Here is a 57,671-nt window from a genome sequence, read left to right as displayed (position 1 = left end):
ATAGAATTTGTTTTAAGAAAGCATCATATTCTTAACCTGTTTGATTTTATTTATTGCAATAAACCATTATTTGGAAAAAAACGATGTTTAAATAAACTTATCAAACAAAAAGCTTTCAATCCTACAGAGACTTATTACGTAGGTGACGAAGTGAGAGATGTTGAGGCAGCTCAGGCAGTCAAAATAAACTCAATCGCTGTTAGTTGGGGATTTAATTCAAGTGACAGACTCAAACAAGCAAAGCCCAGTCAGTTGATAAGTAATTTTGGTGAGTTAGAAAGCATCGTACTTGACGAATAACATTGGCCAAAATTAACCACTTCCTCCCGTCTTTGAGTTCGGAATATACTTACTAAGGGGAGCCAAGCGCACTAAGGGTTTTGGCAATCAAGCTCGATAAACAATACTTAGCAAGGGACATTGGCGGGACACTAAATAATAACAAGCACTTACAATTGGCAACATGTAACACGGCCAATTTCATTTTAGTAAGTTAATTACCAAAAACCTGGGATTGTACCTTGAGGACTGTCTAATAAATTTAAATCACATTCTGTATTTGAACAGTTTTTATTTTCATTTAAAGAAGCTATCCAATTATATTTATCTATAAGACTAAACCCTGCATAGTTTTGTCGAGTGGCATCTGGGAATGTGGGCTCAACAGGTACCATACAAAAACACCCATTAAATTTCATTGCCTGGCTACCGAATAATTGTTTTTTGCCTATGCTGTTAAGGTATCGATCAATGGCTAGGGCAGAGAATTGTTTTGCATCAACGACGCCAAGTTCCGAGGCTTTTAAAGCCCATATAAATGCTTGATAAAAATGATCGGGAGTATCACCATGTTGATAAATTAATGCTGCATGATCGTAATCCTGTCCGACATGAAAACAACCTTCACCAAAAATCTCACCAACGCGCTTTCTTCGTTTTGCATCTCTTTTTGATATTTTTGACCATTCTTCTGGTGGTATATTTGAGGCTTTTCGGTCTTCTTGATCTTGATCTGCAAGCTTCTTTAATTCTAAAGAGCGTTCTTTGAGTTTTTGGGGTTGCATTGAACAAGGCAGATAAGCACTGTTAGTATTTTGATTTATTGAGATCAGGGTAATCGCAGAGAACAAGAGGCATATTTTTTTGTTCATTATTTATTCCATAATTATTGAAGTGGGCATTATAGGATGAATAAACGATTCTGCAAATTATTATCAGTGGCGGTTCGTAAAAAGATGGTTTTGTGGACGGTTCAAAAAGATAGAGTAGTAGTGCTATTTTACAAATGAAACCAGTTCCTAATTTCTTTCTATAAATCAAAGTTCGTAATACCTGTCTTTCACCAGATTTTCCGAACCCCATAAGGGATATTAATTTTTTCTCATATTATTAACTTGAGCTTCATGATCTATTTTATCCATATGTTAATATCATATTTCCCAAATTGAGATTGTTCTAGGTATGCTCTTCCTAGTGCAATTCCCTGAGTGTTTAGTATAAAGTTAGGGAAATTATTTTTATTCCATAAGTCTTCAATTTTTTGGTAATCTGGGATGGCCTCTAATATCAGGCCTCTAACTTCTTCGTTACTAAGTTGAAATTGCACGAATACTTTTTTTATTTGTTCTTTTTCATTTTCGCTTAAGATTATCGGTTCTTTATTTTTTGTATTAAAAATCTGTACATCTTCAAAAATATATATCCCTAAGGCTGGGATTAAGCTGTATTGGTTATTGTTATTGATGAGAATTAAATTTTTAAGATGTTCATCAAGTTGTATAGTATTCATTTCTTCAGCAGAGATTTTTTTTGTAAAAACTTGAGGGTAGAAGCTTTTAATATTATTGCTTAGAGTGGTATTTGCACCTATTGTATTAGTTTTTCCGCAAGAAATAGATTCTAAATATTCAAATTGAGAGTCTGAAACTTCGAGAGAAGAAAACTCTTTGATAACCATTTTTAAATGGTCGTAAACTGAAGCTAGTGTTGTAATTTTCGTTAGTTTAGTTCTACTAAACAGAAATGAAAAACCAAGTAATTTGATTAAATTTAAATTAATCTTTGAGGTAGTGGCAATTGCTTCGTTTATTGTCAAATCTACCAAGTTTGAATTTGACTTTGAAACTCTCTCTCTTAGTAAGTGTGAAAGCGTTTTATGGATATCAACCTCATCTGTAGATGAGGCGCCATCTATGGCATATTTTAATGCTACTTGGACGCTTGCTTCTGCAAATCGTTCAAGAGGTTGGTCTTTTAGTTCATTATCTAAAACTTCAAGAAAATGAAGGGCATTAGTTTTTCTTTTATTTAAGGCTTTTTCAATATGAGGAAATGTTAAGTTAATATATCCGCAAGCCATCATTTTTACAGCTTCAGTATCTACACTGGAATTGTGGCTGTAGTTACCATAAACAACGGGTGAATTAGGACTTTGGTTTTGAATATTTTGATTATGAGATGAATTAGCAATAATATCATTTCCCGCTTTTTGCTTATTAAAAACACGGGATTTCACATAATTTCCAAATGATTTAATTTTATCTCTAAAAATTATTCCAAAAATTAGAGCAAGTATAGGTATAACAACTTGGCTTATTAGCCCTTTATACATATCCAGCCAATTAATTATTTGTTTTATTTCCATTAAGTTTCCTACTAACTTTATTTTGCTAAATATTTATAAAGAGTGGGCTTTGATACATCTAGCAGCTCACATATCTGATTAATGCTCATTTTCGTTTCATTATAGAGGTTGTTAGCTAGTTTTACTTTGTCATTATTTAGTTTTCTTGGTCTGCCACCAATTTTGCCTCTCCCTCTTGCTGCTTTAAGACCAGCATGAGTGCGTTCACGAATAATGTTTTTCTCGAATTCAGCTAATGCGCCAAATATATGAAAAATTAACCTTTCGGAACTTGAGGTTGTATCAATAAACTCGTGGATGCTTTTTAAGCCTATACCTTTTAGTTCAAGGAAGGAGACAACATCGATAAGGTCTTTTAGTGAGCGACTGAGTCTATCTAATCTCCAAACAACAATAATATCACCATTTCGGGCAAACTCGATCGCTTGATCTAGGCCTGGTCTTGCTATTTTGCTGCCGGAAATTTTGTCATCATAAATTTTAGTACAACCTGTTTTTTAGCTCATCGTATTGCAAGTTTAAATTTTGATCATCAGTTGATACACGAACATATCCAATTAGCATATTATCCCTTTTAGTTAAGAAACTCGTTGTTATTAGTAATAATTTAACTTTGATTTATTTATCAAGTTTATTTGCTCAATTTTGCTTAATTTACTGTTAGAAATTTGTGGGACAGAAGGGAATAAACAAACCCCCGTTTATTTTAATTTATAATTGCGCAGTATAGTAAAATTTGCTATAGTAATATTTACTATGCAAGGCATTTCAATGAAAATAATAAAAACTAAACTATTTGCCAAGTGGGCTATAAAAAATCAAGTTAGTGATGAATCGCTTAATATCGCTGCTGAAGAAATTGCTATTGAAATTTACGAGGCTAATTATGGTGGTGGTGTAATAAAAAAGCGTGTTGCCAATAAAGGCAGAGGGAAGAGTGGCAGTACAAGAACTATCGTCGCTTTTAAAAAAGGAAAACATTGTTTTTTTGTTTTTGGGTTTGAGAAGAATGCTAAAAGTAATATTTCTTTTAATGAAGAAAAAGCTTTTAAAATTATTGCTAAATCATTATTAGCTTATTCTGATGAGGAAATTAATAAGCTGATAAAGGAGGGGGCATTAGTGGAGGTTGAGAATGAGTAAAATTATTGATGCTATGCTAGAAACAGCCAAAGATCTTCAGTTGGATGCAATTACTATTAAAGATATAGAAATGCTTAACTTAAGTGAAGTTAAAGAGCTTGAGGCACAAGAAATAAAGAAAATGCGAGTTAAGGAAAAAGTTAGCCAAGCTGTAATGGCTAAAATATTGAATGTTACTCCATCTACCTATCAAAAATGGGAAAGAGGAGAGGTGCATCCTAAAGGAGCCAATCTTAAACTACTGCGTTTAGCTCATGATCATGGAATTCAATATATTTTATCTTAGAGGGCGGCAGAGCTGTTATTGGCTCAAACGGCCTGCTAAGTCCAATTAATAGTATTTGAAGTGGTAGAGTTTAGATCGGTCTAGACTAAATACAGAATGTGTAAAAAGGTATAGTTAATGGAAAGAACTTCTAATGATCCTCTACACGGTATTACCCTAGAGGCTATCTTGAATAGTTTATTGATTTGTTATGGCTGGGAAGGCTTGGGGGAAAGAGTCAAGATTAATTGCTTTTCTTCGAACCCCAGCATCAAATCAAGCCTTAAATTCCTGCGCAAAACACCATGGGCAAGGACTGAAATTGAAGCCCTTTATATTGCTTCCCTAAAAAGCAAAAATTGTGACAACTCATAATTACTGGAGTAATAAATAATATGAAAGATATTTTCATTAATAAAGAACATGTTGAACTTTTTAAAATTCTTAAATTTGAAGGGATCGCCTCGAGTGGAGCAGAAGCTAAGGATTTGATAGCCTCGGGTGTTGTATTAGTAAACGGGGTAATAGAAAAACAAAAAAGAAAGAAGATGGTTGCAGGAGATACGATTGAATTAAAAGACGAGGTCTTTCGGCTAAAGTTGGGGACTAATTAACAATTTAATACGATCAGGCCTAGCAAAAATGGGTAAAAATCAGGGAGGATTACACCGTTCAACAGATATTTTTATGTTTAGAGAGTAGGGTATTTTGTTGCAAGCTAGAAAGGCAGATTAAGCCTGATTATCGTGATAATCAGACCTTTCTTAATGATAATATTTAAAGTATTCAATGGTAGGGCTTTCCCGCATATCCAGCCCAAACTGGCAATCATTTATTAAATATATTAACTATCAAAGCGTTTCAATATATCTTCGCCAATCTAATCTGCAGTTCATTTTATTCTCTATACAAAACCAAGAGCAATGAAGATGATACGGTAATTATAAGCTCTTCAGATCATTAAGACTTCATATCAACGTCAGCATAGTCACCCTGAATAATCCGGACTTGACCATGTATTTTTAATATTTGCTGCCTTGAAAAACAAAAATAAGCAATCACTTCTGCTTCAAGAGGAAGATTATCTTTATTCTTCCCATTAGGATAATACAATGCAAAAAGCTCATTATCCTTCTCTAGGATATGTTTGTAATCAATGGAATCAATAGTCATATTTTTCCTTTGTTCAATCACATGTTGAATATATTGAGTTCTATTCATGACAATACCATTAATACATTGCTCATAGTTTTCATGAAAAAATTTTTCTATAATTTCAGAGACATTTGTATTGGGATCATAAATAGCCTCCCATATGTTTTTTAATAATTCTGTATTATTCATTTCTGGCCTCTTAGTGACTCGGGCTTGGGGTAGCAATGGAACAGCCAGCCGACTTAAGCTAACGAATTTTGCTTCACAATATGAACCATCCACCAGTCAGGCGCACTTTCCTTATAACTATGCTGTTCATTCGGAATGATCTGATTGGGGTTGTTTAACGAAGCAATAGTAATACAGATGTTTGAATAGCCTTTGTTAAGAGTCGCCAGTAAACCACCACAATTTTGACAGAAACATTGTTGACTAACTTCAGAAGATTGGTATAAAGCAGGATTATTTCCTGTCCATTCAAAGCCCTCTAACGGAAACTCAACCCAGACAACTGTTGGTGCACCTGATGATTTTGGGCACATAGTGCATGAGCATAAATGCGGGTTATATGGTTCACCTTTAGCGATATAGGTAGTGGCGTTACACAAACATCCACCATCAAACCTGGTCATTTTTTGTCTCCGATAAGTCGGCTTTGCATGTTGTAAGGGGCATGTTATTCCTAATATATTTATCATCCTCTAAGTGAATTATATGAGAAATTTTAAACCATGCAAAAAAAACATTTTATTTACTTCGATAATTTGATTTGTAGTGCGCAACGCGCTACAATTAATAATGATTAAATCATTTAAACATAAAGGTCTTAAAAAATTCTTCGAAAGAGGGGATTGCTCTGGTATTCAATCTAAACATGAAAAGAAATTAAGGCTACAATTAGCTGCACTAGATACCGCAACAAATATTGAAGATATGGATTTGCCAGGATATAACCTTCATCAGTTAAAAGGACAAAAAAAGGATTGTTGGTCAATAGTTGTAAATGGTAATTGGCGCATCACTTTTGAGTTTGATGATGGCGATGCTTATATCGTTAACTATGAGGATTATCTCTAATGACTATGTATAACCCACCCCATCCTGGAGAATTTATTAAGGAAACGTATATTGAACCACTTAATATAAGCTTAAGAACTGCTGCTTTTAAGCTAAATGTTAGTCCTTCAACTTTTTCTAGGCTTATTAAAGGAGAGGCAGATATTTCCCCTGAAATGGCATTAAGATTAAGTAAAGCTTTTGGAAGAACTCCTGAAAGTTGGATGCAGATGCAGTCTAACTTTGAATTATGGAAGGCAAGGCAGCATATTAATTTAGAACTTGTTTCAGTAATTTATACACACCATAGAACTTAGTCTCGTTCAATTTATTAAGAAATTATAGTGGGTTTATGCAAAAAAATATGATGAATTAAAGGCTTTAATAGTTAATAATTTCAATATATTTCCTATACAGTTATTAAGTAGTAGGGATTTTGCTCAATACGCATCTAAATTTGAATTTAATATTACAGAATCCGATGTGAATTCATTATGGTCGTCAGGATTACTCAAATCAGATTTAGTTACATCTGATAAAATGTTAAATATCAAAGGGATAGAATTAGTCAAACTTGAAAATAAACTTTTTCACTATGTAGATAATAGAGAATTAGCAGCGAGAGAAAATTGGGCTGATTCTTTACAAAGAGATACGCGTCGTGAAAGACTGGATCAATTACCACAACGTCTCTGATAACGAGCGTAGAGTAGATGTTTTCAGAAAATATTGCATGCGTATTATCTTCAAATGGCTAAACCGGAAAGGTAGGCGTCACTCAATGAGTTGGTTGCGTTTCAATTTGATGTTTAAAGCAATAGGATTTCCAAAAGTTGGGAAAACTTTCCTACTCGCTGAACATGTGTGGGGCACTGATCTATCGGGAGCCGGATGCGGTAGTTCCGCAAGTCTGGTTCTGAAGGGGGGGGGGCGGTCGGAGTGATCTGGCCGTTCTACTCACCTTTCCCCCGATCTGCGGGTCCTGTGGAAGAACCCCCCAAAGTGTTCGTTCTGAGTTAAACTATCTTTCATAGGTCCAATTATATAAAAATTTTGCAGGTAAAGAGCTCTGCCTAATACAATACAAACTATACATCTTTCGATCGTACTCCAACATATATTCCGGTATATGTGTTTACGCAATAAAATCCATCTTTCTGATAAGAAATACTCTTCTCTGACATATCAAAGTTTAGTTATTTGAAAAATAGCTAATCAATGTTTATTAATTATGTCGTTTGTTGCATAATTAGCCACAAAACAGACCGATAATAGTGTGTAATTGATGTCTAAAAAAAGTATTAACGTAATTGGCATAATGATTGGCGCAGAATATAAAGATTATAGACTTTATCATATGGATGATAAGCTGGGAGAAAAATGAACGGGACGGTACTTATACCAGCCTTTCAACTTCAACTTCAGGTTCTGGCTCAGTTGAAGGTTTTAGAGATATACTTGGATATTTATCTGTTCCGTTTCCAGCTGACACTCAATTTGTTGTGTATGATGTATCTTGTCCTAATAAAGAAGAGCATATTAAGAAACTACTTACAGGAATAAATAAACTCAAGCAAAATGACTTATTACCTACTTTGATTTCAATAGGGCATGAACAGTCACCATTAAGTGAAGATATTTCAGGACAAGTATCCATTATTAAAGAGGTTCCTAATACCGTAATTAATAATGAATTGCTCAAAAATATTGTACAGAAAGAATTAATTAATAATAAAAAGGAAATAGAGTTTCCATTAAAGTTGGAAAAGAAACAAAAAGAGTTCGATACTCAATTAAGTATTATTTCAAAAAAGGCTACTAAATTACGAAATTATGGGCATATTACTGCAGCTGACAAAGCAGACCAGCTTTATACAAATCTCACTAAACTCTCACAAACATATTTTCCCAATCCAACAGAAGAAGCATATGTTACTTTTAAAAATCAAACTAAAGATAAAATTAAGAATGCACATAAAATATTAGATAAACATAGAGGATGGAATCGAGTTTTAGGAAATATTGGACTTGCTATTTTAGGTTTTGGAATTTTATATTTAGCCGCAGTAGTAATTAATAGAAACGTATTTTTTAATAAAACTGACTCCACTGAAAAATTAGATAATCTTGAAAAACTTATAGATAATAATGCCTATCAAATGAAGTGAATAGAACGATTCAAGAAATATTGTGAGAACACTTTTTATAAGTCTAATTGTCTTAAATAAGGTTTTCTCACAGCTAGAAAATTTCCAGCCGCCCGTTGATAACGTCATAATTTTACGCCTATATCGACATTACGGTACCTCAGGTACAAATAGGGGGTCTAGACCCTTTATTGTGACCTTTTCTAATTCAGTACTCTTTGCTATAAGTCTTTCTATGATTTGTTCGCAATCTTTCATGCAGCTATTTGATCATAACCACATAATGGTTCACGAGCTTTTCTGTTAATTTAGTACATGCCCTTTGCTTGAGATCCCTCGCTGAGCTCGAGATGACGTGTGGAGTTACCTAATGCGCACAATGATTGATAAATGCTCATTTTTAATCTATATAATACACATTAGCCGCTTAAATTGAGTCATCATGTTCAGCAGATTAAATTTTTTTCCGAACGCAGAATCCAGTAATGAACCACCCATTGATCTTCAATCGTTTTTAGCCCGTTTTCCCAAGCAGGAATTTTGGAGGTTTTTTGTTGAAAGATCCCGTTACGATATTCGCCCTTTTGTATATAGAGAGCTGTATCATAAGTTAGTTGGAAATAAGAAATTCGTCCCATTATCGATAATTAAAGAATTTATCAAGAATCAAAATCTGAGTATGCATCACCTGGATTCAATTAGAGATCACTATGTTGAAGAAATCATTAGATTATTTAAAGCTACAGATAAAAGTGATGAACTGGTTGTTGATGTTATAGAGGGTGACGGCTATGAACCAGCTTGGATTAACTTTGAGCAATCAGAACCTGGGTATTTAAAACATGTAACGGAAGGGTTTTGTTTTATTTTGGATAATCTCGATTCACCAGCACCTCTTAATAATGATTTTATTAAAAGACTTCATGAAATGTGTACTAAGGGCGTTGAGAATATGATAGATCAAATACCCGGGCAGTTCCGTAATGGCAATGCTGTATGGGGCATGACAGCAAATTTTGATTCAATATCAGGATTAACTGAATCCATTACCTATTTAAAGTTACTTGAGAAACAGTATCAAATTCCCGGGGTACGATTGGTTATAGTAATAGGAAATGGGGCGTTGCAAATAATTGATACTTTTGCTGATCGGGGGCCGGAAGAACTCGCAAAAGAATGCATGGAGTATATTGAACATGGAACCACAATATACTATGAAACACGTGATGTAAAATTGAATGAGGAGTTTCTTAACAAAGTTACTGAACGTCTGATCAATGATTTTAATGATTCTTTGAGCAGGGCTGAAAGTGAATTGGATAAACTTAAAGCCATATTTACTTTCATAAAATATTCAGTTCTGCATCATCCTTTCACAGACGGAGTGGGCCGCACTTATTCTATGATTCTTCTGCAGTACCTGTTAATGAAAGAAAATCTGTCTCCCTTTCTGATTGAAAATTCCAATATCATTCCAGGTTTTTCTGTTGATGAAATGATCTCAGTTTATTTGAACGGTAGGGCAGAAATGAAGATGATTTTAAACGATCCTTCGTATATCAACAGCATAAATTTCTTTGAACCCAATATTTCAACAGAAGAAACGCTTGAAAAAGCGCCAGAAGAATTAAAAGCCGTTTTTCTGGAGTGTCAAGTCATGTGGAGTGAACATGTTACGGAATGTTTGGAGCGAATGAACCTGCAATCTACATTAGGTGCAAGGTAGATTTCACAAAGTGTAATAGGCCGTATACAAAATGATATGCATCATAGACATGTTAAAGAATAGACGCGTACAATTTAATTTAATTCGGTTGCCCGCCTGGGCGGGCACGTTAGATATTTTAATGTTCAGATTAAAATAAAAAGGTGGTCTTATGGAGTATCACTAATCTTTGGTAATTGTAGCTTCACCTGGACCATTAACCGTCAGAGTATATCCTTTAGCTGAAAGAACTTTAGGCGTGATATCACCAGTTTCCAGTTCCATAGTTACATAACCGATATCAATAGGGCTTGATGTGTTTGTCGCCATTTTTATAAGAGCAGAACATTTACCATTTGTGGTGTGTCCAAAACAGGCCATTTTTACCATATTCCAGTATATCTGGCGAGTGGAGTTGGCTGGAGTTGGGTAAGGGGATGGAATTGTTCCAGCAACATAGGCATTGGATTCAACATTAGTGTTGTTGTGTGTTGTTAAATACGTTGGAACTGCTAAAGCGCTTGCGGCACTCAGACTGAAAGCGATTGCCGATATACTTTTAAGCATTAAATTCATTAATATCTCCATTAAAGATTATAAGTGATGGTACAAAACAATCCATTCAACTATATGGGATTGTAATCTCTGAGGCAAGTCTTAACCTCTGCAATCTGCTTTATTCGTCCGGTTATGCCATAATTCGGACATGATCTTCATCAAATTTCCTTTAATATTCTGCCGATATCTTTGGCAAAATAAGAAATGATGAAGTTCGCTCCTGCTCTCTTTATAGCTGTTAAGCTTTCAATGATTGCCTGCTCTTCATTAATCAGGTTGTTTTGTGCTGCTGTTTTAATCATGGAATATTCGCCACTGACTTGATAGGCACACAGAGGTACTTCAGTGAAATGCTGTTTGAGCTTATAGATTATATCAAGATAGAATCCTGCCGGTTTGACCATAATCATATCAGCGCCTTCCTCCAGATCCAGGGCTGTTTCTCTAAGCGCTTCATCGCTATTGGCCGGATCCATTTGATACGCTTTGCGGTCACCAAATTGTGGCGCTCCCTGTGCTGCCTCTCTAAAAGGACCGTAAAGACAGGAGCAGTATTTGGCGCTGTAGCTTAGAATAGGAATGTGTTTATAGCCTGCCTCATCCAATGCTGTTCTGATGGCGCTTACCATACCATCAGTCATACCGCTGGGTGCAACCCAGTCAGCACCTGCATTGGCATGACTGACAGCCTGTTTTCCTAATAAATGCAATGTGTTGTCATTATCAATTTTTTTATCGTTTAAAACACCACAATGACCGTGATCTGTGTATTCACAAAAGCAGAGGTCAGTAATGATTAGTATTTCAGAGTTCACTGAACGGATTTTTTTTATTGCTCTCTGAATGATACCTTCTGCGTTAAATGATTCGCTTCCGCATGCATCTTTTATTTTGGGGATTCCAAAAAGTAAAACAGCAGGAATGCCTAAGTCACTTAACTGTTCGATTTCCTTGGGCAAAGAATCGATATCCAATTGAAATTGACCCGGCATGGCTGCGATTTCCTTCGGTGCTGTTAATTCCTCACTAATGAACAGGGGAGCAATAAACTGTTGAGGATGCAAACGAGTTTCTTTAACCAGAGCACGTGACATGGCGCTGCTGCGAAGGCGTGTTAACCGCAAGGGAATAGTATAATCGCTCATAAAAAAATCCTTACTAAAATATCTGCAATTCAGATTATTAATTATTTATTTGAGGTGTATAAAAAATCTATGCCATTGCCCGCATCGCTGCTACTCACCTGGATACTTAAAAATTTATTAAGTAAATATTTAAGTGTTAACACATTAGGATCGGCTTGAGATAGACCTACGTTATAACTCAAATACATCCTTTTGGACAGGGCTTTACCCACGACCAGAGCTGTGTTGTCGCTGACCTGATTGGTAACCAGATTAAAATTGCTATTGGTTTGTACATTAAGATCAAAGCCCAGATTTTGTTTTAATTGATCAAGGAGCTGTGCTCCATTAGTTCCTGTCCCCAGATTCATAGAAGAGATGGCTGCTAATAATAATTGTCCTCCTGCTTTGTTGGCCTGACTGGCAGGACGGCCTAAAACCAGCATGGACAATATATCCGCTTGCGACAGGATTGATGGATTAGAAAATAGCTGAATTTTAGGCGAGTTCAAGCGGCCTGTGACCTCAACTCCTACGCTGATATTGCCGCGCAAGTTCGCATTTTGCAAATTATTATTATTAAAATCAAAAAGTTTGTTTGAGCTAGTGATTGAGGACGATGTCGTATCGATTTTTTTTGCGGCTCTAAGATTAATACCCGGATTATCCAGTCGACCACCGGTGAAAATGAGTTCACCCTGTTCAATAGCTAAATCCTGCCCATAGGCTTTATATTCGCCCTGGGTTACGTTCAATTCGCCATTGGCGGTCATTGGTCCTTGTGGAAGTTGTTTCAAGTTAACTGCGCCTGCTAAGGTAGCATGAAGTCCCTTAAACGTTAGCTCAACTTGTTCCCCCATTTCGACTTTAATGTCTATGCTGGTATTCATTGGCGCCGGTGGTTGTTTTTCCTGTTGGGTTGTAAAGACAATGTCATCAGAAACAGTCTGGCTATTGGTAAAGGATTGGGGTTTTATTTGGGCATAGGGTATGAGGACAGTTCCTGCCAGAGCCACATGATCTGGTGAGGCGGATAATTTAAGCTGTGGTGAGATATTGATCTGATATTCTTTGGTGTTGAGTATAGGGAAGTCTGCGCCTTGCAGATTCAGCTCACCCTCTGGTTTGGGGCTAATAGCCCCTTGTCCTTTGAGCACAAGCTTTTTGTTGGACGAGTGGATTGTTCCATTGGCTTCCCACTTTTTCTTTTTAGCCAGGACTGTGATTTCTACAGGGTTTAGATTAAGGCCTAATTTGGGAATGGAGACACTGGCTTTAGTTAATTTAAGGGTACTTTCAAACAGTAGTTTATTGAGCGTTCCCTTTGCTTTTAGTGAGGCAGATAAGTGTCCTTTGGGATTAGTTATGTCGGAGCTTAACGACTTTAAAAAATCAAACGAATTCACTAATAAGGTGAGATCAGCGGATATAGGTTGTGTATCAGGCATGCCATTATTCAGTTTAAACCCAGGTAGATTAAACTTCAGATTCATTTGTGTATTGGAATCAATTTTTAACGTTCCTTTACCCGATAATGCCTTTGGAGTCAGCGATACGTTTACTGTGCCTCCTGCAAATTTAAGAATTGGCAGAGGGCTGTCTTTTGCCATTTGGTAATGACCGGGTGCAACGGTAAGAGACATAACTCCTGTGTTGATATCGTAAAGTTCACCTGTAATGCTCAGATTTGAATGAACTCCTTCTGCTTTAGATTCAGGAGACTGTGTTTGAGAGATCGAGGCATTAAAGTTCCATTTCAGCGGTAGGGTGCCTTTTATGGTTGAGTTAATCTGCCAATTATTTTGGTGATTTTGGTTCACTTTGGATTTTAGCTCGATATTAATATCGGGTAACGTTCCTGAAATTTTTAATCTTCCTTCTGGACTGTAAATCCGATTGTCTTCAGATACTGGCCATGAGCCATTGCGCCATTTAATGATCTGATCTATTTCTGACAAGTTGTTCAGGCTTCCACTGACAGACAATAACGCAGGACCTTGAATCTCTCCAGTCCATCGCAATTGAGTACTGTCTCCACCAAAACCTAGGGTCCCATGAATCTCTGCCTGGTTTGAGTTGTTTTGATTTAATGAGATGGAGCCTGAAAGGGCATAGGGTGCCTCAAGAGCAAGCTTTATATGACCATAAACTGTGTCTTTAAGATAATTAAATTTGAGTGAGTCTATTGTTATCTTCTGTTGCATTAATGCGCCAGTGATCGTGAGCATCTCCAGGTTGATACCATCATTCAGTTCTATAGACTTCGCTTTTAATTCCTTCAATTGCACTTGAGGGTGAATCAATGAGCTTAGATGCCATTTGATCTGCAACTGATTTATTTTGATGTGTGTTGCGTTGTGATGATAATCCAATTGATCCATTGAAAATTGATTCAATAATCGCCCTTTAATGTGATGTACTTTCAGGGTTCCTGGCATAAATAAAGAACTTAATCTGATTACCGTATATAAGCCAGGAGTGGTCGTCAGGAAAAATGAGAGTACTGCAATCAAACAGATGATCAGGATAAGGCAGAAATACACTAATTTTTTAAGAAATTGGATCATAAATCCGGCCCCATATTAATGACTAAACGAGGATTGGTGCCTAATCTTTGTAATTGATTGTTGACCGATTGAGCTAAGCCGACTTTAATCGGGCCGATTGGCGATACCCACATTAAACCTACTCCCACATCATATAACATTGTCCGGGGTGCAGGATTGTAGACATTTCCGGCATCATAGAAACCAAGCAGATACCAGTTTTTATAGGTTTCTTTTTGAATTTCGAAACCGGCATAAGTACTAATTCTCCCTGGACCTATAGAGTTAAAACTATATGCTTTTAAATTGTCTGTTCCCCCCAGAAGCATTGCCAGGGACAAAGGAAGTTGATTAATATTTGGGGTTGCGGTGATTCCCTGTATCGTGTGTCCATAGAGACGTAATCGCATAGAATCTATCATGAGTGCTGCTTTAGCATCTAATATTAGCTGACCAAAATCAAGATTGGAGAGTGTGAGTTTATTGGCGCCAAGGGCATTAACACTGATGTTGTAACCAGACGGTGAGAATAATAGATCTTTTGTTTTTGTGAAAGTAAAGGTTGCTTTGGGATATAAAAGAAACTGATTCGTTGTTGGTTGCAATGTATAATGAAAGCTTTCATAAAGCCCGTTTAATGACAATGAACGCTGGAAATGTTCTCCATTATGTAATTGGCCAAGCGATAAAAGAAAGGCATTACTGTAGCCGGTATTGTAATTGAGATTGGAAAAGTTACCGGTCAGGCTGTATTGATCAGCCACAGGATTTGATCCTGGAACAACATACTGGGCTTGAAGAGCATTTTGGGTAAAGGAACCCTGAGCCAGCGCATTAAATTTATGTCCTTTACGATTAACAGGAATGACGTGCAGCGCTGCCCGTCCACGAACACCCGTATCTGTGCCATATCCCGCTCCAATTGAATAGGAATACTTTGAAACAGGCTGCAAATGAACAAGCACTGGTACCGTTTCACTTTCACTAATCTGAGGTTTAACCAATACAGAACTGAAGTACCCACTGTTTGAAAGATTATCGTTTAATTTAAGGATAAGATCGGTTGAATAAGCTTGGCCGGGTTGAAATGGCACAAAACGATGAAGCAATTCAGGACGGATGTAGGTCGGATCAAATTGTACCTGACCAAAATAATACAACGATTCGGTATCAAATATCAGGGTAATTCGGGCAGTATTCGTTTGTTCATCAATCAAGACTTCTGATTTTTGGAAGGAGCCGTGCAGATAACCGAGATTTTCAGCCGTATTCAACAGGCTTTGTTTTGCTTGATCGTAGCGTTCACTAAATAAAGGATCCCCTTTTTTTATGGGTAATTCCCTTAGAGTTTTGAGCAGCAAAGGATTTTGACGACCTTCTCCCAGAAGCGCAACATGAATTGAGGCAATACGAACCTGAGGTCCTGGTTGGATAGTAATAATCAAGTTCCGATTGCTTTGAGACACTACATTGACTTCAGCTTTGAAATACCCATAAGGTTGTAGGGCTTTTATAATCTGTATTTGTAACTCATCCGGGTTAAGTTCGTTTAGAGGTTTCACTTCTTGCAGTTCTTTTAAGCGTTGTTCCACATTGGCAAGAACCTTTCCTGTAACTCCATTTATTTTAAACGCAGGTGGTTTGGTGTTCTCAGCCAAAACGGGAAAACAAATCATAAAAAGAATGAGAAATGCTAATTTTTTCATATGGCAGCAATACTAAAATGTCGCATCCACTGCCTCTAGTTCTTTTAATTGATAGATCAGATCCAGCGCTTCCCTCGCCGACAATCTGTCGGGATCAATGCGTGCCAGTTTGTCTAAAACAGGTGATCGTTTCGGTACGATGATTGGCGATGCCGTGGTTGATTGTGGTTTGTTTTCCTGAATATGGTTTAAATGATGATTAGCGAGGTGGAGCACCTCTGAGGGGATGCCGGCAAGAGCGGCTACTTCCAGTCCGTAGCTGCGATCAGTGGCGCCTTCTTCTACTTTATAAAGAAAGATAATTCGTCCTGTGTCCAGAGAAGCTTTCAAATGCACATTGCGTATGCAAGGCCATTCTTCTGGTAAACGGGTCAATTCGAAATAATGAGTTGAGAACAGGGTATATGCTTTCAGCGTTGTTGCAAGATATGCACAGCATGCGTAAGCCAAAGCCATACCATCATAAGTACTGGTTCCACGCCCAATCTCATCAATAAGAACCAGACTTTCATGAGTAGCCTGTCTTAAAATATGAGCTGTTTCAGTCATTTCTACCATAAAGGTTGAGCGCCCTGAGGCCAGGTCATCACTTGAACCGATACGTGTAAAAATTCGGTCAATAGGTCCCAGTATTGCCTTATCTGCGGGTACAAAACTTCCAATGTGCGCTAACAGCACGATTAATGCGGTTTGGCGCATGTAGGTTGATTTGCCCCCCATGTTCGGGCCGGTGATGAGCAGCATATTGTGCTTGGGATTGAGTGAGACGCTATTGGCAATATACTGATCTGGAACAAGCTGTTCTATGACGGGATGGCGACCGGATTCAATGGTGATCCCTGAGGCCTCTACCAGTTCAGGGCAGTTCCAATTTAAACTTTGCGCCCGTTCTGCCAGAGTGAACAGAACATCGAGTTCAGCAAGCGCCTGTGCAAGCGTTGTTAATTCGTTAAGGTATTCCTGTATCTCTACCAGTAAATTGTCATAGAGCCATTTTTCCCGGGCTAAAGCTTTGACCTGGGCAGTGAGAACTTTTTCTTCAAACACTTTGAGCTCGGGAGTAATGTAGCGTTCTACATTTTTTAATGTTTGTTTTCTCAAGTACTCAGTAGGTGCTTTTTCTGCTTGTGCTTTTGAGAGTTCGATGTAGTAGCCCTGGACATTATTAAATCCGAATTTTAGTGTGGAAAGACCCGTGCGCTGTTTTTCCGCTTGCTCCAGATGAATTAATTTTTCGTTTGCATGAGTACTTAAGGATTGCAATTCATCCAGTTCTTCATCAAATCCTGGGGCAATCACTCCTCCATCTCGAATTAACACGGGCGGATTATCTATTATCGCAGCAATCAATAACTCGTGCAGTATGGGTAAAGGGCTGATCTGTATTTTTAATTGATTGATCAATGGTGATTCGTTGTCTTTTAGTGCTTCTTTCAGTTCAGGAAGCAATGCCAAGGTGTTTCGTAAGGCTACCAAATCCCGTGGACGCGCCGATTTTAACGCAATACGGGATACGATACGCTCAACATCACAGCAGTGCTTTAGAATAGGATGGATTAAGGCAATCTGTTCTGCGTTTATAATTTCTTTAATACTCTGTTGGCGGGATTGAATAAGGCTGTGCTGCTTTAAAGGTCGGCCAAGCCATCTTTTCAACAAGCGGCTTCCCATGGAACAGGCTGTATGATCTAAAACGGACAACAGTGTATGATTATTGCCACCATGAACATTCTCAATGAGCTCCAAGTGTTTTTGTGTGGCTGCGTCAAGTTGCAGATAATCGTGGGAATGTTCCAGTATCATTGAGGTAAGGTGGGGTAAGGCTTGCTTTTGTGTTGTTTTTAAGTAAGCGAGCAAAGCGCCTGCGGCAATTAAAGCGGTAGGGTGTTCTTGTTCGCCAAATGCAGTCAGATCCGTTACCGAGAATTGTTCACGTACTTGTTGCAGTGCGCTATCAGAACTGAATTCCCAACCCGGTCGTCTTTTAACTGTAAATTCGCTGCAGTAATCGTATAGTTTCGATGATTCCTCAACGAGGATTTCGGCGGGTTGTAATCGATTAAGTTCTGCACTCAAGTGCGATTCTTCAATTAATTCCAGTAAATGAAAGCGGCCACTGCTTAAGTCTACCCATGCCAAACCTGTTTTATGCTTGTGCTGATGCAGTGCTAACAGCAGATTGTCTTTCTTGGCATCCAGAAGCGCTTCATCGGTTACTGTACCGGGTGTAATAATTCGTGTCACTTGCCTCTCTACGGGGCCTTTACTGGTGGCTGGATCACCAACCTGTTCGCATATGGCTACTGATTCGCCTTTTTTTAACAGTCTGGCCAGATAGCCTTCGACTGCATGATATGGAAGTCCCGCCATAGGAATAGGTTTTCCTGCAGATTGGCCTCTATGAGTTAGGGTAAGATCCAGTAAGTGAGCCGCTCGTTTGGCATCATCAAAAAATAACTCATAAAAATCACCCATTCGGTAAAACAGCAGCATGTCTGGGTAGTCTGATTTGATGCGTAAATATTGTTGCATCATTGGCGTGTGTGATGTGGTCATGAAAGCGTATCAAAATAAGAATGCCGCGATTTTAACAAAACTGTGGTTGTAAGTCAGTAAAGAGATTTCTGCTCCTTAACAGAGCATTATGCGCCATGAATAAAATATAAATTTTCATAGATTAAGGATAAGTCCTTCACTTAATGCGAATATTTGCTAGAATTAAAGTGATTTTATATAAAATCTAAATCTAATAGGGAGAATGGTAATGAATCGTTTAGCTATGATAGCTGCAACTGGATTTTTAGCAGTACTGTTAACTGCTTGTGGTGATAATGGTGCTTCTAAACCAACTGATGGTAAAACAGATACTACTGTTGACCAAACACAAACTAAAGGTGACGATGCAGGAAAAACTGACACCGGTACTGCACAACCTGCTACTGAAGGTCAAAGCCAATAAGAGTTTTAACTTTTTTGGTGCCTTAAGAAACCCCATAAACTATTTATGGGGTTTTTTCTTTAGCAGGATTCAGACATGAATGACCTTAATGCATTAATTAACGAAATTGCTTCTCACTTAAAGAACTCAGCACGACAGATGGTTACTGCTGAATCATGTACTGGTGGTTTAATCGCCGCTTATCTGACTGAAATCCCCGGCAGTTCAATGTGGTTTGAACGAGGCTTTGTTACCTATAGTAATTTGGCCAAACAGGAACTGTTAGCTGTTCCTGAAGAGTTGTTGGTCCAGTATGGCGCGGTCAGTGAGGAAGTTGCTTCTTCTATGGCGGTTGGCGCTTTGCGACATAGTGCTGGCCATGTTGCTTTATCGGTCACTGGCATTGCCGGGCCGGATGGCGGCAGTATTGAGAAGCCTGTTGGAACTGTATGTTTTGGCTGGGCGATGCATCATTCAAATCCATTAACTTTGAAAATGCAGTTTGCCGGAACCCGGCATGAAATACGTGAAGCTGCTTGTCGACAGGCTTTGCTAGGCGTTCTCTCTCTTATTAAACCTTAAACCGAATCAATAGTAATATTCTGGCTTCAGTACCCTTTCATTTATCAAATTGGCACCGGTTTCAATTTTTAGTTATCGCTTGGCAGGAAATAGCAGCACGGACATGATGAATCAGTTTGCCGGCCGCACATATCTGTGTGATAATTTTGTCCTTGCACACTACTACTTGGAATGAATTATGGAAGAGAATAAACAAAAAGCATTATCTGCCGCCTTGTTGCAAATTGAACGTCAATTTGGCAAAGGTTCTGTAATGCGTATGGGAGACAGTACTGTATCCCGTGATATTGAAGCTATTTCAACAGGCTCATTGGGTTTGGACATCGCCTTGGGAATTGGTGGTTTGCCTAAAGGGCGTATCGTTGAAATTTATGGTCCGGAATCATCGGGTAAAACAACGTTAACTCTTCAGGTGATTGCTGAATGCCAAAAAATGGGCGGAACTGCCGCGTTTATTGATGCCGAGCACGCATTAGATCCTAGTTATGCGCAAAAACTGGGTGTCAACGTGGATGAGTTATTGGTCTCTCAACCGGATACCGGAGAGCAGGCTTTGGAAATTACCGATATGCTGGTTCGCTCTGCAGCGGTTGATGTGGTCATTATTGACTCGGTTGCTGCTTTGACACCGAAAGCTGAAATTGAAGGTGAAATGGGTGATGCACATGTCGGTTTACAGGCTCGATTAATGTCGCAGGCTTTGCGTAAACTAACAGCCAACATTAAACGTTCTAACACTTTGGTTATTTTTATTAACCAGATTCGTATGAAAATTGGCGTCATGTTCGGCAGCCCAGAAACAACAACTGGCGGTAATGCATTGAAGTTTTATGCTTCGGTTCGTCTGGATATTCGAAGAATCGGTTCAATTAAAAAAGGCGAAGAAATATTAGGCAGTGAAACACGGGTTAAAGTAGTTAAAAATAAAGTTGCTCCGCCTTTTAAAATGACTGAATTTGATATTTTATACAACGAAGGTATCTCTCGTGAAAGTGAAATTATCAATCTGGGTGTTCAATTGAATCTGATTGAAAAATCAGGAGCCTGGTACAGCTATAAACAAGAAAAAATTGGTCAGGGCAAAGAGAATGTCCGGTTGTATTTGAAGGATAATCCTCAGATTGCTGCTGTTCTTGAGCAACAAATTCGTTCTGAATTGTTAGAAAAAAATCTGCCGATGTTAGCTACTGCGACTGAAGACAGTTTTGAGAGCATTGATGACTAAAGCATTTGATAGTGCCATACGCCTGCTCAGCAGGCGTGAACATGGTGCTATGGAACTGTATAAAAAGCTGGAACAAAAGGATTTTGATTCAGCTGAAATTAATGATGCTCTGGATGCTTGCAAACGACTTGGTTTACAAAATGATGTTCGTTTTGTAGAAGAGTTTATACGTCTACGAATTCGTCAGGGATATGGTCCATTAAAAATCATGCAGGAATTAGCAAGCAAAGGAGTGGATCGGGACCTCATACACTCTGAATTAGCTAAAGAGCGAGATAATTGGAGCACTTATGCTCTGGCAGTTTGGGAAAAAAAATGTAAGGGACGTACGGATTTGGATTTTAGCGAACAACAGAGACTAAAACGCTTTTTGCTTTATCGTGGGTTTGGGATGGATGTTATTGCCACGGTCGTAAACGAGTTAAAGTAATTTTTGATGCGTCCTTTTTCGACAGTAAAGGGTGTCTTCATGCGTCAAATGAACGTGATTCAATAGAGATAATTCAATTAACTTAAATGGTAAGTCGTAGAAAATGAAAAGTTCTGAAATTAGAAAGGCATTCTTTGATTATTTTGCACAACATGGTCATCACTTGGTTGAGTCAAGCTCATTAATACCCGCTAATGATCCTACGCTGTTATTTACCAATGCAGGAATGGTGCAATTTAAAGATTTATTTTTAGGGCTTGAAACCCGAGCCTATCAGCGAGCAGTGAGTGCGCAGCGTTGTGTTCGGGCTGGCGGCAAACACAATGATTTGGAGAACGTAGGCTACACGGCGCGTCATCATACTTTTTTTGAAATGTTAGGCAATTTTAGTTTTGGTGATTACTTTAAACGAGAAGCGATTAAATTTGCCTGGGATTTTTTAACTCAAGTTTTGCGATTACCGGCAGAACGTTTGTGGATTACCGTTTATAAGGATGATCAGGAGGCGGAAGACATCTGGTTAAAAGAAATGGGTGTTTCTGCCGAACGGTTTTCCCGTTGTGGAGAAAAAGATAATTTTTGGTCTATGGGTGATACCGGACCCTGTGGCCCATGCACGGAAATATTTTATGATCACGGCCCAGACATTGCTGGTGGACCACCAGGAAGTCCCGAGGAGGATGGTGACCGATACATAGAGATCTGGAATCTGGTCTTCATGCAGTTTAACCGGGATAAAGACGGGATTCTGCATCCATTACCGAAACCTTCAGTAGACACCGGCATGGGATTGGAGAGGCTGGCAGCAGTTGTGCAGGGTGTTCATAGCAACTATGAAATTGATAGTTTTCAATACCTGATTCATGCCATTGCTAAATTGGGTATTGATATCAACATCAATCATACTTCATTAAAAGTGATTGCAGATCATATCCGTTCCTGTTCTTTTTTAATTGCCGATGGCGTGGTTCCCGGCAATGAAGGGCGAGGATATGTCTTAAGACGAATTATTCGCAGAGCGGTTCGTCATGGTAATAAACTGGGTTTACCGACCCCGTTTTTTTCTCAATTAGTGCAGCCATTAATTGATGTGATGGGTGACGCTTATCCCGAATTAGTAACCTCCAAGGTACACATAGAAAAAATTCTGCTTCAGGAAGAAAATCAATTTGCTCGAACTCTCGAACAAGGATTAAGGCTATTGCAAGAACAAATGCAGACGATTAAGGGTAAACAAGTGTCAGGTCAGGTAGCATTTAAATTATATGACACCTATGGATTTCCTGTAGATCTTACTGCCGATATTGCGCGTGAGCATGGTTTGGAAGTTGATATGGATGGCTTCAATCACTTGATGCAACAACAACGAGAACAATCACAGGCCGCGAGTCAATTTACCGTAGATTATCATGCCAGTACTCAACTGGATCATCAGTCAGAATTTCATGGATACGAACACGAAACCATGAAGGGAACCATTATTGCGTTGCTTCAGGATGGGGCAGAGGTGAACAGCCTGAGTCACGGTGTTCAAGGAGCCGTTGTTTTGGATAGAACGCCGTTTTATGCTGAAAGCGGTGGTCAGGTTGGTGATACAGGCTATTTGAGTGGAAAAGATTTTAAATTTCGTGTCGATGATACCCAGAAAGTGGGACAGGCTATAGTGCACTATGGCGAAGTTGAGGCGGGTGTCTTGGCATTGAACCAAGCAGTTGATGCTCAGATTAATGTGCAACGACGAGATGCAATACGATTGAATCATACGGCAACTCATTTATTGCATGCCGCTTTAAAAACAGTTGTTGGCCAACATGTTCAACAAAAAGGATCATTAGTTGATGCGGAAAGAGCGCGATTTGATTTTTCTCATTTTGAGGCTTTGACTCCTTTACAAATTGAACAAATTGAATTATTGGTAAACGATCAAATTCGGGCGAACAATGAAGTCGTGACTCAGGTTATGGACATAGACACGGCAAAACGAAGTGGTGCTGTCGCCTTGTTTGGAGAAAAATATGCCGAAGCTGTGCGTGTTTTATCTATGGGCGAGTTTTCCAAAGAGTTGTGCGGCGGAACGCACGCGCGTCGAACAGGAGATATAGGGCTATTCAAGATTATTGCAGAATATGGAGTTGCCAGTGGTGTCCGACGTATTGAGCTGGTTACAGGCCGTTTCGCTCTGACCTGGGTTAATGAACAACAGGCTCTTTTAAATGACCTTGCTTCACAGTTAAAAACCACAACTGGGAGTTTGCCAGAGAAAGTGTCGCAATTAATTCAGGACAGTAAAAAGCAAGAAAAGGAAATTGCAAAATTGCTCAGTGAAAAAGCGCAGAAATCAGGTGCGGATATGCTTGGTGACGTGGAACAGATTAATGGGATTAATCTATTAATCAAACGATTGGATGGCATGGACAGTCAAACCATGCGCACCACTCTGGATCAACTTAAATCTTCATTGGAGTCTGCAATAATCGTATTATTTGCAGTAGATCAAAGTAAAATGAATGTAATCGCTGGTGTTAGCAAAAACATTATAGGAAAAGCTCCTTCTGCCGCTATGTTAGTTAGACATCTTTGTGGCAAAGGTGGTGGTCGTGATGATATGGCTCAAGGCGGAGGTGTTGTTCCTGAAGATCTGGATGCAAAAATAAAGGAAATCAGAGCAATGGTAGCTGATTCATAGCCAATATAATTGCGAACGTCATTCTGAATGAAATAATAGAACCCCTGAACGCGGAACGGTGTCTGGTTTTACAGAACCTTCATTGTGTTCAGGATAATGAGAGCTTTAAATCTCCTGATTAGGAGAAAAGGAACATCTATTCAAGGAGGAGAATAAAATGAGTTTTCTAAAGGAGTTTAAAGAATTTGCCATGCGTGGCAATGTGGTTGATTTAGCCGTTGCGGTGGTTATTGGTGCCGCTTTTGGTAAGATTATATCATCTCTGGTTGATGGGATAATTATGCCATTCATTGGTTTGATCATTGGCGGCATTAATATTGCTGGTGAGTCGCTGACTGTCGGTCATGCGGTGATTAAATGGGGAGCATTTTTACAAACCATCATCGATTTTACCCTCATCGCATTTTCTATTTTTATAGCAGTAAAATTTATCAACTTGTTACGGAAAAAGGAAGAAAACCAAGAGCCTAAATTGACTCCCGCTGAGGTTCTTTTGACAGAAATCCGTGATTTGTTGAAAGAGAAAAAATAAGATTAGACACAGGTTCTGTGACTGATTTTTTAATTCGTAGCAAATAAATTGTCGTTGTGAACGTAGTAAATCCAGTACAGCATGTCGCTCTGGATTCACTAAAGCTATCGGTGACTTTTTTTGTGCAATAAATATAAGGCGTGTTGGCAATTGTCAACACGCCTAGTGTGTTAACAGAACCCAGGGATTGAAGACAATTTTTCCCGCTACCCTAAATGCCATGACTTGCCTAAGGCATTTATGCGGTTTTCACTAAAATGCATCTGCTTTTAATGTGACTCTTACTGGATTTTGCACATAAAGCTTAACGCATTGTCTGTATTTGAATCACATTGTTTCTTTTGTGCTATAATTTGCATAGATTACAAGTAATAAGGATATTTATGAACGATCTGATGAATTTAATCGCACTTATTATCTGTTTTGGTGTGGGTCTATGGATAATTAATGCATTCATTCCAATGCCAGGTGCTATAAAGAGTCTGTTGAACCTTTTGGTTTTAATCGTTTTGATTATTTATATCTTGCAGTTTTTTGGAATAATTAAAACAATATTACCGATGATAAGAATCATAAAATAAAACAAAGGAAATCAATCAGTTATGAATTTCTGGCTGAATTCGTTAATCTCCAGTCATTGTATACTCTAAGGGTAAACCAAGATGTTGAATCACCTTCAATGCCAGTTCCTGGTAAAACGAAGAAATGCCTTTCTCGTACGGGCTATCTAAAAAACGCCCTAAAAGATCATTATTAATGTGTTGCGGAAGAATGCCTTCTCCTAATAAACGTTCAGTAGGAATGTCTTTAAACTATTATTAACCGAGGCTTGTATTTCTATGTGATTTTGGTTTTAAAAGCCGGTCAGGTCACCGGCACTTTGCCATATCCAACAGAACAAGCCCTGGCGAATAGCAGTTTAAACAGGTAGATTTTTATTAAAAATCTTTTAACCAATGATGTTCTGCTTTGCAGAAGATTGAGACTTTAAAAGCTCTGCGTCGTCAATAATAGAACTTAATAATTGACTTGAAACTCCTGGTGGCAGTATATCACTGAATATCTGTCCGAAGCATAAATATAATAATCGCATCTGTTGTGCCGCCAGAGTCAAAGATGAATCTTGTGCCGCAAAAAATTCGAATGTCGTTGTAGACTGATCAAGCCTTGCAATAAACAAATCAATCATCTCAAGTACATTTTTATCAACCGATTCTGGTATTGGATCTAACTCAAGATAATAGTGCAGAACTTTATTACTTCCGATCATACAAGCAAGTTGCCAAGGTGTTATATAGCAATAACCATCGATAACAGGAATAAGTTCCTCAAATTTTCTATGCATATTATGCCCATATAAACATCGGACTGACACACGTAGCGTACAATTACGCAATTCAATGTCTGCACGCAACTGTTCAATTGCTTTATTTTCATTTTTTTCCATAAGAATAGTACGAATAAAATTCCCGCTTTGTTTAGCATGATTTATAAGAGCAATATTATCAGACAGAATGGCCTCGGAAGGGAAATAATTAATTTCAATCCAAGGGCTAGCTAACAAAATTCCATAGATTTTAAAGCCAATATCTATTGGGATAATAAAATCTATTTTTATTTTTGATGAATGTTTCAATAAGCTAGTTTGGTCCAATATTCTAACATCTAAATTTCGGATTAATTTATTAAAAGACTCCTGTTCAGAAGTTTCAATTATAATGGAAAATCCAATTTGCTTTGACATGCAAATATAATTTTCTGTTCCATTTACAAGATCTTCAAAATGTTTTATATCACGCAATGGAACAAAGAAGATAATACCAGATGGCCATCTATTTGGCGTATCCGGTTTACCTATTCCATCCATATAAATTACTTGACGAAATTCTTCATTAATAGACGTCTTTATTTTCAGAGCTAATACATTTGTATCAACTATTTTACCGTCAGATATTTCAAACACACTTACGACTGCCATTTTGGATGTTTCCAAAATAATTGGTTGTTTAATATCATCAAATTCCGCTGCAATACTAGCTAATTTATCGTTCGGTAAAAATATAATAATATCTTCAACCGTTTCGAGCGAGTTTGAAGGATTATTATATGTCTTGCAATCTATTAACTTATGATAATAATTTGAACAAATATATCTTTTTATCTCTTGTGTTATAGCGGTAAATCTGACCGTTGAAAAATCAACAAATTTATAACGATCATTATAGATTTTTTCAATTAGGCTATCTTGTGTCGCTGCCATATAAAACCTCTTTCTCATTGGTTATTTAATTCAATTTTACTGACTCGTAATCCCTGATAACATCCGGCTAGGTTGGGTAGTTATTTAAATAATTATTACTATATGTAATCTTGTTTTCATTTGCCCGGGCACGTAGCGGTGCGTAACCAGCGATTGCAAGAGCCAATTCGTCTTCAAGTATGTAACCGAGCGTTCGCTCATTTTTATGTACTCTTCCTTTTGGTGGGACAGTTATTTCAGATTTCACACCAATCTTCAATCGTGTCATTACCGCCGCGTAAAAATTTGACAAAAACTTCGATGTTGCAGGGGTAATCTATAACGTCAGCCAATCGGAGGCGCTATTGACTCTCCGGAGTAGATTCCCGCTTGCCAGATATTCACGTAGTATCAAGTTCAGCGCCGGCTGAGATGACACGATTAACGACCTGAGTGCTTTCTTAATTATCTATTTGTGCTAAAACAAGTGAATACAAAAATGAGCGAACGATCAGTGCTGGCTAGAGATCTTAAATAAGTTTGTAACTTATAGCAAGAAATAAAAATTTTGATCATGAGCCTTTGTTTGTGCCTTTGTTTGAATTTCAGAACAGACAGTTTGGCATTTGTCAGGCTCATTAAATTGAGCACCACCTGGTTTAAATAAGGTCAGTGGTCGCGACTATATCTTTGCATAAAGTGATTGCTTGAGCGTCTATATCTCGGGGATACTTGCCATCTAAATGAAAACTCGTTGCATCTAGATTGTGACTTTGACAGGGTAAACCAAGATGTTGAATTACCTTCAATGCCAGTTTCTGGTAAAACGAAGAAACGCCTTTCTCGTACAGGCTATCTAAAAAACATCCTAAAAGATCATTAAAAGTAGTAATAGATCAAAAACCAGATCCTACGTCAAGAATATTTTGGTGAATTTTAAATTAAAATTGTATTTCGGAATGAGGGATCAAGAACAATTGAAGCATCATCAGCTCTACATCTGACTTAATATTATCAATATAGGATAATGCTTGGATGGAAGCATTAATTTTCTCTTGACTTGGATTGCTTGATTTGATGTGCTTGAAGTAACTTTCTGTGTTGCATCAAAGCATATTGGAGTGTGATTCAGAGGGGATTTTGTTTCTACCGATGTATTAATATAAAGGGAGTTGTATTATGCCAAAGGTACACAATGCAGATAAAAATACGTTTGATGCAGTGTTTAAAAAATTGGAAGGCATTAAAGAAGAACTGAAAAATTCACACAGCCTGGATGTGCTGAAATCGATAATTCTCCGCTATGATGTGGTTCAGTTAAAATCTGACCGCGATATTCAGTTAATTCAAGCGGATCAAAAAATAAATAAAGATCTGAATAAACTCATGAATCGTATAGATGAGTTAATTTTTAATTCTTTGTTTCAAGCTCTTGAGAGAATGAAACATGAACTAAAACATTGTCACAGTTCGGATAATTTAAATTCCTTGATTCAGCATCATTCTCAAATTAATACCGATACCCCTTCAGTACTAAGGCATATTACCAAGCATCCATCAGCACAAAATAAAATCATTAAACTAGAGAAAGAAATAGCCCAACATCTGCAAAGAAAAAAGCAGGAATTTGCCCGAACAGAACCAAAAAATGAGTTGAACACTGATGAAGCCGTCAGGGAAATAAACGCCAATCCTTACGGTAAAAACGCATTAATTACTGAGCCTCAACCGAATGCATCCCATAAAGATAATGCTGGAGCAGAAACTAATGGCTCTGAGGTCAATGAATCAGTAGTGAGGCATTTGGTTTCTAAAATAAGTTCATGGCAAAAGCATAAAAGACCGTCTGCTGTAACGTGTACTTCGGATCCTGTCTCTAGCCGTGGATCTGCTTCTTCGGAGCAGGCGACGAGTACTGTACAGGCCGATTCCTCTCAATCCGATAAGGTCACAAAGCAGGATTTGAAATCCAAACAAATGAAGGCGCGGGAACTGCAACTGCATCAGTTTGATAGGTTAGTCAAACAATTGGTCATTAAGCGCGATGAGTTTCATAAACGTTATCCTCTGGAACTTGATGATGAGGTAAAAAAGCCTTATGGTGCTGCATGCCAATTAGTTCAAAGACTAATGAGTTATTCGGAAATGTATAAAGAGGGAATAATCGATATTAACGAATTTAAAGAACAGGCAACTCATGAGATTCGCGAACAGCGTAAAGGGGTTCTTAGCGAGCATAGGGGGTACAAAGAATTAATGGCTAATATATTGCTTGCATTAGGGACGCTGGGTATCGGTTATGTTATAGCTGCATTGTTTACCCAAAGCTTCTCGCCAATCAAGCTTAATACCAGTACAGTAAATCAACTGGATGAAACCTTGAACGCTGTAGAACAAACGGAACAAACCAGTGAAGCCAGATTATGTTAACGGTTGATCAAAAGCGTATTGGAGGATATTTCTTCAAAAGAAATCGATTGAGGGTTAATGACTAAAAGAACAGTCAGCAGGAGCATTGATGTCGGAAATAACACTAAGAAATTATAAATGTGATAATGCAAAATTTTTTTTGATATTCTGTGTGGTGCTCTTGCATTTTATTTCCCCCCATCGCAGTGGAATACTGACGCAGAAATATTTGTTGACGCAAAATCTGTATGTGTGTTTGCAATTACTAGCCATGCCTTGTTTTACTCTGATCTCAGGTGTATTCAGTCACAAACAATTAACGGAACGCTCTATGGGTAAAATTCTTACCCATTTAATGGCGCCTTATATTATTTTTGAATTGATTTATTCCTATGTCGCTCGAGATTACAATACCAAGTTATTGATAATAGAACCCTTTTATATTTTGTGGTATTTGCTGTCTCTTGCTATTTGGAGAACCGTACTTCCATATTTTTTGCAGATAAAATGTCCTTTATTAATATCAGTTATAGTGGCCTTGCTCATCGGCTTTTGTGGCAAAATGGGTGATGTATTTGCTTTGGGAACTACTTTTTTATATTTTCCATTCTTTGTTTTGGGGTTTAAATTAGCGCAATACAAAGAGCGGGACTGGAGTTTATGGTACAAAGTGGGGGCATTTATTATTTTTTGTTGTCTCATATATCTGGTATTCAGTATATCGCCTAATAATGTAAAACAATTTGAACCCATTCATCCTTATTTTTTTATTTATCATACGACCGTGAGCAAAGCGCTTTTTTTACGTTGTTTTTGGATGATTATTTCGCTATCTTTTTGTTTCAGTTTCTTGGTCCTGATGCCATCGCAACGCACCTTTTTTACAGAGTGGGGGCAGCGAACGATGTATCCCTATTTGTTGCATGTATTTTTTTTACTGGGGCTAATCGATTCGGGTTTGTATCAGAAGGAGACTTGGTCTTATGTGTTGCTTTTAATTGCTTTAGCACTGCTGACCACCATCGTGTGTTCTATGAAATGGGTTGGCCAGTTGACTCGCCTATTGGTAGAGCCTGATTTAAACTGGCTTTTGAAGCAACGTAGAGAATAAAATCAAATATTATGTAAAGCTGATTCGCTGATAACGAACAATTGGAATATGGGCAGTGATGCTCATGATTGCCTGCGAGAATTTGGGAAAACGAATGCTCGCGTATTTGTTTGAGATCCCAGTAGGCTGATTAGGAAAAATTGTCTACTGAGCCTTTAAAATAGCTTCGAACAAAAAACTGATGTTCCTCAAAGTGGAACAGATGACATAATGAATACATCCATTCGTCGGAATTTAATTTGTAATCTTTGCTTTCTACCACTGATGGGGGATTAATTCGACATGTAAATCCCATATCACACAATCTGGATTTTAAATTGCCGCTTATGATGTTACAGACCTCTTTTGAAACGTCCAGAATTTCCTGGGTGGATTGGATGTCAGAAATAGATTGATCCAGCATGCGAGCGGTTATGATTCTTCCAAATTCTTCAGTTAACCCAATTACAATTAAACCACTAATCAGCTCACCATCTAAATCAACAAGGCCCATTAACTCAAATTTATGATGCTCGACACAGGTGTGATCATGAGGCGTTTCCAGATCCATGGATAACATTGTTGAAAACATATTCAATGTTGAGTCAGTTATAATTTTTTGTATGTTTATCGTATTAATATTATTCATAGCATAATCAACTGTGTTAATTAAACGTTATGATGAAGAAAGTCGCTCGGCATTTCTTCGTCTCAAGATAAATAACATCGACAACATACACTATGTACCAGATAAAAATAGCTTCTGATGTTACATGTGTTTTTCGAGCATTAAACAATCAATTATTTCTCTTTCTGGAGCAAATTGAAAAAATAAAAGCAAGCTCTTTTAAAGATATTAGGTCAATAAGAAACTTATCACAAGTATTTTGGGTTTAAAGAGTGGATAATATCACTTATATTTTCGCTTATTTTTTTGGTTTTGGGTTTATTGAGTCGCTCTTTAATGCCGTTGAGGGGGGGCATTTATGAAACCCTTGGGGGTTGGGTTGTTAGTGAGCCTCTTGGGATTTTGTACTGTCATTTTGGCTAATTGTGTAAAAATTAATTAATTTTTTGTATTGCGGAATAATGAAATTCTTGCTATTAACATTTAATAACCCCAAATCACTTAAATAGCGTAAGGCCCTGATTACTGTTTCTTCAGCCAAACCGAGATAGATGCCAATCTGCTTGCGTGATAAGTTTATTTTGATTTCAATATCATCACACAGAAAAGCATGCTTTTTCTTGACTATGGTCAAGATAAAAAGAAGGACTCTTTTTATGGGATCTTTATGTACCAGAAGAAATTGTTTAAACGAATTACTTTCTTCAAGATTTTTTAAACGAATGGTTAAAAACTCAGTATAAAGAGGGGTAATATTAAATACATTTGTATTGAGATAACACAGGCTTGATGTTTCTATTGATTTTAACCGTATGGTGTAATGAACCTCAGTCTCCGAATAGTCCACAATCATGTCGCCTGGGTAATAGATATCTATTAAGGAAATACTACCCTTTGCGTCTGCGTATTCTTTGATTACTGCCCCTGTCCTGACGATTATAATTTGATTTTTCTCAATAAAATCAGTTGAAATGTACTCGTTTGCATGAGCAATTCGGGCGTGCAACTCAATAGATTCTTGCAGCATGTTTGCTAAGTCAGCTTTTGCCATAAGGCAATTTTTTAGCATATAACAACTGCCGCAGCTTGAAATTGAGGGTGTCTGATTTTTGAGCATTTTGGAGTTTTATCTTATGAAATTATCAAAAGTGGATTAAATGTAATATGTCCTTCGGCTGCTGTAAATACGGTATTCGCTAAATTATTTATTACCGAAATGGTTTAATTCTAAACGAGCATTTTAATTGACTACAGCGCTTAAAAAATGGTTCATCTCATGGGATGAACAGGAGGGGGATGTATCCAGAAGACTCTATGAAACATTTAATAATCCAACGGTCTGATGATTACAAAAATTAAAAATTGATTGCAAGCAGTTTTTAATCATTCTTTTAGAAAATTGTCATTTAATTTTTGGCGATCAGCTACCTTTATTAATAGAGAAGTTAAGTTTAAAAAAAATAAAAAGTGTTTAAATATCGAGCCACTTTGTTTTACCTGTTTTCCAGATTGATTAAAACACTGGGAATTAAGCGGAACTTCAAAAGTTATAACGATGTACAGGAATGCATTGTGAGACCAATGTGTATAAAAGGATAGGCGCGTATCTTTTTGCTATTGGATTACAAGTACTATGAAAGACCTAGGAGATCGTGCAATGACAACGTATAAGATAGTAACAATAGATGACAGTAGTGTGATTAGAAAGATTGTTAATAAAGCATTTCAACCATTTGATTGTTGTGTCAGTGAAGCTGAAAATGGTGCTGAGGGCTTGGTTGTTATCTATCGCGAAAAACCGGATTTAATCATTCTTGATTTGACCATGCCGGTCATGAATGGAATTGAGATGCTTGAAAAAATAAAAGCTGATCCCTCGGTTAAAGACATTCCAGTCATTATGCTTACTGCTGAATCAAGCAAGGACGTAGTGGTTCAAATTATCAAACTGGGCGTTAAAGATTATATTTCCAAACCTTTTCAAAGCGATCAGTTGATGGAACGGGTCAAAAAATATTTGGCTTTGGAAGAAAAGAAAGTGTCTCAGTTTTTTATTAAAGATAATGACATCGATATTCTGGTATTCCCAGACAAAATGAGTACTCATGCCGTTACAGAAATCAAGGAGCAGCTCAATACTTCGATCAAAGAGGGTGCCAAGAAGATTATAACGGATATGTCCAAGGATGATGTTCTGAATTCTTCTGCAATTCAGCTGATTGGTTTTATTCTCAATAGTTGTAAGAAAGCGCAAATCAAACCTATTGTCATCGCAAAGGCTTTAGTAGCAAAAGAATTAAAAGAATATGAAGAGACTGCATCAGCCATCACCTGCTTAACCCTTGATGAAGCGAAAAAAAGTTATGAAAGCTAACAGGGTTTCAGGTTAATTGAATAACCAGAGAGAGTTAACGGAATAATCTTAGGTGTAAAACAAGGATGGGCCAGGATCATGAATGAGGATGATGAAATAATAAAAGAGTTTTTGACTGAATGTAATGAACATCTGGATAATCTGGATAATGGATTTGTAGCAATAGAACAAGATTCCTCCGATCCTAAAATCCTGTCTGCTATCTTTCGATCCATACACACCATTAAAGGTGGCGCGGGGATGTTGGCTTTTAATAAACTTGAAAAATTAACCCACGCTGCGGAAAGTTTATTGTCGTTGTTACGAGACGGCAAAATCTCCCTGGAAACCGAAATCACTACTAATTTGTTGCATACAGTTGACGCCGTAAGAAGTATGCTTGCGTGTATTTCGGATACCGGACAGGATGGCGAGGAAGAATACCTTTCGCTAATTGAAACCCTGCATCAGCTGCAATCCGTTAATGAACACTCATCGCAAGCGAAAGATACCGCTTCTGAGACTGGTTCATGCGACACTGAGACAGAAAACGCTCAGGACCAGTCTGTTGTTTTATCTTCAGATCATGACATAAATTCTATGGAGCCTGATGAACCTGCAGCGACGCATCATTCCAAAGATGATGTATTGATTTCTAATGCAGAGCCAGCTCAACCTGTAGAATCAAAAGTGCCAAATTTAGCTGATTCAACAATAAGAATTAACGTCGAGCTGCTGGATCAACTAATGAATCTCGTCGGTGAGTTGGTACTTTCACGAAACCAGATTTTACAATTTATTTCAATGGATTCTGATACGAGTTTTATATCAGTGTCTCAGCGTCTTAATTTAATTACTTCAGAGTTACAAGAGGGAGTAATGAAAACACGAATGCAGCCCATTGGTAATGTCTGGGGAAAATTTCCCCGGGTTATTCGTGATTTGGCAACTTCCTGTCAAAAAAAAGTAACTCTGCAAATGTTTGGCAAAGAAACAGAATTAGATAAAACCTTGATTGAGGCAATTAAAGATCCTTTAACGCACATAGTACGTAATTCGGTCGATCACGGTATAGAAAAACCCGAAGTACGCAAAGCGCTAGGTAAACCAGAAGAGGGAACTCTGTCTTTAAAAGCCTACCATGAAGGTGGACATGTCAATATTGAGATAACTGACGATGGTGGAGGAATTTCTTCAGAAAAAGTGAAGGAAAAGGCTTTAGCTAAAGGATTAATTACGAAAGAACAAGCATCACGAATGAGTGAGCGCGATGCGCTTTACCTTATTTTTCTTCCGGGGTTATCTACAGCTGAAAAAGTAACGAATGTTTCTGGGCGTGGCGTTGGCATGGATGTTGTGCGCACCAATATAGAGCGGATTAATGGCACTATAGACATTCAGAGCAAGGTGGGTGAGTCAACGACGATTAAGGTTAAAATTCCTCTGACTTTAGCCATAATACCGGCTCTTATCGTTACCTGTGATAGTAATCGCTATGCAATACCGCAGGTGAATCTCCTGGAATTGGTACGACTGGAATGCACTCAAATCAAACAGGACATCAAGTTCATTAAGGATACGCCTGTTTATAAACTCCGAGGTAAATTGCTTCCACTGGTTTATCTTGCCAAAGAGCTGGAATTACCTCATATGTCACAACTTAAAGAGATCCATGACAGCATTAATATAGTGGTTCTGCAAGCGGGTGAAACGCATTTTGGTTTAATTGTAGACAATATAAATGACACGCAGGAAATTGTTGTAAAACCCTTAAGTAAACTCTTGAAGAATGTCACCGCTTTTGCAGGTGCAACCATAATGGGGGATGGTAAAATATCCTTGATTCTGGATGTGATGGGATTAGCCCGTAAAGCAGGATTACTTCCCAATAACATGCAATCCAAGAAAATCCCTCACCAGAGACAGGAAGCCGCAGAATCAGGTCAAAAACAAACTTTATTATTATTGCGATCCGGCAGTCAATCACTCATGGCTGTTCCATTAAGTAAAGTGGATCGTATAGAGGAATTTTATGAAAGCAGTATAGAAACTGCCGGAAAGCAAGAGGTGGTTCAGTACCGTAATTCGATAATGCCTCTGGTTCGCCTGGATCAGTTTATTGATGGGCACTCTAATGCATCAGAGAAAAGAGAAAAAGTTCAGGTCATCGTGTATTCGCGTTCTCAAAGAAATTTTGGCCTTATTGTGGATCATGTCTACGACATCGTTGAGGGAACGTTCGTCCTGGATAAGCAAATAACCAGGAAGGGAGTATCTGGTACAGCAGTAGTTGAAAATAAAGTGACTGAGATATTGGACGTTGAAAACATCATTTGCTCAGTATTACCAACGTATTTCGATTCGGCAAGCGCCTAGGAACCTATCATGAGTGATGAGCGTAAATTATGTACTTTTTATGTTGATAAATATTTCTTCGGTATAGACGTTAGTCGAATTCAAGAGGTGATTCGTTATCAGGAAATGACCACCGTCCCTTTAGCCGATGAGCGTATTAGTGGCTTAATTAATTTACGAGGCCAGATAGTTACAGCCATTAACATGAGAACTCGACTCGAATTCCCTCCCCTTTCTGAGCAGGTAAAGCCAACAAATGTCATTGTTCGAGTAGAGGATGGGGCAGTGAGCTTTCTCGTTGATGATATAGGCGATGTGATTGATATTTCTTTAGATCATTTTGAGCCACTCCCTGAAAACTTAAAAGGGGAAATAAGGGCGGTACTCAAGGAAGTATGCAAACTGGATGATGAATTACTGTTAATTTTAGATATAGATAAAGTAACCAGTTTAGGTCAGGTTGAGCAAAACGTTATTTAATCATAAGGGAAACATCATGAATAATATGGACCATTTAAACGATAAAAATCAAGCAGTACCCGCTATGACCAAAGGAAATGGTAAAGCAGGAAAAGCTGTAGGTGTTTTAAGTGAGGAAGAGATCCGTAAACGAGAACATGATGCGCTATTAAAAATTATCAATATGACCAGCATTGTTTCAACTGCTGACAAACGTGGTGACATTCTATCGGTTAATGACAAATTATGTGAGGTGTCTCAGTATGATAGAGACGAGTGCATTGGTAATCCTCACAATATGTTTCGGCATGAAGACACTCCTAAAAGCCTGTTTAAAGAGCTTTGGAATACTATAGGTACAGGGAAGGTTTTCAGAGGAAAAATAAAAAACAGGAAAAAAGACGGCTCACCCTACTACGTCGATGCAACCATTTGCCCTGTTTTGGGAGAGGATGGCAAACCTATTAAATATTTGGGCGTCCGTTATGAAATAACAGATCAGGAAATTGAACGTCAGAACATGAAAGGTATTATAGAGGCTATTAATCAAGCCTCTGCTTTTATTGAGTTTGATACCAGTGGCAATATCTTGAATGCCAACACAAATTTCTTAAATACCATGGGGTATGAGCTCAGTGAAATACAAGGGAAGCATCACAGCATTTTTGTGGATCCTGCTTTTGCTAAAACGGCTGAATATGAAAATTTTTGGAAGGAATTGGCTAATGGCACCACATTCAACAATGAATACAAGCGATTTGGCAAAAATGGTGCTGAAATTTGGATTAATGCTGTCTATGCACCAGTTAAAGATGAAATGGGGAAGGTGTTTAAAGTAGTAAAAATAGCAACAGATATTACCAAACAGAAACAGGAGCAGGACATCATTATTAAAAAAGTCGATGTCATCCTTGACATAGTAAAAGCCGCAAGCGAAGGGGATTTGACTAAAGAAATTACAATTGATGGCGACAAGCCTATAGATCTTGTTGCTACATCCTTAAAAACATTTTTTCAACAATTACGACAAACCGTTCAGTCTATAGCGAACAGTTCACGAGCATTAACTTCATCCGCAGATGAAATGACTTCAAACGGACAGCAAATGGCAGGAAACGCTGAGGAAACTTCAGCTCAATCCAATTTAGTATCTGCTGCTGCTGAGGAAGTAAGCCAGAATATTCAAACCGTTGCAGCCGCTGCAGAAGAGTTAAATGCCAGCATTAATGAAATTGCAAAAAATGCGATTGATGCCGCTCAGGTAGCCAATCAAGCGGTTGTCGTTACTGAGGATGCCAATCGAACTATGGTTAAACTGGGTGAAAGCAGTACTGAAATTGGCAACGTGGTTAAAGTCATTACTTCAATTGCGCAACAGACCAATTTATTGGCTTTAAACGCCACCATTGAAGCTGCTCGAGCAGGCGAGGCGGGTAAAGGGTTTGCCGTTGTAGCTAATGAAGTCAAGGAGCTGGCAAAAGAAACAGCAAAAGCAACAGAAGACATTAGCCGTAAAATAGAAACCATTCAAGCCGACACGCAGGAATCTTTAAATGCGATTACCAAAATAAGCAACATCATCAAACAGATCAACGAGACCCAAAATACAATAGCGACGGCGGTTGAGGAACAAGCGGCCACTACCAGTGAAATTGGGCGTAACGTTTCTGAGGCAGCCAAGGGAGGCTCGGAAATTTCTGAAAATATTATGAGTGTCGCGCAAGCAGCTCAGGATACTGCAAAAGGTGCTATGAGCAGCCAGGAGGCAGCCAAAGAATTGGCAAATATGGCAGCAGAACTACAAAAGATTGTGTCTCAATTTACTTGCTAGTTTGGCATCAATCAGGGCAGAGGAGAGGGATATGAGGGTCTTATTAGTTGATGACTCCAAAACGGCAAGAACTTTGTTAAGTCGTATTTTTAAGGAGTTAGGCAATTGGGAAATTCTTGAGGCGAGTAATGGTGAAGAAGCCTTATCTCGCTTGAATGAAGTAGGTTCACTGGATCTGGCATGTATTGATTGGAACATGCCAGTAATGAACGGCCTGGAATTTCTTAAAATAGCCAAAAAGCAGCCTAACTTTGCGGAAACATGGATGATGATGGTTACCACAGAAACGGAAATGGAACATATCACTCGAGCTATGGTTTCAGGTGCCAATGAATATGTCATGAAACCCTTTACCAAGGAAGTGATTATCGGAAAGCTCCAGATGATGGGGCTTGCGCCACCCTTGGAAGAATTGTGAATTAAGATTAATGAAGCAGGAGATTATTGTGAAAAATATCCGTGTACTGCTTGTAGATGATTCTGCATTAATGAGGCGAGTAATTTCGGATGTTTTATCTCAAGATCCTGAAATTGAAGTTTTAGCTACTGCTGCTAATGGTGCCCTGGCACTGGCTAAACTGGAACAAGTAATTCCTGATATCATTATTCTTGATATAGAAATGCCAGAGATGAATGGATTAGAGACGTTATTGGAAATTCGAAAAAAACATCCAAAACTTCCGGTCATTATGTTCAGTTCTTTAACCTCTCTGGGAGCTGAGGCAACTTTGAATGCTCTTTACTATGGGGCTAACGATTATGTCACCAAACCGGGCAATGGCACGGCTTATGCGGAAATAATAAAAACCATAGGCGACGAGCTAGTTTATAAGATTAAAGGATTAATTGCTAAAGCAAGAACCTCTTCATTCAACGATTCTTCAGCGCACACCACTTCATCCCGAGTTGTTCCGGGTACAGACAGAGTCGATATTGTTGCCATAGGAACTTCGACTGGTGGACCAAACGCCTTGAAGGCGGTATTGCCTAAAATACCAGCGGACTTCCCGGTTCCTGTGCTCATTGTTCAGCATATGCCTCCTATTTTCACAGGCATTCTTGCAGAAGGGCTACATAAAAGCTGTCAGATTGCAGTGAAAGAGGCTCAACAGGATGATCCTGTGCTTCCTGGTCAAGCGTTGATCGCACCTGGTAATTTTCATATGACCTTGGCATTTCAGGAAGGACGTTACATCGTGAAACTGAATCAGGATCCGGTGGTTAATTTTTGCAGACCGTCAGTAGATACCATGTTTCGTTCAGTAGTTCATCATTTTGGAGCCCATACTCTTGGGGTGGTGATGACGGGAATGGGACAGGATGGTCTGAGTGGTTGTCGTTCGATAAAGGAAAAACGTGGCCAAGTCCTTATACAAGATGAACCATCAAGTGTCGTATGGGGGATGCCTGGCAGTGTTTCAAAAGCAGGATTGGCCGATCTAACTCTACCTTTGGATGATATCGGTCTTGCTATCATACAGCGGGTAAATAAAAAAAGAATTTAATCATGAATAATAACGATTTTGAGTTTATCAGAAAATTTATTAATGACCAGGCTGCTATCGTCCTTGATCCAGGTAAAGAATATCTGGTCGAATCTCGTTTGGCCCCTGTAGCGAAGGAGTCAGGATTTTCATCCTTGGATGAGCTGATTAATGAAATCAAATCGAGACCTACAGACGAGTTGAAAATGAAGGTAGTCGATTCAATCACTATTAATGAAACGTTATTTTTCCGTGATACTCATCCTTTTGAAGTTCTAAAGAAAACGATATTACCGGAATTATTATCCAAAAAAGTAAATAAAACACTGAACATTTGGTGTGCCGCTGCTTCCAGCGGACAAGAGCCTTATACCATTGCCATGATTTTGAAGGATTTAAAAGAGAGCCTTGGGAACTGGAAGATTAATTTTTTAGCGAGCGATATATCCGACAAAATGATTACCAGGGCGAGGTCAGGAATTTATAACCAGCTTGAAGTCAATAGAGGTCTTCCCGCGCAGTACCTGGTTAAATATTTTGAAAAAAATGGCAGTCACTGGCAGATAAAAGAAGAAATACGAACTATGGTTAATTTTCAAAAAATTAATTTAAAAAATCCATGGTCAATATCGCAAATGGATCTGATTTTCATGCGAAATGTGCTCATTTATTTTAGTGTTGAAACCAAAAAGGAAATATTTAAACGGGTGGGTGCTACCTTGCATCCCGATGGATATTTCTTTTTGGGGGGTTCTGAAACTACTTTAGGAATCAGCAATGATTTTGAACGGATTGGAATAGATAAAGTGCCCTGTTACAAATTAAAAAAATAATCGAATGATTCTCTTTATGTTTTTGCTGAGGGAATTTTTATCAAAACAGGGACTAGAAGTACAAAGTGATTTGTCCTGATAAGAATGATGCATCTTGCATCTTGAAAAGAGAAAGTCAGTTTGGTTTTTGGGTGGTGAACAAAATTATTGCATTGAGCTGGAACACTTAAAGGAAGAATTAAAAATGAACAAGAACAGCCCTTCGATACCATGGATTGACGTCATTGCTGAATCAGCGTCTGATTATGCCAGACAGACACTTTTTAAAGACCTGTTTCATGATTCGATGAACAAAAACAGGATCACGGAAAGTAACCTCACTTCATTATCCGGTTCGTATTTGTTACTCACAGCAAATAAGAGTGATATTGAATTGGGCTTTTTATCTGATGAGTCTGTGCTGATGGATTTGGCTCGAACCATACTCTCTGTTTCTCCTGAAGTCATCATTCCACGATTGGATATGATGGATGCTGTAAATGAGGTAATCAATATTATTTCCGGCGGGGTCAAAAGTCGGGTAAACGATCAGATAACAGGTGGCATTGTATTGGGAATTCCATACTTTCTGGAGGGGGATGCAGTGCAGAAAAAAATTCAACAAGGAGCTGTTGAGACTATAGATTTTGCCGGTATGCCGGTAACACTTTACGTCAGAGAGGAGACACAAGACAACTTGTGATAATTCATTAGGGTCTGTTGATCATTGCCCCCGTTAGCCTGACGGCTATGGGCCAAGGCCTAACCTCATAAATTGAAGATGGTTCAGACATAAAACGCTGAAAGCGGGGGGAAATAGCTGAAATGTCTACTGACGCAGGATCTTTTAAATCAAAACGGAGCATAAAATTCCGTTCTATACAGAACCCATTCGCTTATAAAGAACAAACGGAATGCGAGTCATAATTGCCATGATTGCTCGCCAGAATTTGGGAAAATAAATCATTCTCTTATTTTTATGTAGCGCATTCCAGCATGCTCTGGCGCATTCTTTTGGGGGTGCTGCATAGAAAACGCCTGGTAACCCGAAGGTTTGTCTCGTATCAATAAAGCCAAGTCGTGCGATAGTAATATGCTGGTTTTGTTGTGCGGATTGTTGCAAACCTTCAAGGTATACTTCTATAGCCGCTTTGCTGCCACCGTATAAACTGTTTTTTGCACGACCTCTGCAGGCTGCCACTGAACTTAAAAAGAGCAGATGATGCCGGGATTGACTTCTTTCCAAATAGGCTTGGATGAGCAGGGTTGTTGCCAGAATATTGACCTGTACCAGTTGAGTAATGGATTCAACTGTGAGGTGATCGTTACCCGTAAAATCACTCTGTGCAATAAATAAATCCACTTCTTGAGCATCAGGTTTTAAAACAGTCAACAGTTTACTGGTCGATTGCATCATATCCATTATTTCAATAGTACAAGGGACGCGATATCTAAGCTCTATATCTTTAGCGATGAGGTTTAGTTGCTCCTGATCTCGCCCAACCAAGCGTAGAGCATTCCCATCTTTTGCAGCGCAATGAGCAAATTCCTCGGCGATAATTGATGTTGCTCCGATAATAACCCAGGTTCGTTCACTCATTCTGTTATCCTTAGTCTTTTGGCGAGATCCGATCGCATTGGAGACTGATAGTGTTTGATAATCTCTGATAATTCAGCATGACGTTCATATTGAATACGGAACTGTTCTGGAGTGAGTAATAAATCCTTGGCTAGATAGACACGGCCATTAAGTTCTGTAATGAATTGATTCATTGCCATAATGGCCTTTTGAGCATATTGATTGTTAATAAAATCAATGGCGAGTGTAAAGCCGGGGGTGCAGAAAGAAAGTAAACCTTCTCCTGATTGCATGAATAATTTCAACACAGCTAAAGTAGGGCTCGCTTTATGGGTTCTAATGATTTGAATTAACTGTTCTATGGTATGGTGTGCGTTTTCCTGATTGAATACTGCTTGAAACTGGATGAGGCCTTTGGGGCCATAAAGTCTGTTCCAGTGTTTTATTTTATCCAGTGGATTATTAAACTCAAGCAGGGGCAGTTGTTCTACTGGTTTTTTACTTTTGAAATAGAAGGTATTAAATAATTTGATATTCCATTCTTTGATTAAACTAAAAGGGAATTTACTGACGCTGTGAATTTTTTCCTGTTTAAAAGGAATTGAGTCGCAATGATTTGCAAGCGATAGGATCGCGCGTGGCTCATGGTGTAACAGATCAAGCCATGCTACCTGGTATTGATAATCAAGCCCCTTGGCCGACATCTCTTCAGTGAGTGATTTTATAGAATAGTGTTGTTTATGTTCAACTTGCACGCAACGGGAGGCTTTTTTTAATTTGATCCCAATTCGAGTGATAATGCCCGTTAAACCAGCGCCACCGAGGGTCGCAAAAAATAAATCGTGATGGTGATCACGGCTGCAGTGATATTTTTTATTTTTTATAATCAAATCAAACCAGAGTATGTGTTGTCCGAAGCTGCCTTCATCAGAATTATTTTTGCCATGGACATCATGGGCAATTCCTCCCGCAAGAGTGCTATGGACTGTTCCAGGAAGTACCGAGGGAATGTACTCCGGATGCAGGAGAAATAAATCCTGAATACTGACTCCACTTTGGCATATGGCAGTTTCGGTATCAGGGTCAAAGCTTATCAGATGATTCATTCTGGAGTTATCAATGATCAGGCCATTTTCATTGAGGCAACTGTCGCTATAGCTTAATCCTGCGCCTCTTGCCAGCATGGGAATTGCTCGCTCTGGTGAATAACATTCTGTAAGTTGTCTCTCATTATCTGGTCTTAAACAGAACGATTCGCTGTATTTTGCCCGACTAAAATTAGTCAGTATCATTTTTTTGCTGCGCATTGATACTTCATCAGATAATCACGAGATACTTGAGTTTCTCATGATTTATTTATTAAGGAAACCCGATCAATGGAGAATTATTTGGCTATAATTTATTTAGAAGCCTACAGTTAAGGATGAACTATGAATGATTTTAGTTCCTGGTTGATTGCCATATTTCTTGCCCTATACTCAACTATTGCCCTTGCAGCAGATATTCCATCTGAAGTGGAAGGCACGCAAGATTTGGATCAATTGAGTTGTGTTGATGAGGCTACTCAAAATTGCATTAATGATGCCTGCCTTAATTCTGATGATATCAATTGCGAAGATAATTGTGCTCAGTTGGCGCAACAAAAATGTCAGGATGCGATCAATCAATAATTACCTTGTTATGGCTGAATCAATCTCCAGGACAATCGAACAGTGACTACAATTTTTTTGCCTCAAAATTGCTGTTTTGTGGCAATTCTTTATTTTGAACATGATCATTAAATATTTTTGTAATTAACTACTATTTTTTATGTTCTTTGGTAGTATTGGATGCGATTCAATCGCACCATTATCGAGTGACTTATTCGATAAAACGGAACAATAAGAGGTGGTATTTATGTCAACAGACAAACCTGCTTTTAATAAATTAGCTTCAGATAAGAAAAAAGTTGTTTCCTCTGAATTAACAGAGCCCAGAAAAAGAAAACCATTAGGCCTTGATGAGGAAGCTTCTGTTAATGACAAAAAGGACAACGAGGATCCAATGTTGGCTCTTATGGGTAATTTACAACAAAGCGTTGAGCGTGTTACTAATTCTTTGGAAGACGTGAGTGGTATCAGTGCAGTAAAAATGATGGGCGAAAGTCTGGCTGATCGCGCTGTTTCTGCTTTGGGTTCGTTGATTTTTGATAAGGAACATGAGGTCACTCCAGAATCTGAATCTCCTGAAAAAAATGTCCAAAAATCAACTCCGTTTCATTTATCCCCCATGAGTGATTCCCTTACTGAAGACTCCTTTTTAACGGGTATGGATACAAAGCCTCTGGTTCAATCGCCATGTTCTGACCATAGTGCTTCTCTTGAACTGGAATCTTCACCTGAATTCACGATGTCATAAAGAGTTCAGTGCATTGAATATTGTCGTCAATTCATTGACAGAGTTGATTTTATTATGCCAAATTAGGGTTTGTTGACAATCGCTCCCTAATCCTGTGTGCCACGCATAAAGTGCGGGAACTAGGGTGAAACAGATGAAATGCCAACAGACTCTGGATGTTTATTATGTAATTGCTTAATAAACATCCAAAATATCATTGCGAGTGTATTGAGGATGCTCCTTGAAGTGCTGAGTGCCAGCATTTCGAACTCCTTCTCTGCGTTCAGGATGATGAAATTTCAGTATTTATTGAGAAGTATAGCGATTATCATGTAGGATATTGATTTTAAATGATAATTTTTGATGGCATGTACTTTGCATAAGTAAAGCAAATCGTATTTTAGCTAAAAGTACCGATACTACTGTCGAATTCGAATGGATTAATTATGGCTGAAAAAGATGTTTTATCACAGGATGAGATAGATGCTTTGCTTGAATCAGTTGGCGATAGCACTGAAGAACCCTCCGAACAAACTGAAGAACAACCTTCTGAGGGAAAGCCATCCCGCAAACAAAAATCTGCTCAAAAGGAAGAACAATCAACTCAATCAGATGAGTATAGTGAGTCACTTTTTGAGCACGAGGCAAAAATAATCAATTTTACCGCCCAGGAACGTATTGTTAAGGGGCAATTGCCTGTTCTGGATAAAATTTATGACAGAGCTGTACGCTTGTTTGCCACCGATATCTATCAATTGACAGCAAACGATTTTGAAATAAAACAGGAACCGCTGCAAGTTGTTAAACACAGAGATTTCATGGCGGGCTTACCCAATCCCAGTCTGATGAGCATTTATAAATTCAAGCCCTTGCGTGGTAAAGGAGTTATTTTATTTGATAGCATCTTTGTTTACGATTTGGTTGATTACTATTTTGGTGGAAGTTCTCAGTTTTATGCGCAAAAAGATAAAACCGATTACACCGCAACTGAATTGAGGGTTATGGAAGTGGCTACCAAAAAATTGGTGACCAATCTGGTTCATGCATGGGAGCCTATTATTCAGTTAGACATAACCAAGTTTAATGATGAAACCAACCCTCAGTTGGTCAATATAGCAGAACCAAACGAAATGCTCCTTGTGACTCGGTTTACTATAAACTTCGGGAAAGAAGTCGGGTCTTTTTATTTTATTTTACCCTATTCAATGGTTGAACCCATTAAACAGCAGTTGGAGTTAGGTGCCTCTCGACATGATGATGAAATCGATCATGATTGGATTAAATTACTCAGAGAAGAATTAATGGATGTTGAGCTGACTGTCACTGCTGCAATGGCTAAGACTGAAAGTACCTTGGGCGCTGTGATGGGCTGGCAAGCCGGTGATTTTATTCCGTTGTTGTTGAATGAAGTAGTGACCCTGGACGTTGAGGATACGCCATGTTTTACATCAACATTGGGTAACGCCAATGATAAGCGAGCTTTAAAAATTATTAAAAAAATCAGTTATTAAGGGGATATAAATGACGGATGCAAACGTAACCTCACAAAATGAAGCAACTCAAGATTCCACTCAGTTTCAGGACGCGGATAATGATAAGATGGAGTTAATACTGGATATTCCAGTATCCGTGACTGTGGAGGTAGGACGTACCAAAATGACTATTCGTAATTTGCTTCAATTAAATCAGGGGGGGATTGTTGCCCTGGATCGATTGGCAGGTGATCCTCTGGATGTATTAGTTAATGGAACTTTAGTCGCTCATGGTGAGGTGGTTGTTGTTAATGAAAAATTTGGGGTTAGATTGACCGACATCGTCAGCAAGGCAGAACGGATTAAGCGTCTCAAATGATAAAAAAAGCATACTCTCTTATAGTTCTGATACTCTGTCTGAGTGGCCAAGTGGCTTATGCTGTTCCGACAGAGACGTCAAATATGATTACTCAAAGTGAGCTGACACGAGTGATTTCAGGATTACTGCTTGTAGTGTTAGTGATTCTACTGCTTTCCTGGATTGTAAGACGTTTACAAGGCGCGCACTTCTCTTCATCAAAAGGTTTTCAAACACTGGCCAGTTTAACTCTTGGTCCCAAAGAACGAGTCCTGTTACTTAAAGTCGGAGTGCGGTATTTATTAATGGGAGTAGGTTCCAGCTCTGTTACTCTTTTATATGATTTTGGTGAGCAGTTGCCTTCCGGATTTGATCCCGACAATAAATCAACATTTGCCGATCTTCTTAAATCAGCCGTCGGAAAATCAAAATGAAAAAGCAATTTTCTCTCTTTATTACTTTGTTTTTTTGTCTGGTGCCGATGTGTGTTTATGCGGATCCTCTTTCTTTGCCTGCAGTAACGGTAAATTCAGGGGCGAATGGTGCACAATCCTACAGCGTGAATCTGCAAATACTTATCTTTATGACGGTATTAAGCGTCTTGCCTGGACTCTTGATGGCAATGACAGCTTTTACACGAATCATTATTGTCCTGTCTATTTTGAGACAAGCTATAGGTATGGCGCAAACTCCAACCAATCAAATATTGATTGGAATCGCTTTATTTATGACCTACTTCGTTATGTCGCCAGTATTTAATACAATTAATGAACAAGCAATACAACCTTATATGGCAGAAAAAATTCAATTTCCCGAGGCCTTGGCTCACGCCCAAAAACCTCTTCGAGCATTCATGCTCAATCAAACAAGAAAAAACGATCTGTCATTATTTGAAAAATTTGCAAATACCAATCCGGCAAATCTGGATGAAATCCCGATGAGCGTTGTTATTCCAGCATTTATTACCAGTGAACTGAAAACCGCGTTTCAAATTGGTTTTATCTTGTTTTTACCCTTTTTGATTATTGATTTGGTTGTGTCGAGTTTATTAATGGCAATGGGTATGATGATGCTGTCTCCCTTAATCATTTCATTACCGTTTAAGATCATGCTGTTTGTGATGGTGGATGGTTGGACTTTGGTATTGGGTTCTCTGGCCTCAAGTTTTGCCATGACATAGGAGAGGGTATGACACCAGAATCAGTTGTTACTCTTATGAGTGAAAGCATTTATGTTATTTTGTTATTGTTAACTGTACTGATAGTGCCTGGTCTGGTTGTGGGGCTGGTTGTGGCCATGTTCCAGGCAGCAACCCAAATTAATGAAACCAGTTTGAGTTTCATTCCTAAATTATTTGTTACGTTCCTTGTTTTGGTGTTTGCAGGCCCCTGGTTATTAAAAACTTTAGTAAATTATACGGATACTTTGTTTACCAATATTCCATTTTTAATTGGATAGGACTGTTCGTTGTTCGCATCAGGGGTACTCGTGTGACACAGACGATTACATTATAGGCATTAAGGGATTAGAGATGAGTCTGGACTATCTATCAATGATTCGCGAGTTTAGCCAGGTCATTTGGCCGATGGGGCGTATTGGTGGATTGATGCTTATCGTTCCCGTGTTTTCTTCAGCATTATTGCCTCCGAGAATAAAGTTAGTGCTACTGGGTACCCTATGTTGGACTTGTGCTTCTTTTGTTCCAGAACAGCTCTCCTTTATTAATTTTAACGGCCTCTATTTGGTGTACATCATCCAGGAAATATTCTTTGGTCTGCTCATGGGATTTGTCCTTCAACTCGTTTTTCAGGTGTTTGTGCTGGGCGGGCAAATTATTTCGATGCAGGCAGGATTAGGATTTGCAATCATGGTCGATCCTGCGAGTAAAGCAAGCGTCCCCTTAATCAGTCAGTTTTATATGATGATGGTGACCCTGATATTTTTAGCGCTCAATGGGCATTTGGCATTACTTGATACACTAATAGAAAGTTTTAGAATGATGCCAATAGGGCATATTTCCCAGGACAAAGCGTTAGTCTGGAATGTTATTTTATTTTCTGGCTGGATGTTTAAAGAAGCATTGCTTATTTCGATACCCGCTATTTTATCATTATTGGTAGTCAGTTTGTCATTTGGGATCATGACGCGAGTTGCGCCACAGCTCAATATTTTTTCGTTAGGATTTCCCATAACATTGGTAATGGGGTTTGTGGTGATTCAAATTGGCTTATCTGCTGTTGGAAACCAGATGATTGAGAGTATTAACCACGGAATGCGCTTTATAACAGGGATGCTACACTGATGGCTGAAGAAGAACAGGCACAGGAAAAAACAGAAGAGCCCTCGGCCAAACGGCTCAAGGAATCGAGGGAGAAAGGGCAAGTAGCCCGATCGAAGGACTTTAATGCCACAGTAATACTCTTGTTTACTGGGGTCGGTTTTCTTATTTTTGGAAAACAATTGTCGAATCAACTCATGGAGATGATGCGCCGCGCCTTTGAGTTTGATGTTCAAATCCTGTTTACTCCGGCAATTGCATTGGAACGGCTCTATTTATTGGGAAAGTCCGGACTTTGGTCATTAGTTCCCATTTTAATTGTTATATTTCTATTGTCTTTAGGGGCTCCCTTGCTTATGGGAGGATGGGTTTTTAGTGTCCAGGCCTTGCAGCCTAAATTTTCCCGATTGAATGGATTAAAAGGCCTTAAGCGAATGGTTTCTCTTAAAGGTTTTGTCGAGATGCTTAAGTCTTTTTTCAAGTTCATTTTAGTGGCGTCCGTTGCCATATTGGTATTAAAAACCCAGATTCCTGCATTATTAGCCTTAGGTAATGCATCCATTGAAACGGCGATTGGAACTGGTGCATACATTATAATCAAGTCGTTTGTGCTGATCTCGGCAAGTTTAATTTTAATTGCTGCTTTAGATGTGCCTTTTCAATTGTACGAGCACAGTAAAGCCATGAAAATGACCAAGCAAGAATTACGGGATGAATATAAGGAAACCGAGGGTAAGCCCGAAGTCAAAAGCGCAATCCGAAGGGCGCAACAGGAAATTGCCCGACGCAGAATGATGAGTGAGGTTCCAAAGGCGGATGTGATTTTAACGAACCCGACACATTATGCTGTAGCAATATCCTATAAAAAAAAGGGAAATAAAGCGCCTGTTGTTGTTGCTAAAGGAAAGGACTTGATTGCTTTTCAGATCAGCAGCGTGGCAAAGACTCATCGGGTTCCTATAATTGCAGTTCCATCTTTAGCGAGAGCCATTTACTTTTCCACCAAATTAAATGCAGAAATACCACGTGGATTATATGTTGCTGTAGCACAGGTTTTAGCTTATGTGTTTCAGTTAAAAGACAGGCAGCATTATGATTATAAACCAGAAATCTTGCAAAATGTTCCAATCCCACCTGAGTTGGTGCGTGAAGCAGAGGAGGATATGTAATGAATAAAGCCCTTAATTACCTGCATTACTGGATGCGGCAAGGTCTGGGTACACCTTTAATGCTCATCATTATGCTCAGTATGATGATGTTACCCTTGCCTCCATTTATTTTGGATGTATTTTTTACATTTAATATCGCATTGTCGCTCGTTGTTCTGTTAGCGGTGATCTACAGCGAACGTCCCCTCGATTTTGCGGTTTTTCCTACGGTAATCTTGCTCGCAACTCTATTGCGTTTGGCGCTCAATGTGGCTTCAACAAGGGTAGTATTGCTGCATGGGCATAACGGAACTGATGCTGCAGGTCAGGTGATTGAATCGTTTGGAGAGGTGGTTATAGGAGGAAATTATACGGTTGGTCTGGTCGTTTTTATTATATTGGTGGTCATTAATTTTGTCGTTGTCACCAAAGGAGCGGGAAGAGTGTCCGAAGTCAGCGCACGATTTACTTTGGATTCCTTGCCCGGAAAACAGATGGCAATTGATGCGGATCTTAATGCGGGATTAATCAATCAGGAACAAGCCATCAAAAGGAGAACCGATGTTGCACAGGAGGCCGATTTTTATGGCTCCATGGATGGTGCCAGCAAGTTCGTGCGCGGCGATGCGGTAGCAGGGATACTCATTCTGGTCATCAATATTGTAGGTGGTTTAATCATTGGTATCGTTCAGCATGGTATGAGTTTAACTGATGCCTTACATAATTATATTTTATTGACTATTGGTGATGGTTTGGTTGCGCAGGTCCCTTCTCTGGTATTATCTACTGCTGCGGCTATCATTGTGACACGAGTATCAAGTGCCCAAAATATGGGGCAAGCCGTCCTTTCTCAAATTTTTTCTAATCCACGATCGCTTATCATTGCCGCTTCAGTTATTGGTTTGATAGGAATTATTCCTGGAATGCCTCATCTTGCCTTTCTTATTTTAGCTGCTGGATTAGGGGGCATTGCCTATTTGTTTATAAATAAGGCTAAAGAGCAAAATAAAGTGCAGGAGGAAGGTCAGGCTGATCTGAGTCAGGTTAAAGATGGTAATGCGAATGAGTTATCATGGGATGATGTAAATCCTGTGGATGTGATCAGTCTTGAAGTGGGGTATCGATTAATTCCTCTTGTCGATAGTGCGCAAGGAGGTCTATTGCTTTCTCGAATAAAAGGGGTCCGAAAGAAAATTTCACAAGAATTGGGTTTCTTAATTCCTTCTGTTCATATTCGCGATAATCTTGATTTGAAACCGAATCATTACCGCATTAGCCTGGCCGGTGTGGTGATGGGCGAGGCCACCATTCACCCCGATCGGTGGATGGCCATCAACCCTGGTCAGGTTTTTGGTCAACTTGAAGGAATACAGGGACGGGATCCTGCCTTTGGCATGGAAGCAGTATGGATAAATGAAAGTCAAAAAGAACATGCTCATACCCTGGGTTATACCGTGGTTGATGCTTCTACTGTAGTAGCGACACATTTGAGTCATATACTGGATCAAAACAGTCAACAATTGCTGGGATATGAAGAAACCCAGCAGTTGCTGGATAAATTGGCAGTCAGCTCACCTAAACTGGTTAAAGAGTTAGTACCCGACGGCCTTTCTTTAGGAATGGTCAGCAAAGTGCTACAAGGGCTGCTATTGGAGCATATACCTTTAACCGACATTCGAACTATAGTCGAAACTTTGGCGGAAAATGCGCCAAAATCAAAAGATGCTGAATTTTTAATCAGCCAGGTGCGAATCGCATTGTCCCGATTAATTACTCAGAAAATCAGTGGGTTAAATGAAGAGTTGCCAATTATTACCTTAAAACCAGAGTTGGAACAATTATTGCAGAATACAATACAAAACAGTGGAACTGCCGGAGTTAGTTTTGAGCCTGGTATGGCCGACAGAATACAACAATCTTTGTCTCAATTTGCCTTACAGCAGCAAGCGAAACAAGAAAGTTCAGTATTAGTGGTGCAGCCAGGGATAAGGAGCGTGTTGGCACGATTTGTGCGTAACATATCCAATGATTTTCATGTTTTATCCTATCAGGAAATTCCTGATAACAAACAAATAAGAATTATAGGAACAGTAGGTTAGAAGTAGACATTAAAAGTAGGTTTCAGAAGCAGGAGGCTTTATGAAATTAAAACGCTTTGTCGCAGCGGATACGCGAAGTGCAATGCAACAAATCAAGGCAACATTTGGTCCTGATGCGGTTATTTTGTCGAGTCATCATGTCGATGGTGGCGTAGAGGTTGTTGCAGCCATGGATTACGATGAATCGATATTAACCCCTTCCGCTGCAGTTGCCACCGCTGAACCTCCGAGTCAAATTGATCGATATGCAGTTCATACGCCACTTGATGATATGAAACAGGAAATTCAGACGTTGAGGGGCATGCTGGAAGCCCAATTGAGAGGCAATGTTGGAGGAGGGGAGCCTCTTCATACCGTATTGCTCCAGAAGCTGTTGTATCTGGGAGTCAGTCATACAACTGCTGCTCAGTGGGCCAGATCGGTACGGTCTGACCTTAATGAACAACGTGCCTGGCAATCTCTACTGGCTTACATCACGGAGCAAATACCCATACGTGATAACAACAGAATTGAAGAAGGCGGTGTTTATGCATTTGTTGGACCAACAGGCGTCGGTAAAACAACTACCCTTGCCAAAATTGCGGCACGGTTCAGTTTGCGATTTGGCGCGGATAAACTGGGCCTTGTTACCATGGATACTTATCGTATTGCTGCTCAGGAGCAATTGGTACTTTATGGAAAAATTCTTGGTGTTAAAGTATGCGTTGCCCAGGATGAAGTATCATTAGCCAGGGTACTGCGTCAATTAAGCGATAAAAAACTGATTTTGATTGATACTGCTGGAATGAATCCTGCAGATGAGCGCGTTGCGAGACAGATGCATGTCTTAAGTACCTATCTTCAATCCATCTCTAAAGTTTTGGTTCTGCCTGCCACCAGTCATTATCAGGTACTCATTGATGCCATAAAACGTTATCAAGCGAATAAAGTTGATCAGTGCATTTTAACAAAGTTAGATGAATCTCTTGCAGTTGGCGGTGCCTTAAGTGCCGTCATCGAGTCCAGGTTAGGCGTTAGCTATTTAACCCATGGTCAGCGCGTTCCGGAAGACATCAAAATGGCTACACGTCATCAACTTGTTGAGTTATTTGCTCAGCAGGAAATTCAGTTGTTCCAGAGCGATACTAATAGTAGAGAGGAGCAGTCGCGTGTTGGGAGAGAGTATTATGTCGAAGCATAGCAAAAACATAAAGGATCAAGCTTCTGGTTTGAGAAATTTATCTCGAACCAAGCCTATCACTGTCATTGCTGTTAGTGCAGGAAAAGGTGGCGTTGGAAAAAGTAATGTTTCTGTTAATTTAGCTGTGGCTTTGGCTCAGATGAACAAAAACGTGATGTTGTTTGATGCGGATCTTGGCTTGGCTAATGTAGACATTATGCTGGGTTTGCATACCAAATTTAATCTATCGCATGTTATTCAGGGTATCTGTCATCTCAGTGATATTATTCTGCAGGGACCTAATGGTATCAGTGTCATTCCTTCCGCTTCAGGAACTGAATTTATGACCCAACTAACCTATGCGGAGCATGCTGGAATAATCGATTCATTTAATGAATTAACGGATGATCTGGATTATATGATCATCGATACCGCTGCAGGAATTTCTGATACAGTCTTAAGTTTCACGCGGTCATCTCAAGAATTGATTGTTGTCGTTTGCGATGAACCAACGTCTTTAACTGATGCCTATGCTTTAATAAAAGTGATGAGTAAACGATATGAGTGGACGCATTTTCATATTTTGGCCAATATGGTACGAAATATGAAGGACGGCCGTGAATTATTTAATAAATTATTCAGAGTTTCCGAGCAATTCCTGGATGTTCATCTAGACTATTTAGGAGCGATACCTTTTGATGAGCACATACACAAGGCTGTCAAAATGCAAAAGCCGGTGCTCACTGCGTATCCTGATTCTGAAGCTTCTGAAGCTTTAAGAGAGTTAGCAGACACTATAAGCAATTGGCCTGCCAAGCCCGCGTTAGGGGGAAACACCAGTTTCTTTTTAGAACGATTGGTAGCAGGTGATTTTTAAAATATTCACTATACTTAGATTAGTGTTAGTGGTTTGTTATAGATTTTCATAGTATCAATTACCTTGTGCTGTTATTGTAAGGAGAGTGTCGTGGATGCTTTAGCTGCATACAGCAAAATAAATCAGCAAACCCAGGAAACACTGGTGAAAAGTCATGCGATATTGGTAAAGCGAATTGCGCATCATTTGCTGGGACGCTTACCGCACAGTGTGCAATTGGATGATTTAATCCAGGCTGGGATGCTTGGCTTGCTTGAAGCTGCAATACATTATGATTCAACCAAAGGCGCTTCATTTGAAACCTACGCCGGAATTCGAATCAGAGGGCATATGCTCGATGAAGTACGGCGGAATGACTGGGTGCCTCGTTCGGTATATCGTAATGCGAGAATGATATCCGAAGCAGTACGTAATCTTGAGCATCGGTTTGGACGTGAGGCTAAGGATGCAGAGATTGCAAAAGAATTGGGTTTACCCCTCAATGAATACCATGAGATGCTTCAGGATTCTGCAAGCAGTCACCTATACGGATTTGAGGATTTAGGTGTCACTGATGACATGTTGCATAGTGAGGGCGCAGGTGAGTCTACTGAACCGCATGTTCATGTGATGCAGAAAGATTTAATGAGCCGGCTGGCTCAGGTAATCGATGGACTCCCACAGAAAGAGCGGATGGTACTGTCATTGTATTATGAACAAGATCTGAATTTGAAAGAAATTGGAGAGGTTTTAGAGGTCAGTGAATCTCGAGTTTCACAAATTCTAAGTCAGGCAACTCTGCGCATTAAATCGCGGATAACGGAATAAAGAAGAACAATGGATGCATTAACTTTAATTGGCTTACTTACAGGCTTTCTGGCGATTATCATTGGCCAAATTCATGAAGGCGGTGATATTCATTCATTACTTAATTTTTCCGCTTTATTGATTGTCCTGGGTGGAACATTGGGTGCTGTTATGGTGCAGACTCCAATGATGACCTTTAAAAGAGCATTTAAGGTGTTGCCCTGGATATTCTTCCCTCCCAAATTAGACTTTGACGCGTGCAGAACCATGTTGATTGATATGGCAAGGAAAGCACGCCAACTCGGATTGTTGTCTTTGGAAGATCATCTTGATGTTGAAACCAACCCATTGATTAGTAAAGGTTTGGAGTTGTTGGTAATTGGTGTCGATAAACATACAATAAGACAGGTTTTGGAAACTGAAATTGAGCGAAATGAACATCAGGATTTACGTGCAGCTCATGTATTTGAAAGTATGGGAGGCTACAGCCCAACCATTGGAATTCTGGGGGCAGTTATCGGTTTGATCCAGGTCATGAGAAATCTGGCAGATCCCAGCCAATTAGGTATGGGTATTGCTGTTGCTTTCGTTGCTACAATTTATGGAGTAGGGCTTGCGAATCTTATTTTTCTACCAATGGCGAATAAGTTGAAAAGCTGCATTTCCCATAAGGTTCATTTTGACGAGATGATTTTGGAAGGGTTAGTAGCAATTGCCAGTGGTGAAAGTCCTAATATGTTAGAGCTGAAACTAAACAATTTTGGGCGGCACAAACATAATGAAATCAAGACGAAATAAAACAGAAGAGCATGTGGATAATCACCGATGGGTGGTTTCTTACGCTGATTTTATTACCTTACTGTTTGCTTTTTTTGTGGTGATGTATGCCATCTCTTCGGTCAATGTTTCAAAATACAAATCGTTGTCAGAAGGGATGAAGTCCGCATTTGATAAAAAGGATAAAAATAAGGCGACCCAATCCACTGACACAATAAAAGATGGTCCCGAAGAAAAGAAAACACCCGGGGTGTATAATGATGGACTTGATGATTTAAACAAGTCGTTATCTGATTTGGAAGACGGTAATTATAAAATTAACCGACAGGATGGATGGATTGAACTTCAGATTAAAGCAGGTTCATTATTTGACTCTGGTGAAGCAGATTTAAAACCAGAAGCAATAATTAAACTGATGCAGTTAGCAGAAAAGATTAAGACTTATTCGTATCCCGTTGTGATTGAAGGGTATACGGATAATGTACCGATACAAACCCCACAATACCCATCCAATTGGGAGCTCTCAGCGTTCAGAGCGGCTTCGGTAGGGCGAATTCTCAATGGTTTTGGTATTGATACAGGACGTATCCTGGTCACTGGATATGGAGATCAGTACCCGATTAGTGATAATTTGACTGAATTGGGTAGAAGTATGAATAGAAGAGTTAATATAATCATTGCTGCCAATCGCAAAATAGACAGGTTGATAAATCCTGAATTGGGGCAAACCCATAACATCAGTATTGGGGCTAATCCAGTCGCTGTACCCTTGAAGCCTCAGGATAAAGGAAAAAAGGAATTGAAATGATAACACTAATCTTAAGCATGAATTTTTTGATTTTACTGTTTCTTGGAAATTATTTATTGAGCCAACGAAAACAACTGGTGACTCTCAGGGAACAAATAGGACTACTTGAAAAAACTTCAGAACAGATTGTGCGTGATCATCCCGTTTTGATTAATGCTGATTTATTATTTTCCAAACAATTAAAAGAGATTAATGAACAATTAATCAGTATGGACAATCAATTGCAAAATTTGGAAAACATTAGAGATAATGATGGCGGTTATCAACATGCCCTACGTATATTAGAAATGGGCGGTGACCGCGAAGAAATCGTCAACAGCTGCCATTTATCGAATGCAGAGGCAGAGTTACTGATGAATTTACAGGCTTATCGCGCTGCAATTAAGTCCACTTGATCTCAGTTCCAGCATTTTATTCCTGAAAACAGGTTTCAGCAGATATTTTCTGATTTATATGGTATTCAGATTTCCAGTGCAACACTTGAAAGATCTAACCAAATTGCATTGGGCACATTAGCCCCATTTGATTCTTTAAAATTGTGCCACCCGACAGAAGATCCCTCACTGCGTTCGGGATGACGTGGGTAGTTACAAAATTTCTTCTATTTGCATGATCTATTGACTTAATGAAGGGGGGCGTAAGTTCCAAAGCAAAAAGTTAATATATTTACTTTTATGTATAATTTATGTACAATATTCTTAAGTTTTACATGAGATATTGACTATGCCAAACCTGGATGTTTTATATACCAAGTATGTAAGTAACGAGAATGCTAACTCTGTCTCCCGCACCATATTAGTTGTGGATGGTATGCCTTTCTATCGTTCATCCGGTACTAATTCAGGCTCCATATTGGCAGGAACTTTTCTTCCGTTTTTAGGCATTGAAAGCTTTGGTCAAACCAGCGGCTGGTTTCGTAAACCTGGATCTATGGACGAATTGTCAGATCTATCAGAACCGCTACGCGAAGTAATTGAGGAGTATTCGCTACTGCCAGCAGAACACATTGATTCACTGTTGATTCGCTTTGCCAGCCTGAAATGCCTGCTCATTTCTTCCTTACTCGATGATTCCATGCAACGAGAAGAAAATCCCCCATCCTCTTTTTTATCCACTAGCCTTGCCAAAACACCGACAGGGTCATTCTGGCGCAGAGAGTATGGTAGCGAGTTTAAAGAATTTTTAAAGAGTAAGTTTCCCTCTTTTTATCAAGATCGCGAATACAACCTGCATTTCAATAATCAAATCATTGATATCCGTGGAACTGCTAAATACTCGTTCCGACAACGTACTTTAATGGGACAAGCCAATGCTTTTCTTGAAAAAATAATACAAAAGCCGTTGGTACTGGGTTTTGACGGGCGCATGTTTAGGGAGAATCTGAGCTTGCAAGATATTGTTATCAGACCATCTACTGACAGTTATTTATATTGTTCACCACCCACATCCAGGACAAAAATTCCACTGGTAAAAAAAGCCAAAAAATCAATGGATGGATGGCTGGTTGCAAGCAACAATGAGGTTACAAGCTCTGTAGTTGAAGAGCCGCTCTTATTCAACGAGCCAGTGAAATACACCGAATTTATTTGGCCAGATGATTTGCAAGCCTTGAATATTACTGAAGAAGGGCGAATTGCAACCGAACAGTATATAAGAATCCGATATGACATAATTTTTGGTTCATTGTTTTCTGAACACAAAAATCTGATGGAAAATGGGTGTTGTACGCACTTCCTGGGAGATATTAATGATGAAATTATCGACCCAATTTCGCAAGAGCCCGTTGTGAACAGATTAAATGTTAAATTTTTACATAATGGACAGATTATAGTCTACCCAAGCGCAGCGGATA

The 57,671-nt window shown here is 38.9% G+C and carries 59 protein-coding genes and 1 pseudogene (2 of these 60 cut by a window edge); 44 read left to right on the top strand and 16 right to left on the bottom strand.

The window, feature by feature from the left end; translation table 11 throughout:
* On the top strand, positions 1–300 hold the 3' portion of the coding sequence (locus G543_RS0102015) for an HAD-IA family hydrolase (protein WP_028383044.1). Its footprint begins 327 nt before the window's first position; only the last 300 of its 627 coding nucleotides appear in the window; its start codon lies off the left edge, out of view; its stop codon occupies positions 298–300.
* Positions 301–497: 197 nt separating this feature from the next.
* On the opposite strand, the gene G543_RS0102010 is transcribed toward G543_RS0102015, so the two are convergent.
* From G543_RS0102010 to G543_RS18575, 3 genes are all read right to left on the bottom strand, one after another.
* Positions 498–1,151 carry a hypothetical protein gene (locus G543_RS0102010; protein WP_028383043.1) on the bottom strand — a complete coding sequence of 218 codons (654 nt, stop codon included), beginning with the start codon at positions 1,149–1,151 and terminating at the stop codon, positions 498–500.
* Positions 1,152–1,408: 257 nt separating this feature from the next.
* Positions 1,409–2,644: an LPO_1073/Vpar_1526 family protein gene (locus tag G543_RS0102005; protein ID WP_028383042.1), complete on the bottom strand. Its 1,236-nt coding sequence runs from the start codon at positions 2,642–2,644 to the stop codon at positions 1,409–1,411.
* Positions 2,645–2,661: 17 nt separating this feature from the next.
* Positions 2,662–3,066: a recombinase family protein gene (locus tag G543_RS18575; RefSeq protein ID WP_428829142.1), complete on the bottom strand. Its 405-nt coding sequence runs from the start codon at positions 3,064–3,066 to the stop codon at positions 2,662–2,664.
* Positions 3,067–3,415: 349 nt separating this feature from the next.
* On the opposite strand from G543_RS18575, the gene G543_RS0102000 reads away from it, so the two are divergent.
* From G543_RS0102000 to G543_RS0101985, 4 genes are all read left to right on the top strand, one after another.
* A complete protein-coding gene (locus G543_RS0102000; RefSeq protein WP_028383041.1) occupies positions 3,416–3,787 on the top strand; it encodes a type II toxin-antitoxin system RelE/ParE family toxin in 372 nt (123 codons plus the stop codon).
* Entirely contained in the window at positions 3,780–4,073 is a 294-nt protein-coding gene (locus G543_RS0101995; RefSeq protein WP_028383040.1) for a helix-turn-helix domain-containing protein, read from the top strand. The genes G543_RS0102000 and G543_RS0101995 overlap by 8 nt, the downstream gene beginning before the upstream one ends.
* A gap of 117 nt (positions 4,074–4,190) precedes the next feature.
* Entirely contained in the window at positions 4,191–4,427 is a 237-nt protein-coding gene (locus tag G543_RS18570; RefSeq protein WP_081675592.1) for a VF530 family protein, read from the top strand.
* A 20-nt stretch (positions 4,428–4,447) separates the two neighbouring features.
* Entirely contained in the window at positions 4,448–4,666 is a 219-nt protein-coding gene (locus tag G543_RS0101985) for an RNA-binding S4 domain-containing protein (RefSeq protein ID WP_028383039.1), read from the top strand.
* A gap of 346 nt (positions 4,667–5,012) precedes the next feature.
* Here the strand turns inward: G543_RS0101985 and G543_RS0101980 are convergent, their stop codons facing one another.
* Together G543_RS0101980 and G543_RS16875 are read right to left on the bottom strand one after the other, a co-directional pair.
* On the bottom strand, positions 5,013–5,396 hold the full coding sequence (locus G543_RS0101980; protein WP_028383038.1) for a hypothetical protein: 384 nt from the start codon (positions 5,394–5,396) through the stop codon (positions 5,013–5,015).
* A 53-nt stretch (positions 5,397–5,449) separates the two neighbouring features.
* Positions 5,450–5,839: a GFA family protein gene (locus G543_RS16875; RefSeq protein WP_051190551.1), complete on the bottom strand. Its 390-nt coding sequence runs from the start codon at positions 5,837–5,839 to the stop codon at positions 5,450–5,452.
* A 166-nt stretch (positions 5,840–6,005) separates the two neighbouring features.
* On the opposite strand from G543_RS16875, the gene G543_RS0101970 reads away from it, so the two are divergent.
* The 5 genes from G543_RS0101970 (at position 6,006) to G543_RS0101945 (ending at position 10,136) form a co-directional block, all read left to right on the top strand.
* Positions 6,006–6,284: a type II toxin-antitoxin system RelE/ParE family toxin gene (locus G543_RS0101970; RefSeq protein WP_028383037.1), complete on the top strand. Its 279-nt coding sequence runs from the start codon at positions 6,006–6,008 to the stop codon at positions 6,282–6,284.
* Complete coding sequence (locus G543_RS0101965) at positions 6,284–6,580, top strand: HigA family addiction module antitoxin (protein ID WP_028383036.1); 297 nt, start codon at positions 6,284–6,286, stop codon at positions 6,578–6,580. The genes G543_RS0101970 and G543_RS0101965 overlap by 1 nt, the downstream gene beginning before the upstream one ends.
* A 166-nt stretch (positions 6,581–6,746) precedes the next feature.
* Positions 6,747–6,959, top strand: coding sequence for a hypothetical protein (locus G543_RS18870; protein ID WP_133141318.1), 213 nt, complete (start codon positions 6,747–6,749; stop codon positions 6,957–6,959).
* 626 nt (positions 6,960–7,585) lie between these two features.
* Positions 7,586–8,431, top strand: a complete 846-nt coding sequence (locus G543_RS18265; RefSeq protein ID WP_133141317.1) for a hypothetical protein — start codon at positions 7,586–7,588, stop codon at positions 8,429–8,431.
* A gap of 421 nt (positions 8,432–8,852) precedes the next feature.
* On the top strand, positions 8,853–10,136 hold the full coding sequence (locus G543_RS0101945) for a hypothetical protein (RefSeq protein ID WP_028383034.1): 1,284 nt from the start codon (positions 8,853–8,855) through the stop codon (positions 10,134–10,136).
* A 162-nt stretch (positions 10,137–10,298) separates the two neighbouring features.
* Here the strand turns inward: G543_RS0101945 and G543_RS0101940 are convergent, their stop codons facing one another.
* The 5 genes from G543_RS0101940 to mutS form a co-directional block, all read right to left on the bottom strand.
* Entirely contained in the window at positions 10,299–10,691 is a 393-nt protein-coding gene (locus G543_RS0101940) for a hypothetical protein (RefSeq protein ID WP_028383033.1), read from the bottom strand.
* A 140-nt stretch (positions 10,692–10,831) separates the two neighbouring features.
* Positions 10,832–11,818, bottom strand: a complete 987-nt coding sequence (gene hemB, locus G543_RS0101935; protein ID WP_028383032.1) for a porphobilinogen synthase — start codon at positions 11,816–11,818, stop codon at positions 10,832–10,834.
* Positions 11,819–11,859: 41 nt separating this feature from the next.
* Complete coding sequence (locus tag G543_RS0101930) at positions 11,860–14,364, bottom strand: translocation/assembly module TamB domain-containing protein (RefSeq protein ID WP_028383031.1); 2,505 nt, start codon at positions 14,362–14,364, stop codon at positions 11,860–11,862.
* Entirely contained in the window at positions 14,361–16,049 is a 1,689-nt protein-coding gene (locus G543_RS0101925; RefSeq protein WP_028383030.1) for an autotransporter assembly complex protein TamA, read from the bottom strand. The genes G543_RS0101930 and G543_RS0101925 overlap by 4 nt, the downstream gene beginning before the upstream one ends.
* A 12-nt stretch (positions 16,050–16,061) precedes the next feature.
* Positions 16,062–18,605, bottom strand: a complete 2,544-nt coding sequence (gene mutS / locus G543_RS0101920; protein WP_028383029.1) for a DNA mismatch repair protein MutS — start codon at positions 18,603–18,605, stop codon at positions 16,062–16,064.
* Between the two features lie 208 nt (positions 18,606–18,813).
* On the opposite strand from mutS, the gene G543_RS0101915 reads away from it, so the two are divergent.
* The 7 genes from G543_RS0101915 (at position 18,814) to G543_RS19270 (ending at position 25,023) form a co-directional block, all read left to right on the top strand.
* Positions 18,814–19,008 (top strand): hypothetical protein, encoded by a 195-nt coding sequence (locus tag G543_RS0101915; protein WP_028383028.1) that lies wholly within the window; start codon positions 18,814–18,816, stop codon positions 19,006–19,008.
* A gap of 75 nt (positions 19,009–19,083) precedes the next feature.
* A complete protein-coding gene (locus G543_RS0101910) occupies positions 19,084–19,569 on the top strand; it encodes a CinA family protein (RefSeq protein WP_028383027.1) in 486 nt (161 codons plus the stop codon).
* A 178-nt stretch (positions 19,570–19,747) separates the two neighbouring features.
* Entirely contained in the window at positions 19,748–20,794 is a 1,047-nt protein-coding gene (gene recA, locus G543_RS0101905) for a recombinase RecA (protein WP_028383026.1), read from the top strand.
* Entirely contained in the window at positions 20,787–21,224 is a 438-nt protein-coding gene (recX, locus tag G543_RS0101900) for a recombination regulator RecX (protein ID WP_028383025.1), read from the top strand. Before recA ends, recX begins: the two co-directional genes overlap by 8 nt.
* 103 nt (positions 21,225–21,327) lie before the next feature.
* Positions 21,328–23,910 carry an alanine--tRNA ligase gene (gene alaS, locus G543_RS0101895; protein ID WP_028383024.1) on the top strand — a complete coding sequence of 861 codons (2,583 nt, stop codon included), beginning with the start codon at positions 21,328–21,330 and terminating at the stop codon, positions 23,908–23,910.
* A 157-nt stretch (positions 23,911–24,067) separates the two neighbouring features.
* Positions 24,068–24,442: a large-conductance mechanosensitive channel protein MscL gene (mscL, locus tag G543_RS0101890; RefSeq protein WP_028383023.1), complete on the top strand. Its 375-nt coding sequence runs from the start codon at positions 24,068–24,070 to the stop codon at positions 24,440–24,442.
* 383 nt (positions 24,443–24,825) lie between these two features.
* On the top strand, positions 24,826–25,023 hold the full coding sequence (locus G543_RS19270) for a Thivi_2564 family membrane protein (protein WP_028383022.1): 198 nt from the start codon (positions 24,826–24,828) through the stop codon (positions 25,021–25,023).
* Between the two features lie 131 nt (positions 25,024–25,154).
* Here the strand turns inward: G543_RS19270 and G543_RS19515 are convergent.
* A pseudogene (locus G543_RS19515) lies at positions 25,155–25,254 on the bottom strand (DUF4277 domain-containing protein); the annotation flags it as partial.
* Between the two features lie 137 nt (positions 25,255–25,391).
* Positions 25,392–26,702: a hypothetical protein gene (locus G543_RS0101880; RefSeq protein WP_028383021.1), complete on the bottom strand. Its 1,311-nt coding sequence runs from the start codon at positions 26,700–26,702 to the stop codon at positions 25,392–25,394.
* Positions 26,703–27,860: 1,158 nt separating this feature from the next.
* Between G543_RS0101880 and G543_RS0101875 the strand changes: the two genes are divergently transcribed.
* Complete coding sequence (locus tag G543_RS0101875) at positions 27,861–29,111, top strand: hypothetical protein (protein WP_028383020.1); 1,251 nt, start codon at positions 27,861–27,863, stop codon at positions 29,109–29,111.
* Between the two features lie 88 nt (positions 29,112–29,199).
* Positions 29,200–30,201, top strand: coding sequence for an acyltransferase family protein (locus tag G543_RS0101870; protein ID WP_028383019.1), 1,002 nt, complete (start codon positions 29,200–29,202; stop codon positions 30,199–30,201).
* 130 nt (positions 30,202–30,331) lie between these two features.
* Here the strand turns inward: G543_RS0101870 and G543_RS0101865 are convergent, their stop codons facing one another.
* On the bottom strand, positions 30,332–30,829 hold the full coding sequence (locus tag G543_RS0101865; RefSeq protein WP_028383018.1) for a chemotaxis protein CheX: 498 nt from the start codon (positions 30,827–30,829) through the stop codon (positions 30,332–30,334).
* A 361-nt stretch (positions 30,830–31,190) separates the two neighbouring features.
* Positions 31,191–31,859: a Crp/Fnr family transcriptional regulator gene (locus G543_RS0101860; protein WP_158618525.1), complete on the bottom strand. Its 669-nt coding sequence runs from the start codon at positions 31,857–31,859 to the stop codon at positions 31,191–31,193.
* 606 nt (positions 31,860–32,465) lie between these two features.
* Here G543_RS0101860 and G543_RS18260 point away from each other — a divergent pair.
* The 8 genes from G543_RS18260 (at position 32,466) to G543_RS0101820 (ending at position 40,805) form a co-directional block, all read left to right on the top strand.
* Entirely contained in the window at positions 32,466–33,182 is a 717-nt protein-coding gene (locus G543_RS18260; RefSeq protein WP_051190550.1) for a response regulator, read from the top strand.
* 78 nt (positions 33,183–33,260) lie between these two features.
* Complete coding sequence (locus G543_RS0101850; protein ID WP_035921216.1) at positions 33,261–35,537, top strand: chemotaxis protein CheA; 2,277 nt, start codon at positions 33,261–33,263, stop codon at positions 35,535–35,537.
* A gap of 9 nt (positions 35,538–35,546) precedes the next feature.
* On the top strand, positions 35,547–35,996 hold the full coding sequence (locus G543_RS0101845; RefSeq protein WP_028383015.1) for a chemotaxis protein CheW: 450 nt from the start codon (positions 35,547–35,549) through the stop codon (positions 35,994–35,996).
* Between the two features lie 16 nt (positions 35,997–36,012).
* Positions 36,013–37,806: a methyl-accepting chemotaxis protein gene (locus G543_RS18255; RefSeq protein WP_051190549.1), complete on the top strand. Its 1,794-nt coding sequence runs from the start codon at positions 36,013–36,015 to the stop codon at positions 37,804–37,806.
* Between the two features lie 31 nt (positions 37,807–37,837).
* Positions 37,838–38,224, top strand: a complete 387-nt coding sequence (locus tag G543_RS0101835) for a response regulator (protein WP_028383014.1) — start codon at positions 37,838–37,840, stop codon at positions 38,222–38,224.
* A 28-nt stretch (positions 38,225–38,252) separates the two neighbouring features.
* A complete protein-coding gene (locus G543_RS0101830) occupies positions 38,253–39,311 on the top strand; it encodes a protein-glutamate methylesterase/protein-glutamine glutaminase (protein ID WP_028383013.1) in 1,059 nt (352 codons plus the stop codon).
* A gap of 2 nt (positions 39,312–39,313) precedes the next feature.
* On the top strand, positions 39,314–40,123 hold the full coding sequence (locus G543_RS0101825; protein ID WP_028383012.1) for a CheR family methyltransferase: 810 nt from the start codon (positions 39,314–39,316) through the stop codon (positions 40,121–40,123).
* Positions 40,124–40,217: 94 nt separating this feature from the next.
* Positions 40,218–40,805, top strand: a complete 588-nt coding sequence (locus G543_RS0101820) for a chemotaxis protein CheX (protein ID WP_028383011.1) — start codon at positions 40,218–40,220, stop codon at positions 40,803–40,805.
* 174 nt (positions 40,806–40,979) lie between these two features.
* Here G543_RS0101820 and G543_RS0101815 read toward each other — a convergent pair whose 3' ends face one another.
* Entirely contained in the window at positions 40,980–41,702 is a 723-nt protein-coding gene (locus tag G543_RS0101815) for an SDR family NAD(P)-dependent oxidoreductase (RefSeq protein WP_028383010.1), read from the bottom strand.
* Positions 41,699–42,988 carry an FAD-binding oxidoreductase gene (locus G543_RS0101810; RefSeq protein ID WP_028383009.1) on the bottom strand — a complete coding sequence of 430 codons (1,290 nt, stop codon included), beginning with the start codon at positions 42,986–42,988 and terminating at the stop codon, positions 41,699–41,701. The genes G543_RS0101815 and G543_RS0101810 overlap by 4 nt, the downstream gene beginning before the upstream one ends.
* Positions 42,989–43,111: 123 nt before the next feature.
* Between G543_RS0101810 and G543_RS0101805 the strand changes: the two genes are divergently transcribed.
* The 17 genes from G543_RS0101805 to G543_RS0101720 form a co-directional block, all read left to right on the top strand.
* Entirely contained in the window at positions 43,112–43,351 is a 240-nt protein-coding gene (locus tag G543_RS0101805; protein ID WP_028383008.1) for a hypothetical protein, read from the top strand.
* Positions 43,352–43,577: 226 nt separating this feature from the next.
* The gene (locus G543_RS0101800; protein ID WP_028383007.1) at positions 43,578–44,078 is read left to right on the top strand and encodes a hypothetical protein; all 501 of its coding nucleotides are present in this window, start codon (positions 43,578–43,580) and stop codon (positions 44,076–44,078) included.
* A gap of 425 nt (positions 44,079–44,503) precedes the next feature.
* A complete protein-coding gene (fliM, locus tag G543_RS0101790; protein ID WP_028383006.1) occupies positions 44,504–45,568 on the top strand; it encodes a flagellar motor switch protein FliM in 1,065 nt (354 codons plus the stop codon).
* 10 nt (positions 45,569–45,578) lie between these two features.
* Positions 45,579–45,908 carry a flagellar motor switch protein FliN gene (gene fliN / locus G543_RS16855; protein ID WP_081675589.1) on the top strand — a complete coding sequence of 110 codons (330 nt, stop codon included), beginning with the start codon at positions 45,579–45,581 and terminating at the stop codon, positions 45,906–45,908.
* Complete coding sequence (gene fliO, locus G543_RS16850) at positions 45,905–46,321, top strand: flagellar biosynthetic protein FliO (protein ID WP_028383005.1); 417 nt, start codon at positions 45,905–45,907, stop codon at positions 46,319–46,321. The genes fliN and fliO overlap by 4 nt, the downstream gene beginning before the upstream one ends.
* Before the next feature lie 47 nt (positions 46,322–46,368).
* Positions 46,369–47,067 carry a flagellar type III secretion system pore protein FliP gene (fliP, locus tag G543_RS0101775; RefSeq protein WP_420795229.1) on the top strand — a complete coding sequence of 233 codons (699 nt, stop codon included), beginning with the start codon at positions 46,369–46,371 and terminating at the stop codon, positions 47,065–47,067.
* 8 nt (positions 47,068–47,075) lie between these two features.
* Positions 47,076–47,345 (top strand): flagellar biosynthesis protein FliQ, encoded by a 270-nt coding sequence (gene fliQ / locus G543_RS0101770; protein ID WP_028383003.1) that lies wholly within the window; start codon positions 47,076–47,078, stop codon positions 47,343–47,345.
* Between the two features lie 73 nt (positions 47,346–47,418).
* Complete coding sequence (gene fliR, locus G543_RS0101765) at positions 47,419–48,189, top strand: flagellar biosynthetic protein FliR (protein ID WP_028383002.1); 771 nt, start codon at positions 47,419–47,421, stop codon at positions 48,187–48,189.
* Positions 48,189–49,334, top strand: coding sequence for a flagellar biosynthesis protein FlhB (gene flhB / locus G543_RS0101760; RefSeq protein WP_028383001.1), 1,146 nt, complete (start codon positions 48,189–48,191; stop codon positions 49,332–49,334). Before fliR ends, flhB begins: the two co-directional genes overlap by 1 nt.
* Positions 49,334–51,412: a flagellar biosynthesis protein FlhA gene (gene flhA, locus G543_RS0101755; protein WP_028383000.1), complete on the top strand. Its 2,079-nt coding sequence runs from the start codon at positions 49,334–49,336 to the stop codon at positions 51,410–51,412. The genes flhB and flhA overlap by 1 nt, the downstream gene beginning before the upstream one ends.
* 40 nt (positions 51,413–51,452) lie before the next feature.
* Entirely contained in the window at positions 51,453–52,592 is a 1,140-nt protein-coding gene (flhF, locus tag G543_RS0101750) for a flagellar biosynthesis GTPase FlhF (protein ID WP_028382999.1), read from the top strand.
* A complete protein-coding gene (locus tag G543_RS0101745) occupies positions 52,579–53,448 on the top strand; it encodes a MinD/ParA family protein (protein WP_028382998.1) in 870 nt (289 codons plus the stop codon). Before flhF ends, G543_RS0101745 begins: the two co-directional genes overlap by 14 nt.
* Before the next feature lie 90 nt (positions 53,449–53,538).
* The gene (locus tag G543_RS0101740) at positions 53,539–54,255 is read left to right on the top strand and encodes an RNA polymerase sigma factor FliA (protein ID WP_028382997.1); all 717 of its coding nucleotides are present in this window, start codon (positions 53,539–53,541) and stop codon (positions 54,253–54,255) included.
* Positions 54,256–54,264: 9 nt separating this feature from the next.
* Entirely contained in the window at positions 54,265–55,032 is a 768-nt protein-coding gene (locus G543_RS0101735; RefSeq protein WP_028382996.1) for a flagellar motor protein, read from the top strand.
* A complete protein-coding gene (locus G543_RS0101730) occupies positions 55,013–55,819 on the top strand; it encodes a flagellar motor protein MotB (protein WP_051190548.1) in 807 nt (268 codons plus the stop codon). The genes G543_RS0101735 and G543_RS0101730 overlap by 20 nt, the downstream gene beginning before the upstream one ends.
* Positions 55,816–56,214 (top strand): DUF2802 domain-containing protein, encoded by a 399-nt coding sequence (locus G543_RS0101725; protein ID WP_028382994.1) that lies wholly within the window; start codon positions 55,816–55,818, stop codon positions 56,212–56,214. Before G543_RS0101730 ends, G543_RS0101725 begins: the two co-directional genes overlap by 4 nt.
* Before the next feature lie 328 nt (positions 56,215–56,542).
* On the top strand, positions 56,543–57,671 hold the 5' portion of the coding sequence (locus tag G543_RS0101720) for a protein kinase domain-containing protein (protein ID WP_028382993.1). It continues 1,034 nt past the right edge of the window; 1,129 of the gene's 2,163 nt are visible here — the first part of the coding sequence; its start codon is at positions 56,543–56,545; its stop codon lies beyond the right edge, outside the window.

Origin of the sequence: Legionella moravica DSM 19234 (assembly GCF_000423305.1) — a bacterium.
In the GTDB taxonomy this organism is placed as follows: domain Bacteria; phylum Pseudomonadota; class Gammaproteobacteria; order Legionellales; family Legionellaceae; genus Legionella; species Legionella moravica.
This window is presented reverse-complemented; position numbering and strand designations above follow the sequence as displayed.

Bases quoted from the DNA above. Each gene is read 5' to 3' on its own strand.
- flhB (WP_028383001.1), top strand. From the start codon at position 48,189: ATGGCTGAAGAAGAACAGGCACAGGAAAAAACAGAAGAGCCCTCGGCC.
- G543_RS0101870 (WP_028383019.1), top strand. From the start codon at position 29,200: ATGTCGGAAATAACACTAAGAAATTATAAATGTGATAATGCAAAATTT.
- recX (WP_028383025.1), top strand. From the start codon at position 20,787: ATGACTAAAGCATTTGATAGTGCCATACGCCTGCTCAGCAGGCGTGAA.
- flhF (WP_028382999.1), top strand. From the start codon at position 51,453: ATGAAATTAAAACGCTTTGTCGCAGCGGATACGCGAAGTGCAATGCAA.
- fliO (WP_028383005.1), top strand. From the start codon at position 45,905: ATGATAAAAAAAGCATACTCTCTTATAGTTCTGATACTCTGTCTGAGT.
- G543_RS0101930 (WP_028383031.1), bottom strand. From the start codon at position 14,364: ATGATCCAATTTCTTAAAAAATTAGTGTATTTCTGCCTTATCCTGATC.
- G543_RS0101860 (WP_158618525.1), bottom strand. From the start codon at position 31,859: ATGGCAAAAGCTGACTTAGCAAACATGCTGCAAGAATCTATTGAGTTG.
- flhA (WP_028383000.1), top strand. From the start codon at position 49,334: ATGAATAAAGCCCTTAATTACCTGCATTACTGGATGCGGCAAGGTCTG.
- hemB (WP_028383032.1), bottom strand. From the start codon at position 11,818: ATGAGCGATTATACTATTCCCTTGCGGTTAACACGCCTTCGCAGCAGC.
- fliR (WP_028383002.1), top strand. From the start codon at position 47,419: ATGAGTCTGGACTATCTATCAATGATTCGCGAGTTTAGCCAGGTCATT.
- G543_RS0101965 (WP_028383036.1), top strand. From the start codon at position 6,284: ATGACTATGTATAACCCACCCCATCCTGGAGAATTTATTAAGGAAACG.
- G543_RS0101845 (WP_028383015.1), top strand. From the start codon at position 35,547: ATGAGTGATGAGCGTAAATTATGTACTTTTTATGTTGATAAATATTTC.
- G543_RS0101940 (WP_028383033.1), bottom strand. From the start codon at position 10,691: ATGAATTTAATGCTTAAAAGTATATCGGCAATCGCTTTCAGTCTGAGT.
- G543_RS0101725 (WP_028382994.1), top strand. From the start codon at position 55,816: ATGATAACACTAATCTTAAGCATGAATTTTTTGATTTTACTGTTTCTT.
- G543_RS18260 (WP_051190550.1), top strand. From the start codon at position 32,466: ATGACAACGTATAAGATAGTAACAATAGATGACAGTAGTGTGATTAGA.
- fliP (WP_420795229.1), top strand. From the start codon at position 46,369: ATGTGTGTTTATGCGGATCCTCTTTCTTTGCCTGCAGTAACGGTAAAT.
- G543_RS0101875 (WP_028383020.1), top strand. From the start codon at position 27,861: ATGCCAAAGGTACACAATGCAGATAAAAATACGTTTGATGCAGTGTTT.
- G543_RS0102005 (WP_028383042.1), bottom strand. From the start codon at position 2,644: ATGGAAATAAAACAAATAATTAATTGGCTGGATATGTATAAAGGGCTA.
- G543_RS18255 (WP_051190549.1), top strand. From the start codon at position 36,013: ATGAATAATATGGACCATTTAAACGATAAAAATCAAGCAGTACCCGCT.
- G543_RS0101865 (WP_028383018.1), bottom strand. From the start codon at position 30,829: ATGAATAATATTAATACGATAAACATACAAAAAATTATAACTGACTCA.
- G543_RS16875 (WP_051190551.1), bottom strand. From the start codon at position 5,839: ATGACCAGGTTTGATGGTGGATGTTTGTGTAACGCCACTACCTATATC.
- alaS (WP_028383024.1), top strand. From the start codon at position 21,328: ATGAAAAGTTCTGAAATTAGAAAGGCATTCTTTGATTATTTTGCACAA.
- G543_RS0101925 (WP_028383030.1), bottom strand. From the start codon at position 16,049: ATGAAAAAATTAGCATTTCTCATTCTTTTTATGATTTGTTTTCCCGTT.
- G543_RS0101910 (WP_028383027.1), top strand. From the start codon at position 19,084: ATGAATGACCTTAATGCATTAATTAACGAAATTGCTTCTCACTTAAAG.
- G543_RS0101880 (WP_028383021.1), bottom strand. From the start codon at position 26,702: ATGGCAGCGACACAAGATAGCCTAATTGAAAAAATCTATAATGATCGT.
- G543_RS0101945 (WP_028383034.1), top strand. From the start codon at position 8,853: ATGTTCAGCAGATTAAATTTTTTTCCGAACGCAGAATCCAGTAATGAA.
- G543_RS0102010 (WP_028383043.1), bottom strand. From the start codon at position 1,151: ATGAACAAAAAAATATGCCTCTTGTTCTCTGCGATTACCCTGATCTCA.
- mutS (WP_028383029.1), bottom strand. From the start codon at position 18,605: ATGACCACATCACACACGCCAATGATGCAACAATATTTACGCATCAAA.
- G543_RS0101970 (WP_028383037.1), top strand. From the start codon at position 6,006: ATGATTAAATCATTTAAACATAAAGGTCTTAAAAAATTCTTCGAAAGA.
- mscL (WP_028383023.1), top strand. From the start codon at position 24,068: ATGAGTTTTCTAAAGGAGTTTAAAGAATTTGCCATGCGTGGCAATGTG.
- G543_RS0101915 (WP_028383028.1), top strand. From the start codon at position 18,814: ATGAATCGTTTAGCTATGATAGCTGCAACTGGATTTTTAGCAGTACTG.
- G543_RS0101805 (WP_028383008.1), top strand. From the start codon at position 43,112: ATGAATGATTTTAGTTCCTGGTTGATTGCCATATTTCTTGCCCTATAC.
- G543_RS0101800 (WP_028383007.1), top strand. From the start codon at position 43,578: ATGTCAACAGACAAACCTGCTTTTAATAAATTAGCTTCAGATAAGAAA.
- fliM (WP_028383006.1), top strand. From the start codon at position 44,504: ATGGCTGAAAAAGATGTTTTATCACAGGATGAGATAGATGCTTTGCTT.
- G543_RS0101850 (WP_035921216.1), top strand. From the start codon at position 33,261: ATGAATGAGGATGATGAAATAATAAAAGAGTTTTTGACTGAATGTAAT.
- recA (WP_028383026.1), top strand. From the start codon at position 19,748: ATGGAAGAGAATAAACAAAAAGCATTATCTGCCGCCTTGTTGCAAATT.
- G543_RS0101825 (WP_028383012.1), top strand. From the start codon at position 39,314: ATGAATAATAACGATTTTGAGTTTATCAGAAAATTTATTAATGACCAG.
- G543_RS0101995 (WP_028383040.1), top strand. From the start codon at position 3,780: ATGAGTAAAATTATTGATGCTATGCTAGAAACAGCCAAAGATCTTCAG.
- G543_RS0101815 (WP_028383010.1), bottom strand. From the start codon at position 41,702: ATGAGTGAACGAACCTGGGTTATTATCGGAGCAACATCAATTATCGCC.
- G543_RS0102000 (WP_028383041.1), top strand. From the start codon at position 3,416: ATGAAAATAATAAAAACTAAACTATTTGCCAAGTGGGCTATAAAAAAT.
- G543_RS0101745 (WP_028382998.1), top strand. From the start codon at position 52,579: ATGTCGAAGCATAGCAAAAACATAAAGGATCAAGCTTCTGGTTTGAGA.
- G543_RS0101980 (WP_028383038.1), bottom strand. From the start codon at position 5,396: ATGAATAATACAGAATTATTAAAAAACATATGGGAGGCTATTTATGAT.
- G543_RS18570 (WP_081675592.1), top strand. From the start codon at position 4,191: ATGGAAAGAACTTCTAATGATCCTCTACACGGTATTACCCTAGAGGCT.
- fliN (WP_081675589.1), top strand. From the start codon at position 45,579: ATGACGGATGCAAACGTAACCTCACAAAATGAAGCAACTCAAGATTCC.
- fliQ (WP_028383003.1), top strand. From the start codon at position 47,076: ATGACACCAGAATCAGTTGTTACTCTTATGAGTGAAAGCATTTATGTT.
- G543_RS19270 (WP_028383022.1), top strand. From the start codon at position 24,826: ATGAACGATCTGATGAATTTAATCGCACTTATTATCTGTTTTGGTGTG.
- G543_RS0101735 (WP_028382996.1), top strand. From the start codon at position 54,265: ATGGATGCATTAACTTTAATTGGCTTACTTACAGGCTTTCTGGCGATT.
- G543_RS0101835 (WP_028383014.1), top strand. From the start codon at position 37,838: ATGAGGGTCTTATTAGTTGATGACTCCAAAACGGCAAGAACTTTGTTA.
- G543_RS0101730 (WP_051190548.1), top strand. From the start codon at position 55,013: ATGAAATCAAGACGAAATAAAACAGAAGAGCATGTGGATAATCACCGA.
- G543_RS0101985 (WP_028383039.1), top strand. From the start codon at position 4,448: ATGAAAGATATTTTCATTAATAAAGAACATGTTGAACTTTTTAAAATT.
- G543_RS0101810 (WP_028383009.1), bottom strand. From the start codon at position 42,988: ATGCGCAGCAAAAAAATGATACTGACTAATTTTAGTCGGGCAAAATAC.